This is a genomic window from Brevibacterium luteolum (assembly GCF_013004595.1).
Lineage (GTDB): Bacteria > Actinomycetota > Actinomycetes > Actinomycetales > Brevibacteriaceae > Brevibacterium > Brevibacterium luteolum.
Map to the genome: position 1 here is coordinate 170,466 of NZ_JABEMC010000005.1, position 54,941 is coordinate 225,406.

Consider the following 54,941-nt stretch of genomic DNA (forward strand, 5'->3'; position numbering starts at 1 on the left):
AGTCACCCTGCGCGGCCCCGCCCCGACCCCGGCCGAGGGCAGGGATACTGTGCCGGTCAGCCTCGGTGAGACGGTGACGCTGAGCTCGTGGGTGCCGGCGAACAGGTCGGCGCCGATGATCGGCCGCGTCGACTTCAGTGATGGCGCCCGGGCGATCGGCGAACTCGAAGAACCGCTCTGAGGAAGCGCCTCAGCTGCGCTGGACCACGACGGCGGTCGCGATCGCTGCGATCCCCTCGCCGCGGCCGGTGAGGCCGAGCCCATCAGTCGTCGTGCCGGAGACTGCGACCGGTGCACCGGCGGCAGCCGAGAGCACATGCTGGGCCTCGTCCCGGCGCGTGCCGATCTTGGGCCTGTTGCAGATCGCCTGCACGGCGATGCTGCCGATCTCGAACCCGGCTGCGCGCACGAGCCGGGCGGCCTCCGTCAGGAGCTCCGCTCCCGAGGCGCCGGCGAGTTCCGGCCGGTCGACGCCGAAGTGCGCGCCCAGATCCCCGATGCCGGCGGCTGTGAAAAGCGCATCACAGCAGGCATGGGCGACGGCATCGGAATCCGAATGTCCCTCAAGCCCGACTTCGCCTTCCCACAGGAGACCGGCGAGCCACATCGGCCGGCCGGGATCCTTCGAGAAGGCATGGACGTCGGTGCCGATGCCCACCCGCGGCAGGATCGGAGAGTTCTCGCTCATCGGTTCTGCCCTCCAGCAGTCGCGTCTTCCAGCAGCAGTTCGGCGATGCGCATATCGAGCGGGTGGGTGATCTTCAGCGCCCGCTCATCACCGGCAACCGCCCGCACGTCGTGGCCGAGGCGTTCGGCGAGCATCGCGTCATCCGTGGCAGTGATCGGGTCGCGGGCCTGCAGGGCGTGTGCCTCTTCGAGCACCTCGACGGCGAAGCCCTGCGGGGTCTGCACACGCCTGAGCTGCTCGCGGTCGATGTCGCCGATGACGCGTTCGTCTCCGGCGGCCGCGCATGGGCTGCGCAGCGTCTCGACGCGTTTGATCGTATCGGTCACCGGCAGCACCGGCACGACTGCCTGGGCACCGGCGCCCAGGGCATCGGTGACGCGGGTGAACACCTCGGGAGGTGTCAGGCAGCGGGCGGCGTCGTGGACGAGCACGGCTTCGATGCCAGGATCGGAGCGCTGGGCGGCTACCAGGGCTGCACGCACGCTGGCGACGCGATCAGCGCCACCGGCCACCACCTCGGCGGCGGTGCCGAGGGTGTCCCGTGCGGAGGCGAGGAACGCCTCGGGAACGGCGACCACGATATGATCGGCGACTCCCGAGGCGTGTGCACCGCGAACACAGTGCTCAAGCAGGGTCGTTCCGGCCAGTTCGGCAAATGCCTTCGGAATGCCGGCTCCCAGGCGGGTGCCAGAGCCGGCGGCCGGGATGACGATGCAGGTTCTTAGGATGCGAGGACCTCGTCGAGCAGGGCCTCGGCTTCTTCCTCTTCCTTCTTCTCAGCCAGGGCAAGCTCGGAGACGAGCACCTGGCGGGCCTTGGCGAGCATGCGCTTCTCGCCGGTGGAGAGCCCCCGGTCCTGCTCGCGACGCCACAGATCGCGGACGACTTCAGCCACTTTGATGACGTCGCCGGACTGGAACTTCTCGAGATTTGCCTTGTAGCGGCGGGACCAGTTGGAGGGCTCTTCTGAAATGTCAGCCCGCAGCACCTGGAAGACCTTCTCCAGCCCCTCTTCGCCGACCACATCGCGCACGCCGACGAGATCGCAGTTCTCGGCTGGCACTTCGATGGTCAGATCGCCGTGGGATACCTGAAGCTTCAGATAGAGCTTGTCTTCGCCCTTGATCGCCCGGGTCTTGATCTCCTGGACTGTGGCTGCCCCGTGGTGCGGATAAACAACTGTGTCGCCGACCTGAAAACTCATGTTCTTCATTTCCCCTTTCGCGGACTTCCAGTTTACCACGAACACGCCGCGTAAGACGGTGTGCCGGGGGCCGAATCGTGCTAAGGTGCACGCCTTGCATCGGCCGGATCCACGCGCTACGCGGGCGCGCGTTGGACTCCCGGGCACGCGACCACCTCGGGCACCGGGCTGGGGATGGGGGTGCGGTCAGCGGGTGAGTTCTACGTGCGGTCAAAAAGCAGGTAGGATATCCAGTGATTCTGTCATTTCACTCCGTCGTCACTCCAAGGAGCTTGAACGTGAAACGGTCCACTCGTGCGGCACTCGCTGCCGCTGCCGTCGCCCTCGTGATCCCTGCCAGCGGCTGTGCCAGCCTGCTGTCGGCGCAGCAGACCGCGGAGTATCAGTACAACGGCGGCGACGGAGCCTGGAACGTCGAGAACGAGCAGGTCAAGGTCCGCGGACTGCTGCTCATCGCCAATGACGACGATGTCGCGCAAGTGTTCTTCACTGTCGTCAACAACTCCGATGAGGACGCCGACGTCCAGATCTCCGTCGGCTCCGCCACCGCTTCGGAGACCGTACCGGCCGGCGGCCGCTGGGTGCAGAACCCGGAGAACGCCGCCGCTGAGTCCGAACCGCTGCTGACCGAGAACTACGGCGGCAAGCCCGGCGACAAGGTCGATGTCGAGGTGACGATCAACGGCGAGACCGAGATCGTGCGCACCCAGGTGCTCAACGGCGCCCACCCTGACTACCAGGATCTCGAGCCCACCGGCGCTCCCGGTGACGATTCCGCCACCGGCGTCGTCGAGACCCCCGGGCCAGAGGAGTCGCCGACCGCGACCCCCTGATCCGCTCAGACATAGAAGGGGAGGCAGAGCAGATGCTCTGCCTCCCCTTCTTCGTGCGCTCACCGCCGGGTATTACTCTCGATCGTTTCGCGGATATGAGCCCCAGTGATCACGATCTGGCTCCCACCCGATCGGCGGCTCAGGCGAGGGATTGTCAATGCCTCGGCGCAAGTTCCAGAGTTTCCATGCCTCAACCAGAAGCTCGACTGGAACCGACCATGTATCGATGAAGTCGAATTGATGGTCTATGCCGTACGGCGTGTTCCAAGTCCATGATCGGGCGTGTGCTACTCCCGAAGCACGGTTCCAAAGCTCGAAGACTCTGGTGACTGACTGATCGGGATCTCCAGGCAGCTGAGGAGCGACGACCCGAAACATATCCGACTCATTTACGGAGGTCCGTTCTTTAAGCCCCTCACGTACTAGTATTCGACCCGCGCTTTCCGCGAGCTCCGACGTATGTTTGTCCAGTGAGGCTAGTAGGCCCGGAACCATTGCTGTCCGGTCACTCCATGCATCGAGCATCCGGCGCGCGTCTTTTGCTTCGTTATTCGCAAGCTTCGCGGCCCGAGATATTCTCTCTCTCGCGGAATCGGGCTGCAGAACAAAAATCGCTCTTGCGGCGCCAAGCAGGGTTGCGCGCGCCAAGCTCGCCTGTGGGCGATCGAGAATTCCTCCACCCGTCACAAAGCGGAGGTGCTCCGCTATTCCAGCGTGCTCACCTGCGCTGGCAATAGACCTCCACGCAAGATACGCAGGGTTGAGGTGCTGTTCTAATTCGCCGAATTTCCGCATGTGAGTAGCGATTGCACTGTTCGCATCCCGCTCCACTGAGGCTGGATTCTCGACCAGGCGTCCGAGGTACGCCATGGTAATTCCATACCCCTCGTCGAGACTATTGATATCCTGCTGCAGCTCGCTCTCGGCCATTGGCTCCTCTATTCAGACCGCGTGCTCATCATTAAGAGCTTCGCGTCCAGATTTCTCGCTATCGGCGGGCTCAGCCTTCGAACTTGTAGCCGAGTCCGCGGACGGTGACGAGCAGCTGCGGGCGGGAGGGTTCGACTTCGACTTTGGCGCGCAGGCGCTTGATGTGCACGTCGAGGGTCTTGGTGTCGCCGACGTAATCCTGGCCCCAGATCCGGTCGATGAGCTGGCCGCGGGTCATGACGCGCCCGGCGTTGCGCACGAGCATCTCGAGGAGTTCGAACTCCTTAAGCGGCAGGGACAGCTCCTCACCGCGCACACTGGCGACGTGCCGGTCGACGTCGATGCGCACCCCGCCTGCTTCGATGACGGAGTCCATCAGGTCATCGGGTTCGGCGTTGCGGCGCAGCACGGCGCGAACGCGGGCGAGCAGCTCACGCGAGGAGTAGGGCTTGGTGACGTAGTCGTCAGCGCCGAGCTCAAGGCCGACGACCTTGTCGATCTCGGAGTCCTTGGCCGTGAGCATGATGATCGGCACGTTCGACTTCGCACGCAGCTGGCGGCACACCTCGGTCCCGGAGGCGCCGGGCAGCATGAGGTCGAGCAGCACGAGGTCGGCGCCCACCCGGTCGAATTCGGCGATGGCCTCCAGGCCGTCGGCGGCAACGGTGACATCAAACCCTTCCTTGCCGAGCAGGTACGACAGGGGGTCGGAGAATGATTCTTCGTCTTCGACGAGCAGAATGCGGGTCACGTCGTCTGTTTCCTTTGTTCTTCAGTTGTCTCACGGTCGACCGTGCCGTCCACGGCGCGTCCGTCCTCTTCCTTCTCCGGCGCTGGGGCCCGGCGGGCTTCAGGTTCGTCGGCGATGAGGATGCCGGATTCGGCAGCCTCGGCGATCACCGGATGCTCCTCAGTGTGAGCCAACGGTAGCACCACGGTGAAGGTCGATCCCTGCTTGGGCTTCGACCACACGCGCACCTCACCGCCGTGGGTGGCGACGATGTGCTTGACGATCGACAGTCCCAGACCGGTTCCGCCGGTCGCCCGGGAACGTGCCGGGTCGACGCGGTAGAAGCGCTCGAAGACCCGTTCGGTCTCCTCGCCGGTCATGCCGATGCCCTGATCGCTGACGGCGATGAAGACCCGCTCGTCGCTGACCCGCACCCCGATGCCGACCTGGGTGCCGGCATTGGAGTAGTTCACGGCATTGTCGACGAGGTTGCGGATCGCATTGGACAGCAGGTCCGGGTTGCCTTCAACGGCCCAGGCCGAGGGGCAGTCGACGGTGAGCGAGATGTTCTTGGCATCGGCTGCGGTCACGGCACGGTCGACGGCGTCGTCGATGATGTCGGCGACCGGGATGATCTCACCTGAGGGTGCCTCGTGGTCCTGGACGGCTGAGAGGTCGATGATCTCCTGGACGAGCTGGGAGAGCCGGTGGGATTCGCGCTGCATGCGACCGCCGAAGCGCTCGACGGCCTCGGGGTCGTCGGAGAAGTCGGTGACCGCCTCGGCTAAGAGCGCGATCGCCCCGATAGGGGTCTTGAGCTCATGCGAGACGTTGGCGACGAAGTCGCGGCGCACGGCCTCCAGCCGGTGGGCGTCGGTCTGGTCGTCGCACAGCACGAGGACGAATGCCGCGCCGAGCGGGGCGACGCGGGCGTGCAGGTAGCGCAGCGCCTGGCGGGAGCGGCCGCGCTGGGTTTCGAAGTTCGTCTCCTCGATGAGCCCGCGGGTGCGGACCCGGTCGATGACTGCGGCGAGTTCGGAGGCGACGATGCGGTGGCCGCGCACGAGCCCGAAGGTGTAGGCCGCCGGTGAGGCCTTGATGACGTCATTGCCGGCGTCGACGACGATCGCAGCGCTCGGCAGCACGGCCAGCACCTCGGCAATGCCGTCGGGAAGCTCGTTGTTCGAGTGCAGATCAGCGGAATCGCGCGTGCGATCGGAGAACCGGAACGCCAGGATGGCGACGATTCCGATCGCCAGGCCCACGAGGCCTGTCACTGCAGCTATGAACAACGGATCTTCCACACACACCAGCATACGGGCCAACGCATGAGACGCCTGTCCGATATAATGACGGCGGTTCTGACATTAGCGAACTGTTCACCCAGCCGTCAGCATGGATTCACTGCTGACTGGGAAGGTGAGAACGATTCACGGCCCCGTGGCCGCAGCCGTGCATGCGCTGCAGCCAGGGGTCTGACGCTTCAATCTGAAAGGAAGCATTCCGAATGCGCGAGGTCTTCAAGGCCGAGCTCGAGAACATCGCCGACGAGCTCGTCGAAATGGCAGCCAAGGTGAGCGAGGCGATGCGCTCAGCGACTGAAGCTCTTGAGAACAACGACCTGGAGCTGGCGGAGAAGGTCATCGACGCCGATACTGAGATCGACAATATGACCGCCGATCTCGACCAGCGCTCCGCTGAGCTGCTGGCGCTGCAGGCACCGGTTGCCGCTGACCTGCGTGTTGTCATCTCCGCACTCAAGATGAGCGTGGCCCTCGAGCGGATGGGCGACCTCGCCCGTCACATCGCCTCGCTGGTGCGCATCCGCCACCCACAGCCGGCGCTGCCGGAGGGCTTCCGCGACGTGTTCCTGCGCATGGGCGAGGCCGCGATCCGGATCGGTGAGGAGATGGAGCAGCTGCTCGACAACCCGGGTCTGCGCGGTGTCCCGCTCATCAACGCCATCGACGAGGAGCTCGACCAGCTGCACCTGCGGGTCTTCGCGCTCATCGCCGACTCCGACCACGGCGCGCTCTCGCCCGCCCAGATCGCTGACATCACGCTGCTTTCGCGCTACTTCGAGCGCTTCGGCGATCAGGCCGTCAACGTCTCCCAGCGGGTCGAGTACCTGCTCACCGGCAGCTGGGTCCCGGATCTGTCCGCCAAGGACTGAGGCCTTCTCGCTGAGATGAGGCTCAGCTGCCGGCCGGTTCGGCATCATCGTCAGGGTCGCACTCAATCTGGGTGCGGCCCTGACGTTTCTGTGTGCGCCGGCGGCCGATGATCCCGGTGGTGACGGCCACCCCGAGCAGCAGCAGGCAGCCGCCTGCCACCTCGGCGGCGGTCGGCACATCGCCCTTGACCACCCACGCGGAGGTGACCCCGATGACAGGGACGAGGAGGGTGAACGGGGCGACCTCGGCGGCGGCGTAGCGGCCGAGCAGTGTGTTCCAGGCGACGTAGCCGATGAGTGAGGCGCACAGTGCGGTGTAGGCTGTCGAGGCGACGACACCCCAGGTGGGGTTGGCCAGTGCGGTGCCGACGGCGGCCGGTCCGTCGATGATGAGGGAGAGGACGAACAGCGGGATCGGCACGACGGTTGCCGACCAGATCGTCAGGCTGACCCCGCCGACGCCCGCACCACGGGCGGCGACGTTGCCGATTCCCCAGGACAGCGCGGCGGCGAGCACGACGACAACCGCAATAGCCGGGACGCCTGCGGTGCGTCCGGCGATGATGACCGCCAGCCCGGCGACACCGATGATGATGCCGATGACGCTGCGGGAGCGCGGCCATTCGCGCAGCACGATGACGGCGACGATGGTGGTGAACACCGCCTGCATCTGCAGCAGAATCGAGGCCAGGCCTGGCGGCAGGCCCATGGACATGGCGACGTAGAGCAGACCGAACTGGCCGGCGGACATGAACAGGCCCACGAGCAGGACCCGGCCGAAGCGCCCGCGCGGGAATGGGACGAAGAACACGGCGGGGAAGACGACGACGATGAAGCGTGCGACGACGAGCAGCAGCGGCGGCCAGTCCTGGACGCCGAGGTCGATGAAGAGGAAGTTGATGCCCCACAGCACGACGACGCCGAGGGCGATGAACACATCGCGGACGCTCATGCCCTGAGGCTACACCCGCCGGCAGCGACGCGAAGACGCCATCTCACCTGCGCGTGTGCTCGCGAGGTGAGATGGCGTCTGCGATGCTGGTGCGGTTCAGCGTCCCTGGTTGGCGACCTGGCCGATCGCCGCTTCTGCGGCTGCGGCGTCGATGTAGGTGCCGCCGGGGTTGAGCGGTGCGAAGCTCTCGTCGAGTTCGTAGTGCAGCGGGATGCCGGTCGGGATGTTGAGGCTGGGGATGTCAGCGTCGGAGATCCCGTCGAGGTGCTTGACGAGTGCGCGCAGCGAGTTGCCGTGGGCGGTGACGAGCACGGTGCGGCCGAGCTGCAGGTCCGGCACGATCGAGTCGTACCAGTACGGCAGCAGGCGCACGATGACATCGGCGAGGCATTCGGTGCGCGGGATCGCATCCCCGAGGTTGGCGTAGCGTGGGTCGCCGGCCTGGGACCATTCGGAGGAGTCGTCGAGGACTGGCGGCGGGGTGTCGAAGGAGCGGCGCCAGGTCATGAACTGCTCTTCGCCGAACTCGTCGCGGATCTCCTTCTTGTTCTTGCCCTGCAGGGCGCCGTAGTGGCGCTCGTTGAGCCGCCAGGAGCGCTTGACGTCGATCCAGGCGCGGTCGGCGTGCTCGAGGGCGATGTCAGCGGTGATGATCGCGCGCTTGAGCCGGGAGGTGTGCAGCACCTCGGGCAGCAGGTTCTTCTCTGCCAGCAGCTGGCCTGCGCGAGCGGCCTCGGTGCGGCCCTGTTCGGTCAGCGGCACGTCGACCCAGCCGGTGAAGAGGTTCTTCTGGTTCCATTCGCTCTGCCCGTGGCGCAGCAGCACAAGGTTGTACGTCATATCTCCATTGTGGCACAGCGCCACCATGCAGAACGGGGGCAGGTCAGGCGGCCCAACGGCGGGCGGCATCAGCCGCCGGCTGCCTCACACCTTGAGGTATTCGTTGTCCTCGGCCAGCAGGTGTTCGAAGGCGGCGAGGTTGCGGGTGGACTCCCCGCGGCTGACCCGCCAGGCCCATTCCTTCTTCATCGAGGTGAGGAACCCGATGACGAGGAGTTCGTTGAAGCTCTCGTCGGCAGCTGAAAGGAACTTGCCGAGGATCTCGTCGATGAGGTCGTCGTCCCAGGCGCGCGGCGGGATCGAGGCGTTGAGGTAGACGTCGCCGAGCTTGTCGGTGGCGAACGCCAAGCCTTTGAGGCGGGAGTTCTTGTGCAGCAGCCAGGCGTGGAACTCGCCGTGGTTCTCATCGGCATGCCGGATGACGAAGGCCTGCAGGTCGATGCTGCGCGGGCTGCATTTGACCGACACAGTCGTCTTGAGCTTCTTCTCCCCCGGCAGGCTGACGACCGCGTGGGTGTCGGCGAGCCGGTCGACTTCGAGCCCGGATTCCTCAGCCCAGGTCACCAGCCGGTCGGCGGCGGCAAGCGGGTCGGTCGTGCGCATCTGTCGCTCCTGCCTCAAACGGTCGAAACTGCTGTTCTCAGCCTACGCTGTGGCACCGACACCGGACAGCCCATTGAGCACAGTGTCGACACAGTGCTCCCAGGTGAACCGGGCGGCCTGACGCACGGCTGCAGCAGCCATCTGCGCCCGGGTGTCGTCATCACCAAGCAGCCTGGCGATCGCCTGCGCCCACACCTCGGGGTCGTGCGATTCGAGGAGGACGCCGGTGGCGGGTGTGACGATGTGGCGCAGCCCGCCGACGGCGGCGGCGATGACCGGCGTGCCGCAGGCGGCGGCCTCGGCGGCGGCGAAGCCGAAGGACTCGCTGCGGCTGGGCACGAGCACCGCATCGGCGGCCCGGTACCAGTCGGCCAGCCGCTCGGCCGGTTCCGGGGGCAGCACAGTGATCGCCGGTTCGGCTGTGGCCGCCTCGGCCATCGCCCCGGCGGTCTGGGTGTCGGTGCCACTGGCGGCCCCGAGCATGTACAGCCGCGCGGACGGCAGCTGATCGCGCAGCTCTTGCATCGCTGCGATCGCGACATCGGTGCCCTTGATGTGCTGCATCCGCCCAACGGCCAGCAACACGGGGTCTGTTCCGAGCCCGAGGCGGTGGCGGGCGGCGTGACGGTCGCCGGGTGTGTAGACGGTGTGGTCGATGCCGGGCACCGCGGCGATGACGCGTGCCGGTGGCGTACCGAGCAGGTCGATGATGTCGCTGCGTTCGGCAGGAGTGTTGGCGATGGCGAGGTCGGCAGCAGCCGCGATGCGCGGTTCGGCTGCCAGTCGGTCGGCCGGTTCGCGCCGGGTGCCGGTGTCGCGGTCCTTGACCGCGCCGATCGTGTGGAAGGACACGACGAACTTCGCGCCCGTACCGTGGGTCTCGCGCATCCGCAGGACGGCGGCGGCCGAGATCCAGTAGTGCGCCCAGATGACCTGGCAGTCCGCGAGCTGCGGCAGCTCGGCCAGCGCGGAGGCGATTCCATCGAGGTGTGTCAGCAGGTCCTCTTTGGTCCGGGCGGGGGTATGCAGCCGGTGGACCCGCACGCCGGGCCCGAGGTGGGAGCTGGCTGCCCAGGTGATCGGCGCCTCGGGCGCGGGGTCAGGGCGCGCAGTTGCCTCATCGACACTCAGTGCGGGGTCGGCGGTGATGATCTCGACCTGGTGACCGCGGGCTGCCAGTTCGGTGGCTGTGGCGCGGACGTAGACATTGAGCCCGCCGGCATCGCCCTGCCCGGGCTGGGCGTCGGGGGCGGTGTGCAGGCTGATGAGCGCGATGTTCACGCTGGTGGGGTGTCCTCTTCGTTGAAGAAGCCGGTGAGGATGCGGCGGACTTCTGAGCGGCCCTTCCACAGGATGGATCCGGCTGGCAGCACGATGAGCTCGGCGGTCGGGAAGGCTTCGGCGTACCGCTGGGCCATCTCGACGGGGTGGGCGGGGTCGTCTTCGTGGGTGAGAACGAGAACCTCGCCGGAGAACTCGGCAGCGGCCTCCGGATTGTCGACGGCGATCTCACCGGCGAGGCCGACGCCGTCGGACATGTCGGTGTCGAAGAGAGCGTCGACCTTCTGACGCACCCAGTCCTGGACCGGTTTCGCGGCGGTGAGGTCCTCCGGTTCAGTGGCGAGCAGCGCCTCGTACAGGCCCTCGCGGTCACCGGTCTTGAGCAGGCCGCGCATGAGGTGCAGGTGTTCGGCGTTGCGGGCGGCGATGTGGTCGGGGAAGCCGTCGAAGGACGCCGGCAGCACAAAGGCAACCTTCTCCAACTTGGTCGCTGCCGGGTGGCGGCTGGTGATGAGGCGGGCGAGGCCGCCGGCACTCATGGAGACGCCGAGGGCGCGGGTGGCCCGCGTGCGCTCGAGGGCGTCGGCCAGCTGGTCGGCGATCGTCTGATACGTCCAGGGCCGTCCCGGTGAGGGGCGGCCGCCGTGCCCGCCGAGGTTGACGAGCGCTCGCGTGCCGTCGACACCGGTGGCGAACGGGCGGGTGTCGCGGATCGCGCCGGAGAACCCGTGGCCGAACAGGGTCACAGGAGCGCCGTCGCCGAAGGTCGAGACATAGCCGGTGTCAGGACCGGGATGGTTGCGATCAGGTGCTGTCGCGGTATCGGTCATCGGCCGCGGAACCGGGGGTCGACGGAGCGCAGAGCCTTGCGCACATCAGCGAAGTACACGGCTGCAGCGACGAAGCCGAGCAGGGAGAGGAAGAACGGAAAGCGCACGCCGGCACCCAGCGGCAGGGCGAGGAATCCGACGACGGCGGCAACACCGAGCAGCACCGTCCAGAACACCTTCGACTTCTTATCCGCAGCACGGTAGACCTCGTCCTTGTAGCGCAGCGAATCGAGGAATGCGGCGATCTCGACGACGAAGGCGACGACGACGATCGCCAGGTAGAGAAGGCTCTGGATGTTGGCGAGGACCTGCATGCCCTCAGCCTAGCAAGCCAGACACCCGCAGCCCGCCGGTCACAGCCATGGCGATGATCACGGCGATGAGCATCGGCACCCGGCAGATGAGTGCCGCAACACCGGCACCCACTCCGATGAGCCGGGCCGGGTCAGCCAGCTCCTGACCGTCGAAGACCGCTGTCGTCAGAGCCACGGCGGCGATGAGGACGACGGCAGACCTGTCGAGCCAGGTGCGGGCAGGGCTCGGGGCGGTCTCATCGGGACCTGCGGTGCGGGTCATGCCGCCCAGGCGCACGCCGGTCAGGCGCAGCAGATAAGTGCCGCCGGCTAAGCCGGCGAGGCTGATGAGGAAGACGAACGGGCTCACCGGCGACCACCGCCTCGGGAGCGGAGCGCTGCCCAGATGCCGAACGGCACCAAGGCGAGCAGCCCGGAGACCGGGCCGAGGCCCAGGGGCAGCAGCGGGGTGAGAGCGAAGGCGATGGCCATGCCGAGCAGAGCGGCCGGGCCGGTGATGCGGTGTTTGAGGTCGGAGGTGATGAGGGCCAGCAGGATGACGGGGAAGGCGGCGTCGACGCCGAGGGCGTCGGCATCGACGATGCGGCCGAGCAACTGGCCGGTGGCTGCGCCGATCGGCCAGCAGATGAAGATCGCCACACCCATGATGAGGAATCCGTGCCAGCGGGCGCGTTCGGTGGACTGAGCGCGGGAGAAGGCGACGGTTTCGTCGTTGACGAGATGGGCGGCCAGCAGCGAGCGGCCGTCCTGCGGGATCCACGCGCCCACGGTGAGGCCGAAGGGCAGGTTGCGGGTGTTGACGAGCAGGCCGGCGAGCACAGCGAGCATCGGTGCTCCGCCGGCGGCGACGACGCCGACGAAGGTGAGTTCGGCCGCCCCGCCGAGGGCGAAGACGGCGAGCATGACGGTCTGCCAGACCGGGAAGCCGGCGGCCCCGGAGATCGCGCCGTAGGAGACTGCGACGGCGAAGATCGTCAGGGTGATGACCGCGATGGTGCGGTAGGCGCTGGCGGGCAGTGCGCTGCCGGCGGGTGTCGGGACCATGAGCACATGGTGCACGAGTCCTCAGCGTTCGTCAAAACGAACAGATGTCCATTACGCTGTGTGCATGACCTCGTCCCCGCTGCCCCAGATCGCTGCCGCCCTGCGCCGTGAGCGCGCCCGCCTCGGGCTGAGCCTGTCGGAGGCAGCTAAGCGCGCAGAGGTGTCGAAGTCGACGCTCTCCGGCCTGGAGTCCGGCACCGGCAATCCGAGCATCGAGACGATGTGGGCTCTGGCGACGGCCTACCAGGTGCCGCTGGCCCAGCTGCTCGATCCACCCGCTCCCGATGTGGCGGTCATCCGGCGCGGGGAGCCTCCGCAGCTGGCCTCGGGGTCGGCGGACTATGCTGCGGTGCTGCTGAGCTCGTGCCCGCCGCATGCGCGCCGGGACCTGTATCTCATCACAGCCGAGCCGGGTTCGGTCAAGCATTCCGAGCCGCATGAGGCTGGCACGGTCGAGCACGTCATCATCGGCTCCGGATCGGCCCGGGCGACGGTGGCTGACGAGACGATCGAGCTGGGCGCCGGTGACTACCTGCGCTATCCCGGCGATGCCGCCCACAGCTTCGAGGCACTCGAGCCCGGCACGCTGGCCGTGTTCGCCGTGCAGACCGGATGAGCAGACAGGGCCGGGTGAGCCAGCGGTCCAGGTGAGCACCGCCTCGGGCGCGGGTCACTCGACCGGTGGGCCCTCCGAGCTGTCGCCTTCCAGGGTCGGCAGCTGTTCGCGGGCGTGCCCGCCGGTCATACCGGCAGCCTGCAGCAGGTCGGTGGCCAGCGGGCGGAGCAGCAGCACGAGTGTTTCGTCCTGCGAGTCGCGCACGGCCTCACCCTTGGGGTCGAGCCTGCTGGCCGCCTGGGACAGATACTCCTCCGCCGGAATCCGCGAGGTGCCGCGGCGCAGCGCGACCCGCAGCCGGTTGGCACCCTCGCCGAGGTCGGCGACGATGGCGGCCATCTCCGGGCGCGGCTGGCCGAGTTTGGCCACGGCGAGGATGCGGCGGGCGATGACACGCACCAGCCGCATCGCCCGGTCGGCGTACTCGCAGGCCTTCGCCAGGCGCGTGACCTCGGCGGCGTAGCGGCGGGAGCGGGCGTTGATGCGGGCGGCCTCCTGTGAGATCCGCAGCGAGGAGCGCCAGGAGTCGATCATCGCCTGGGTGTCACGGGCACGTGAGAGAGTGCGCTCCGCAGCCTGGGCGTCAGCGCGCTTGAGCGCATCGGCGGCTTCGATGAGCAGTTCGGAGATCTCCTGCAGCAGCGCCGAGGCGCGATCGCGCGGAGCCTTGCGCGCATCATGGGGCACGATGAGGGCCATGATGATCGACACGGTCGCACCGACGAGGGCATCGATGGTGCGGTCGAAGGGCTGGGCTGCCACCGCCGGGGGCACGGTGACGACATAGACGGACTGCACCCCGATCTGGGTGATGAAGATGCCCCCGGAGTTGATCATCGTGCCGATGAGCAGGCCGATGAACAGCACGATCATGAGCTGGATGATCCCCTGGCCGAACAGCTGGACCATCACCTCGCCGGTGAGCACCCCGAGCGTGGCACCGAGCCCGATCTCCATCGCCCGGCGCAACCGGCGATCGGCCATGACACCGGTGCCCACGGCTGCGGCGACGGCAGCGAGGAAGGGGTATTCGTGGCCGAGGACGAGGTAGCAGAACGCGTAGGCGGCTGTCGCGCCGATCGTGACCTGCAGCAGCTGGGAGATGTTCGTCCGGATCCGGCGCGCGCCGATCCGCGAGCGGTTCTCCGCGACGCTGCCGAGGTGGCGGGGCCAGTTCGACGGGCGGGCCCACGACTGCTGCTGCATCAACTCTCCTCCTGCCTTTCGACCCTGGCGAATGCGGCCATCAGCCAGCCGACCAGCGTCAGTCGCCTTGCTGCACATCCTGAGTCTACTCGGATGAGCAGGGCCGGGAGCACGGACTGAGTGTCCTGGCTAAGGGCGGCGGGCGGTGAAGAGGACTGCGATCCTGCGCATCAGCGGACTCGCCGGGCTGCGTTCGCAGCGACCGCACATCACCTGGTCAGAGCTCTAGGAGACCGGTTATCGAGGACCGCTGCGGCAGATCCGGTCGGTGGGACTGGGCGGAGTTCTGCGCGCAGGCGATGCAGTGCCCGTTCGAGGTGCCCCACGGCTGGCCGGCATCGCCTCCGCAGGCTTGGGCAGGCCACGTTGACAGACAGGCCGATGATCTCGGCGGCCTCACCAGCGGTCCCCGCATCCGATGCGACGGTTCCCCTCCGCTGTGCTGCGAATCCCAGTTCTCACCTGCCCGGCACGGTCGGTTATGTGACATGCTGGGACTCGGCGACAGGAGGACAGATGACCACGAATCTCACGCGCGCGCAGGCGCGCTCCCGTTCGGAGCTACTCAGTGTCGAGCTCTACACCGTCGACCTCGATCTCAGTGCGGCCACAGATCCTGATGCGGAGACGTTCGCCTCGACGACGATCGTCGATCTCGATGCTGTGCGCGACGGTGAGACCTTCATCGACCTCATCGCCGACTCGGTCTCATCGGTCACGATCAACAATGAGCCGCTCAATCCGCGTGCGGCCTTCGACGGCGCCCGCGTCCACTTCCCTGTCACCGCCGGGGCGAACCGGCTGGAGATCACCGCCGCCTGCCTGTACTCGCGTTCCGGTGAGGGCCTGCACCGGTATATCGACCCGGCCGATGACAAGGTCTATCTCTACACCCAGTACGAGCCCACTGACGCCCGGCGGGTGTTCGCGAACTTCGACCAGCCCGACCTCAAGGCCCGGTTCCAGTTCACCGTCACCGCGCCGAAGGACTTCTCCGTCCTCAGCAACTCCCCGGTTGCCAGCGTCTCGGCACCGGCGCAGGGTCTGCTGCGCCACGAGTTCGGTGTCACCGGCGTGCAGTCCTCCTACATCACCTGTGTGACCGCTGGCCACTACGCCTCGGCGACGGACACCTACACGCATCCGAAGACCGGGCAGACGATCGAACTCGGCATCCACACCCGTGCCTCACTGGCCGAGCACATGGATGCCGCGTCGATCTTCACCGTCACCAAGCAGGGCCTGGACTTCTTCCACGAGCACTTCGACTACCCCTACCCGTGGGGCAAGTACGACCAGATCTTCGTGCCTGAGTACAACCTCGGCGCGATGGAGAACCCTGGCCTGGTGACCTTCACCGACTCCCTCATCTTCCGCGACAAGGTCACCCGCGCCTCCTATGAGGCGCGCGCCAACGTCATCCTGCACGAGATGGCGCACATGTGGTTCGGCGACCTCGTCACGATGGCGTGGTGGGATGACCTGTGGCTCAAAGAGTCGTTTGCCGACTACATGGGCGGGCTCGCCCTAGCCGAGGCGACCGAGTTCGATGACGGCTGGGTGACCTTCGCCCTGCAGCGCAAGGGCTGGGCGTACCGGCAGGACCAGTACCCGACGACGCATCCGATCGTCGCCGACATCCCCGATGTCGAGGCCGCCAAGCTCAACTTCGACGGCATCACCTACGCCAAGGGCGCCTCGGTGCTCAAGCAGCTCGTCGCCTACGTCGGCCAGGACGCCTTCATGGCCGGCACCCGCCAGTACTTCCGCGCCCACGAGTTCGGCACCGCCACCCTCACCGACTTCCTCGCAGCCCTCGAAGCCGCCGCCCCGGACCGCGATCTGGCCGCCTGGGCCGACGCGTGGCTGAAGACGACCGGGGTCTCCGAGCTCAGCTTGGAGATCGACACGGATGACGAGGGCACGATCACCGCCGCCGAGGTGGTGCAGCGCAATTCCGGGACCGGCACCTCGGGTGCGGCAGACGCCGGCGCCGAGGTAGTGCGCCCGCACCGGCTGCAGCTCGCCGGGTTCACACGGAAGGGCAAGGTGCTGGAGCTGACGCAGACGTGGGAGATCGACTTCGGAGATGCCCGCACCGAGGTGCCCGGGCTCGTCGGCACGAAGCGCCCGGATCTGCTGCTGCTGAATTACGGTGACGACGATTTCGTCAAGGTCCGCCTCGATGAGGCCTCGAGGCAGACGGCGCTCAAGCATGTGTCCCGGTTCGCCGATCCGATGGACCGGGCGCTGGTGTGGTCGGCGCTGACGAATGCGATGCGCGACGGGCTACTGCCGGTCACCGACTTCCTCACCGCCTACAGCCGGTCGCTTAGCCGCGAGACCCATGCCGGGATCTCGGCTGCGCTCATGCGCACGATGCTCACCGCGCTCGATGAGTGGCTGCCCGAGCGCTTCGTCGACCCGGCCCTCGACGGGCTGCTCGGTGTCAGCTTCGATGCGCTGGCGGCTTCGAAGCCGGGTTCGGATGAGCAGCTGGCGCTGGCCCGCACGCTGCTCTCCCTCGTGCTGCGCAGTGCGAAGGTCCGCACGTCGACCCCGCCGGTGCGTGCGGGCCGGGAGCTGGCCCAGGCGATGCTCGCCATTGAGGCCGGTTCCGATATGCGCCCGGACTTCCCGGGCCTGACGATCGACCATGCGCTGCGCTGGCATGCGCTCACCGCGCTGGCGACCCTCGGCTGGGCCGATGTGCCGGATATCGACGCGGCGCTGGCGGCCGATCAGACCGGTTCGGGCCGGCTGCACGCCCTGACCGCCGAGGCCGCCCGGCCGCTGCCGATCGCCAAGCAGCGGGCGTTCACCGCAGCGACGAGTGATGAGTCGCTGAGCAATGACGTCATCTCTGCGCGCATCGCCGGGTTCACGGTGTCCTCCGGCCTGCCGATCACCGAGCCGTTCGTCGAGGAGTACTTCCGGCTGCTCGCAGGCTTCTGGGATCGGTCGATCGAGATCGCCCGCCGGCTCGTCAAAGAGCTCTACCCCAGCTGGTCGATCCGCCCGGATGAGGTGCTGCAGATGACCGATGACTGGCTGGAGTCGAACCCGGATGCCCCGGCCGCCCAGCGGCGCCTGCTCATCGAACGCCGCGATGACCTCGCCCGTTCGATCCGGCTCCGGGCCGCCGATGAGGACACCGCTGGCAAGCACTGAACGATCGCCAGCAGACCTCCCGCTGGGAGCCGGTGGTGACAGCCGTGTTCATTCGGCCAGATGACCCGCGGTGCCGGTTCGCTGGAGTGCGGCTCAGGCGCGACGACAGGAAGGCAGTCGAACCAGGCGACAGAACCACAGCGTAGAGAAACCCCACCGACCCCTGTCTGCGAATCGGGAGCGATGGGGTTGCTCGACGGCATCGGCTCATATTCTCGGGAAGCGGCGCTTCTCGTCGAACGGCTTGACTTCGAACATGTCGATCCCGCGATCTTTCAGCCCCTGAAGTACGCGTTCGCTGACGATCCACGCATAGCTGTGGGCTCGCTCGCGCCAGGCGTATGAGCTGATCTCGCTCGTACCCTCGGTGTTCTCAGCGAATCCGACGTAGCCCTCGACTCGCCCTTCGTTCACGCTGAAGAGGTCAACATCGAACGTTGAGCACCCTGTCACACCGAGGTCGGCCACTGCGTCGGCGAAGCGCTGGGACACAAGCGTCGGAGGACCACCCCAGAGAATATCGCCGCGGCGCTTGCCGCGACTGTCGGTACTGCGTTCGAACCACACAGGAAACGGGATCTCATCGAGTTTCCCGTCAGCCACGACATCGAACACCTCTCGTCCGTCCTCAAGCGTGGGAGAGCCCAGATCCGGACGGCCCTCCCAGGTCGTGTGAATCCAGAAGTCCCGCTGAGAACTCAGCGGCAAGATTTTGTACCACGCGGTCACCATGCACTCCTTCCGTCAACACTGATAGTACGTGTCGGAAGCGTTGTGCGTTTCTGCGCGCGGATCTGGAGACGCAGCCCGGCCACGGCTCCTGGAACAAACCGAACCGGGTCTGCGATCACGGATCGGCACCCGTGTGGCTGAGGTGCTGAGTGCGTTCCTCGCCTTCACAGGGGCGTGGCTTACTCCCGTGTGTGCGAGCTTCAAGCAGGCTCACGCAGCAGTCTGGCCGAGCCGCGTCCTGCTTCCGAAGCTCACGTTGAGAAGGCTGGCCGCCGAGTCTCCGTGTGTTGCCAGCGCCGAAACCGCAGAGCACCTGCGCACGGATGGAAGCGCCGGTGCGGTGTACGCATCTGCCTCAGTCGGCGAGCGCCTCGGCGACGAGCTCGAGGGTGCGCACACGCGCCGGTGCCGCATCGAGCGGATCGGACTCGTAGGAGCCGGCGACCGGCTGGAGCATGATCTCGTCGACGCCGAACCGCTCGGCATCGGCCCGCAGCTTGGCTGCTACCTGATCCGGAGTGCCGATCGCCCACGGGGCGGTCATCTGCTCCGCCAGCGCGCGGTGGCCATCGGTCATGAGCTCATCGACGCGCGCGCCGACGGTCGGCAGCGGGCGCATCGGGTCGCCGACGCGCAGATTCGCCATCGTGTACTGGTAGGGGCCGGCGAGCTTCCACGCCTCTTCTTCGGTCTCAGCGGCGATCGTGTTGACGGTGACGAAGGTCTTCGGCGTGCTGCCGTACTCGGTGGCGGTGAACTCGCTGCGGTAGAGCCCCAGCGCCGTCTCGGTGCCGCGGCCGGCGAAGTGGTGGGCGAAGACGTAGGGCAGTCCGAGGGCGGCAGCGAGCTGAGCGGAGTACCCGCTCGAACCCAGCAGCCACACCTGGGGTGCGGCATCGAGATGCGGAGTCGGTGAGAGCCGGTGCACCCTGTCGCCGAACATCGGGATCTCCGCACCACCGGGGCTGAAGAGGCTGAGGATGTCGACGATGTGCTGCGGGAACTGCTCGACCGGGTCGAGGGTGTTGCCGGCGCGGTCGACCATGCGGCCCTCGCCGAGGTGACCGCGCATCGCCGCTGAGGTGATCGGGTCGGTGCCCGGTGCACGGCCGATGCCCAGGTCGATGCGGTCGCCGTAGGCGGCGGTCAGCAGGGCGAACTGCTCGGCAACGGCCAGCGGTGCGTGGTTGGGCAGCATGACGCCGCCGGAGCCCAGCCGGATCTGTTCGGTGTCCTGGCCGAGGTACATCAGCTCGGTGGCCGGGGCTGTCGAGGCGACTGAGGGCATGTTGTGGTGCTCGGCCACCCAGTAGCGGGTGAAGCCGAGACGGTCGGCGGTGTCGACGAGCTGTTTGGAGGCGCGCAGGGCCTGACCGGTCGTCTGGCCATCGCGCACAGAGATGAGATCGAGAACGGAGAGCTTCATATCCGAACGAACAGTGTGCGCAGGCCGAACATTCCCGCTCACAGTGCGGACAGCAATGGCCTGATTGTGAGACACATGGCACCCTCGGGGACTATGACGAAACCGCCCGAATCCACCGCCGCAGACTCTGCGGCCGTGCAGCCGCCGATCGCCCGCGACCCGCGACAGGAGCGCAATGCCCGCATCGCGGTGACGGTCTTCCCGCTGCTCGTCCTCGGCGGCGGCATCATCGGCTTCCTCGCCCCCGGTGCCTTCACCCCGATGGCTGCGGCGGTGCCGTGGCTGCTCGGCGTCGTCATGTTCTTCATGGGCCTGACGCTGACGCTGCCGGACTTCACCCGCATCGCCAAACGGCCATGGGTCGTGGCGATCGGCCTGGGCGCCCAGTACGTCATCATGCCACTGGCCGGCTGGCTGGTGGCCACCGCGCTCGGCCTGCCGCCGGAACTGGCCGTCGGCGTCATCCTCGTCGGCTGTGCACCCGGCGGCACTGCCTCGAATGTCGTGACCTACCTCGGCCGCGGCGATGTCGCCCTGTCGGTGACGATCACCACCTGTTCGACGCTGCTCGCCCCGCTGCTGACACCGATCCTGACGCTGTGGCTGGCCGGGCAGTTCATGGAGGTCAGCGCTGCCGCGATGATGATGTCGATCGTCAAGACCGTCTTCGTCCCGGTCGTCGCCGGTGTCCTCATCCGCGCCTTGGCCGGACGTCTGGTCGATGCGATCATGCCGGCGCTACCGTGGCTGTCGACCCTGGCGATCACACTCATTGTCGCGATCGTCGTCGCCGGCTCCGCCGGCGCCCTCGTCTCAGCCGGCGTGCTCGTCATCGTCGCGGTCATCCTGCACAACTGCGTCGGCCTCAGCATGGGGTATGCCGTCGGCCGACTCACCGGCCTGAGCGCACCGGAGCGCCGCGCACTGACCTTCGAGGTCGGCCTGCAGAACTCCGGTCTGGCAGCGACCCTGGCCACAACCTACTTCTCACCGCTTGCCGCCCTGCCGGGCGCAGTGTTCTCGGTGTGGCACAACGTCTCCGGTGCCGTCATGGCGGCATTCTTCGCCCGCCGCGCCGACTGAAGGCCGAAACGCGATACCGTCTGAGCACCGGCCTCAATACCACCGGCCTCAAGCGCACTGACCTCCTCGAGCATGGGCACCCGGTGCGCGCCTGCGCACGGGCAGGACACCGTGCGAAGGCGGCCGCCGGGATTCCCCCAAGCGGCCGCCTTGTCAATGCCTCAGCTCAGCTGAGCTCAGCTCACTTGGCTGCCTCGTCGAAGGCGGCTTCGAGCACATCGAAGGCATCAGCGAGCAGCTCATCGGAGATCGACAGCGGCGGCAGGAAGCGCAGCACGTTGCCGAAAGTTCCGGTGACGAGGACGAGCACGCCGTTCTTCGCGGCGTAGTCGGCCACGGCCTTCGCGAGCTCCGGCTTCGGCTCGGAGGTCTCGGCGTCGACGAGCTCAACGGCCTGCATGGCACCGCGGCCGCGGATGTCACCGATCTCCGGGTGGGCCGACTGGATCTTCGTCATCCGGTCGACGATCGTCTCACCGATCGCAGACGCGCGCTCGACGAGGCCGTCGTTCTCGTAGGCCTCGATCGCACCGAGGGCTGCGGCCACGGCGGTCGGGTTGCCGCCGTAGGTGCCGCCGAGCCCACCGGCGCCCACAGCGTCCATGATCTCCGCACGGCCGGTGACAGCCGAGAGCGGCAGGCCGCCGGCGATGCCCTTGGCGGTGGTGACGAGGTCGGGCTCGATGCCCTCCCATTCGCTGGCGAACATCTTGCCGGTCCGGCCGAAGCCGGCCTGGACCTCATCCGAGATGAAGACGATGCCGTTCTTATTGGCGTATTCGACCAGTGCCGGCAGGAAGCCCTCGGCCGGGACGATGAAGCCGCCCTCGCCCTGGATCGGCTCGATGAGGATCGCGGCGACGTTCTCGGCGCCGATCTGCTTGTCGATCATCGTCATGACGCGCTTGGCCGCGTCCTCACCGGAGACCTTGGTGCCGTAGGTGAGGTTGTCGCGGTACGGGTACGACATCGGTGCGCGGTAGACCTCGCCGGCCAGCGGGCCGAAGCCTGCCTTGTACGGGTGGGCCTTGGCGGTCAGTGCCATCGTGAGGTTGGTGCGGCCGTGGTAGGCGTGGTCGAAGGCGACGACGGCGTTGCGCTTAGTGTGGGCGCGGGCGATCTTGATCGCGTTCTCCACCGCCTCGGCACCGGAGTTGAACAGCGCCGAGCGCTTCTCGAAGCTGCCTGGGGTCAGGCGGTTGAGCGCCTCGGCGACCTCGACGTAACCCTCATACGGGTTGACCATGAAGCAGGTGTGGGTGAAGGCGCCGAGCTGCTCGGTGGCGCGCTCGACGACACGCTCATTGGAGTTGCCGACGGTGGTCACGGCGATGCCGGAGCCGAGGTCGATGATCTGGTTGCCGTCGATGTCCTTGAGGATGCCACCACCGGCGGCGACGATGTAGGCCGGGAGGCTGACGCCGACGCCGCCTGCCACAGAGGCCTTGCGACGCGACTCGAGCTCCTGGGACTTCGGCCCGGGGATCTCAGTGACAAGTTTGCGTTCCTGCGGCAGTCCAGCGCCGCCCTTTTCCAAAGTGGTCATATCCGCATCGTAGACCCCGCACGCCCGTCGGGGCACGTCAGGTACCAGCACGCGAAACGCCGCCTCTCGTCTGGCTCCCGCACCCGAGGTGCCGGTCACGTTTCCGTGCCCGAGGTGTCAGCGGGCTCCGGGCAGCCGGCGCGGGTCGATGGCCGGGTTGCGTGGGATCCTGGGCGGGGCCTCGCGGGTGCGGGTGGGGGTGACGATGACCTCGGCGTTGGCGGCGATCCGCTCCTCGGCCTCCTTTCCTGACCCGTCTGCTTCGGTGACGCTGGTGGCGACCATCAGCTCGGCATCGACAGGCAGGCTGCGCTTGATGAGGGCCAGGGCGATCGGCCCGAGCTCCCAGTGCACCGCCGCCGAGGTGACAGCGCCGACGGCCCGCTGGGCGCCGCGGACTTCCGCGTAGATCGGCGAGCCGGGCTCAGGCAGGGTATGGGCGGACCCGTCGAGGTGGAGGAAGACCAGCCGGCGCGGGGGCTGGCCGAGGTTGTGGACGCGGGCGACGGCCTCCTGACCGCGGTAGCAGCCTTTGGCGAGGTGAACGGCCGAGCGCAGCACATCGAGTTCGCCGACGAGGGCCTTGTGGTCGGCATCGGCTGGGCCGGGCCGCCAGGCTTCGATGCGCAGCGCTTCGAAGGCATCCCGGCCGACGACCTCGACGCCGTCGGCTGCCGGATCCCAGTCGAGCAGCTCCCCCACCGGCACGACGGCGATGCGCATATCGACGAGGTGGCCCGGATGTCCGGGGCTCGGCGTCGCCTGCTGGGCGGAGACGTCAAGCTCGGCGTCGACCGCGGCGTAGGTAGCCGAGCCTGCGCCGATGTTCGGCCACGGGTCGTCGAAGACGAAGGCGGCCGGCAGGGAGGCCGGCGGCTCGCCGATGACACCGAGGCACTGGAAGTCGCTGCTGCGGTCGGTGAGTTCGATGCGCATCATGAACTTCATCGATTCGAGGAACGCGATCGCCTCAGCCGGGTCGGTCTCGCTTAAGAGCCACAGGGTCTCGCCGTCTTCGTAGAGCTTGAGCCAGTGCTCGATGTGCCCGGTCGGTGAGAGCACGAGCGTCTCGCTCGACTGCCCGGCAGTCAGGGTGTCGATCTTCTGGGTGGTGAGCGTGTTGAGCCAGTTGAGCCGGTCGGGGCCGGTGAGAGAGAGGACGCTGACAGACGACAGGTCGGCCACAGCCTTGCCGTCGGCCAGGCGGCGCTGTTCGCGCAGCGGGCTGCCGAGGTGGGCGACCTCGTTCTCCCGGTGCCCGGTTCCGAACACGGCGGCTGAACGGTTGAAGCGCAGGGCGTTCACGGCATTCTCCTCTTCACTGGCATCGGTCCTTCCGGCTCCACCGTACGCGACTGCGGTGGGCGCGGCACTCAGTCGTGAGGTGTTCGTCAGCCGCCGCGGCCGATGGGTGTGCGGACCTTCTTGAGCTGCTCTTCGAGCTCCCGGAACATGCTGTCGAGATCGATCTTGCCGATCGCATCGCCGATCCCCTCGATTGCCCCGGACAGCAGCCGGTAGAGGTCGCTGTCGGCCAGCTTGCGCATGACATTGAGCAACGGGCGCAGCTCGTCAGCAGCCTCGGTGAGCGTGGTGTCGAGTTCGTCGATGGCGTCACGGACCGGCGGCAGGAGGCCTGCGGTGTCGATGTCGTGGATCTTCTGCTGCGCCGCGTCGAAGGCCTCGATCGCGGCCGGGGCGTCGCGAATGACGTCGGTGGCCTTGTCGATGGCCTGGCCGGCATCGTCGATGGTGTCGAACCAGGTGCCGGAGTCCGGCAGCGGCCGCAGCTTCTGGGCCCGGAAGTCGACGACCTCAGCGGCGGTTGAGAGCACCGGGCCGGCATCGCTGAGCAGCGTGTGCATCTCGTCGGTGACGGTGCGCACCGCGGCGACGTTGTCGCCGAGCTTCGGGGTCTGCGACAGTCCTGTCAGCGTCCACGTGTCGAGCCCATGCTGGGCGGATTCGAGTTCGTCGATCGCACTCTGCAGGTGTCTCGGGGCTGCCTCGGGTTCGTCGTAGAGCGCGGCGACGTACTTGTCGGCGGCATCCGAGGCGTCCTGCAGGTCCTGGGCGACGGCGCTGATGCGCACATAGGCGAATGCTGCCAGCGCCGCGACGGCGAGCAGGATGACGATGAGGGTGAGGCTGATGCCCAGCGTGCGGCGACGCACGTCTGCTCAGCTCACCTTCTTCAGCCGGGCGGAGGCGTGGCTGGTGAGTTCGGTGCCGAGGGCGGCCATGTCCCACGCCCACATGAGCTCACCGTTGACGAGCCCGTACATGCGGGTCGAGGCGGTGTACTCCTTGGCGCTGCGGGTGCGGGCGACGACATCGGTGCTCAGGTCGATGCGCGGGCCGTTGACCCGGCCTGCGTAGAGCTCCATGATCCCGTTGGGGTGCACGATCGAGACGTCGAGGTCGAAGTCGCCGTTGTCGTTGCGCAGCCCTTCGACCGCCTCGGCGGTGGTGTAGGGCGACTCACCGGTGGGCACCATGAGGCCGGGGCCGGCGTCGAAGTCCTGCCGGTCGCGCACGAGCTGCCAGATCCCGGTCTCGATCGAGAGCGTGTCGGCAGGCGTACCGTCCTCATCGAGCGTCCACGCGTGTGCGGAGTACGCCAGATAGGGCACGTCGCCGGGCACGGTGAAGTCGACGCGCTGGCCGAACTGCTTCTCCGGGGTGCCGGGGTAGCCGACGACGCCCACGCCTTCCCAGGAGCCGATCAGCCAGGACAGCGGGACGAGCTCGCGGTTGAGGTTCGCGTCGATCTCAAGCGGCATGACTGCCGATCACCGGTTGGTCTTGAACAGGTTGGTGATGACCTTGACGGCCACGCCGAGCGTGCCGAGGGCGGCGAGGCCGACGAGTCCGGTGAAGACGATTTCCAAAGCAGCAATGTTGTCCATGCGCTCGATTGTACCCACCGGTCAGCAGCGCTGCACTCGCGGCTCAGCGGTAGAGCAGGATCCGCTCCAGCAGGTAGACGACGGTGCCGCCGAGGGCCACCGGGGTGGCGCCGACGGCCAGCTGCACGGCGAACCGGCGGGCCTTGTCGCGGCGGCGCTCGCGCTGGATCCGCACGGCCTGGAACTTCGCGACCGCCATAATCGACAGCATCCGGTCGACGGCTGCCACGAGTAAACCCATCGCCCCGCCGAGCACGAGTGAGACGAAGAGGGTGACCGATCCTGAGTGCATGAGGGCTGCGACAACTCCGGCGCCGAGCACCGCGACAGCGAGTGCCAGCGGGGAGGTGTAGCGGGCCGGGAACGGCAGCGCGGTCGCAGCCTGGGCGAGGATGATCGCCACCAGAGCGACGACCACACCCTCCCGGTCACCGGGCACACTGAGGGCTGCGATCCAGCTGGCGGCCGAGAGCACGATGACCAGGCCCGCGACCTGGGCGGAGACGTTGGCGACAGCGTGGGAAGCATCGACGCCGCGGGCGAGGTTCTGCACGAACGCCCACAAAAGTCCGATGCCGGTGATCGTCGGCAGCCATTCGACATAGGGGGCGGATTCCTGCGCCCAGACGGCGGCCATCCCGGCCAGGCCGAAGAGCAGCAGCATGACGCCGGTGGCCCGCGGCTGCGGCGAGTCCGTCAGCCTCGGCCAGCCGTAGGCGAGTGCGGCGACGAGCACGGCAGCGGCAGCAGCCAGCGGCCCATAGCCGAGGAAGCTGGTGACACCCAGCCCAACGGCCAGGCCCAGCGCCACAGCAACACGTATCCATCTCATCAGCTTCATTGTGCCGTACACCGCACTGATCCGACACTCAGGCACCGGCCTCACCGGCGCACCCACCTCGTTATACTGACGCCAGAGCGTCTCCCTCCACCGGGCCCGGCGGCGGCCGGCCCGCAGTGTCCGGGGAGGCAGGGAATGCGTCGCGTGGAGGAGATTGCCCATGGTTCCATCCGCTCCCGAGGCGGTTCTCACCGAAGCCGCGGAGCTCACCGATGAGGTGCGTGCGCTGCTGTCGCAAGCCGCTGCCGCTGACGGCATCGCCCCGATCTCCGATGGGCTCTTGGAGGCCGCCGGTGACGACCCGTGGATCATGCTCGAAGCCCGGGCCGGTGATGAGCTCATCGGCTTCGGCATCGCCGCAGCCCAAGGCGAGCGCGGTGCGCTCGAAGCCGTCATCGCGCCCGCCGCCCGCGGCAACGGCTACGGGCGCACCCTCATCGATGCGCTCATCGCACGCGCCGGCCACCCGGTGTGGATGTGGTCGCACGGCGACCATCCGGCCGCCGCGACGATCGCGACGACCCACGGCTTCTCCCGCGCTCGTGAGCTGCTGCAACTGCAGACCGGGCCAGTGGGAGAGCTCTCGCTGCCCGACCGCCCGGCCCCGGACGGGGTGACGCTGCGCTCCTTCGCCCCCGGTGATGAGCCCGGCTGGCTGGCGGTCAACAACGCCGCCTTCGACTGGCACCCCGAACAGGGCCACCAGGAGCTTGCCGACATCGAGGCGATCGTCACCGCCCCCGGCTTCGACCCGGATTCGGTCATCATCGCCACCACTGCTGGCGAGGATGGCCGCGAGCAGATCATCGGATTCCACCAGACGAAGCTCTCCGACGACCACCCGTCGGGTCAGCGGGTCGGGGAGGTCTACGTCATCGCCACCGACCCCGCCGTCCATGCCCGCGGCGTCGGCCAGGCGCTGACCGTGGCCGGGATGCGCTACCTCATCGACGCCGGTGCCGAGTTCATCGAGCTCTACGTCGAATCCGACAACGACCCGGCCCGCCGGCTCTACGCCCGGCTGGGCTTCGACCGGGAGATCATGCACGTCAGCTACGCCCCACCGCAGGAGTCCTGACATGTACGACGTCTCCGCCTTCGGCGCCACCCACGACCTGCCGGCACCGGCCGACCGGTTCCTCGACCGTGAGCTGTCGTGGCTGGCGTTCAACGAACGCGTGCTCGCCCTGGCTGCTGATGAGACTATCCCGCTTTTGGAGCGGGTGAACTTCCTGTCGATCTTCGCGTCGAACCTCGATGAGTTCTTCATGGTCCGCGTCGCCGGGCTCAAACGCCGCATCGCTACCGGTTTGGCCGTCCCCTCTGTCACCGGCGCGCAGCCGCGGGCGGTCATGCGCTCGCTGGGCAAGCACACCCACGCGCTCATGGAGCGCCACGCCGCCCTCTTCACCGAGGACATCGAACCAGCCCTCAGCCGCGAGGGCATCCGGCTCGTGCGCATGGACGAGCTCACCGGTGAGGAGCAGACGATCATCGACGAGATGTTCGACACCCAGGTGTTCCCGGTCCTCACCCCGCTGGCCGTCGACCCGGCGCATCCGTTCCCCTACATCTCCGGGCTCTCGCTCAACCTCGGGGTGCTGCTGCGCCACCCGCAGACCGGCAATGAGGTCTTCGCCCGCGTCAAGGTCCCGCAGTCGCTGCCGCGCTTCGTCGACGTCGCCGCCTCCAACCGCACCCAAGGGGTCTCGCCCGAGGCGCCGGCCCGGTTCGTGGCGATGGAGGACATCATCGCCGCCAACCTCGACCGGCTCTTCGAGGGCATGGACGTCATCGGCCATTCGCTGTTCCGCGTCACCCGCAACGAGGACCTCGAAGTCGAAGAGGACGACGCCGAGAACCTCCTCAAGGCCCTGGAGAAGGAACTGACCCGCCGCCGCTTCGGTCCCGCAGTGCGCTTGGAGGTCACCGAGGAGCTGCACCCGCGAGTGCGCCGCATCCTCGTCCAGGAACTCGAGATCGACGAATCGGAGATCTACGAACTGCCCCGGCCGCTCGACATGCGGGGCTTGAGCGAGCTGGCCTCGATCGCCCGCGAAGACCTGCACTTCCCGCAGGCGGTGCCGGCGATGAACCGCTATCTGTCCCAGGCGGAGACCTCCGACCAGGTCGACATCTTCGAGGCGGTCAAGGAACGCGACATCCTCCTGCACCACCCCTACGATTCGTTCTCCACGAGCGTGCAGGCCTTCATCGAGCAGGCGGCCAACGACCCGAATGTGCTGGCGATCAAGCAGACGCTCTACCGCACCTCTGGCGACTCTCCCATCGTCGATGCGCTCGTCGACGCCGCCCAGGCCGGCAAGCAGGTGCTGGCCGTCGTCGAGATCAAGGCACGCTTCGATGAGGAGGCCAACATCACATGGGCGCGCAAGCTCGAACGCGCCGGCGTCCACGTCGTCTACGGCATCGTCGGGCTGAAAACACACGCCAAGCTGTGCCTTGTCGTCCGGCAGGAGGCCACCGGGCTCGCCCGCTACTGCCATGTCGGCACCGGCAACTACCATCCGAAGACCGCCCGCCTGTATGAGGACTTCGGACTGCTCACCTGCGACCCGGAGGTCGGCCAGGACCTGACGAAGCTGTTCAACCAGCTCTCCGGCTACGCCCCGCAGTCCGAGTACGCCCGGCTGCTCGTCGCCCCGACCCGGGTGCGCGAAGGACTGCTCGAGCTCATCCGCGCCGAGACCGCCCATGCCGAAGCCGGCCGGGAGGCGTCGATCCGGCTGAAGGTCAACTCGATCGTCGACGAGCGGATCATCGATGCCCTCTACCTCGCCAGCCGAGCCGGGGTGCGCATCCAGCTGTTCGTGCGCGGCATCTGCGCGATCCGCCCGGGCATCCCGGGGTTGAGTGAGAACATCGAGGTCCGCTCGATCCTCGGCCGCTACCTGGAGCACTCCCGGGTGTTCGTCTTCGCCAACGGCGGGCACACGATCGCCTACATCGGCTCCGCCGACCTCATGCACCGCAACCTCGACCGCCGCGTCGAGGCACTCGTGAAACTGCGCGACCCCGAGCACATCGCCGAGGTCAGCGGGCTGTTCGACCTCGCCTTCGACGATCGCACCGGTTCCTTCCATCTCGGCTCCGGCGGCATCTGGACGCGTGAGGCCAACGGCGAGGATCCGATCGACTATCAGGCCGAGCTCATCCGCCGGCACCACCGCAAGCGCGCGACCGCGCAGGCGTGAGCGCACCGTCATGAGAGGAGTGCTGTGAGCCCGACACCTGTCTCGACCGCCGGCGAATCCGCCCGGCTGAAGGCCGATGTGCTGGCCGGGGGCGCGGTGTGTTGGCGGGAGACGAGCGCTGGGCTGGAAGTGCTGCTCGTCCATCGGCCGAAGTACAACGACTGGTCGTGGCCCAAGGGCAAGGTCGAGAAGGGTGAGACGCTGCCCGAATGCGCTGTGCGCGAAGTCGAGGAGGAGACCGGACTCAAGATCCACCTCGGGCTACCGCTGCCTGCTGCCCGCTACACGGTCGGCAAGAACCTGCAGAAGCACGTCGCCTACTGGGCCGCCGAGGTGACCGGAGAGGCGAAGCTCACGGCGAGTGATCCGAAGGAGATCGACGACATCGGCTGGTTCTCCGTCGAACGAGCCCGGCAGATGCTGACGCTCTTCGCCGACCGGGAGCAGCTCGACAAAGTCGAGCACGCCCGCCGCACCGGGTCGCTGCGCGCCTGGCCGCTCGTTATCGTCCGCCACGGCAAGGCCTTCCCACGCGCCAAGTGGCATGAGACCGAGCATGTGCGCCCGCTGCTGGCTGTCGGAACCCGGCAGGCGATGGCGTTGACGAACCTGCTGGGAGCCTGGAACCTCCAGAAGCTCGTCTCCAGTCCGTGGAAGCGGTGTGTTGCCACCCTCAAACCGGTCGCAGCAGCGACGGGCTTTCGAATCAAGCAGGTTTCCGCACTGTCGGAGAAAGGCAATGCGGACTCGCCGAAGAAGACCGTCAAAGCGCTGACGAAGCTGCTGTACAAGGGCAGGCCGGTGGCAGTGTGCACGCACCGGCCGGTGCTGCCGACGGTGCTCGACTTCATCGCCGATCACGCCCCGAAGGGCCTGGCTGCGCACCTGCCGGATAAGGATCCGTACATGAATCCCGGTGAGATTCTCGTCGCCTATGTGCGCCCAGGTGAGGTGCCGCGCATCGTCGAGGTCGAACGCTACCGCCCGATCGACACGTGAAAAGCCCACCAGCCGTCGGCAGCGGCGTGTGTGTCAGCCGGTCGAGTCAGGAGTACCCGCCTTCATCCTCCCAATCGTTGAGCCGCATGAGCTTCTCTCGCGTGTAGCGCCGCCGCACACCGTAGCCAGCGAGATCGTCTTCCGGGATGAACAGCGCACCGTAGAATTCGAGTGAGGCGCGCACCCGGCTCTTCTCGTCGTCGGAGAGGTTGCCTCGTCCCCTTTCGAACTCCTTCACCTGCCCTCGGGTCACCCCCGCCTTCTTGGCGATCGTCGCCGCCGACACCTTTGTGAACGCACGCGCAGCACGGGCAAGATCGCTGGTGAGAAATACCTTTTCAGTCATATCCCTCTCCTTTCGCTAGGGTTGGCTCTCCAACTCTAGGCCACCTGCCTGCAAGCCGCGCGGGAGTCACAAGCCAGCCACCTGCCCCGCCGGACGCAGACGCGGCACAGGGTGGGAGCAGACGCGGCACAGCACAACCTCCGGCGCCGCCATGTGAAGCGCGTCACTTCCTTTATCAAACTGTGAGCAAATAAGCACTGACTTTCGGGCGCGTTAACCGTTTGTTCACCTTCGGACTGCTTTGCCGTCACAGACCACTCGTAGCTTTGGAGCGTACGCGGGCGAGATGATGTCGAACGCCCTCCAATTCCAACGAAAGGCAACCCTGTGAAACTCAACCGCTTTGCCCCTGCGGCCATCCTCGCAGCCGGTGCGCTCACCCTCTCGGCCTGTGGCGGCTCGTCGGCAACCGGCGAAGAAGGCAACGGCGGCGGTGGCGGCGAGGGCAGCAACCTCTCGGGCACCCTCACCGGAATCGGCGCTTCCTCCCAGAAGGCCGCCATGGACGCCTGGATCGCTGACTTCACCAGCGAGAACTCCGACGCTCAGGTGCAGTACTCGCCGGATGGCTCTGGTGCTGGCCGCGAGCAGTTCCTCGGCGGCAATGCCCAGTTCGCGGGCTCGGACTCCTACCTCGATGAGGATGAGATCGAGACGGCCAAGGATGTCTGCGGGCCCGACGGCGCCTACGAGTTCCCCGTCTACATCTCCCCGATCGCTGTCGCCTACAACCTCGAAGGTGTCGACGAGGTGAAGCTCTCGGCTGAGACCATCGCCAAGATCTTCAAGGGCGAGATCACCAAGTGGAACGATGAGGCGATCGCCTCGGAGAACGAGGGTGTCGAGCTGCCGGACGAGCAGATCACCCCGGTGCACCGCTCCGATGACTCGGGCACCACCGAGAACTTCACCGAGTACCTTGCCGACGCCGCCGGCGACACCTGGGACGAAGAGCCTGCTGACGCCTTCCCGTCGGCCTTCGGCGGCGAAGCCGCACAGGGCACTGACGGCGTCGTCCAGACCGTCAACGACACCCCGGGCGCCATCGGCTACGCCGACGCCTCGGCTGTCGGCGACCTCGGCACCGTCCACGTCAAGGTCGGCGAAGAGTACGTCGAGTACACCCCGGAAGCCGCTGCCAAGGTCGTTGACGCCTCGGAGCCGGTTGAGGGACGCGGCGACGGCGACCTCGCCATCGACCTCAAGCGCGACACCACCGAGTCCGGCGCCTACCCGATCGTCCTCGTGTCGTACCACCTCGTGTGCTCGACCTACCAGGACCAGGAGACCGTCGACCTCGTCAAGGCCTGGGAGAACTTCGTCGTCTCCGAGGAGGGCCAGCAGTCGGCTGCCGAGTCGGCCGGTTCGGCCCCGATCTCTGACGATCTGCGCTCGCAGATCACCGAGATCCTCGACACCATCGAGGTCAAGTCCTGACCCGGTCGGGAAGCTGCGCCTGCGCAGCTGACGTATCCTGAGGCGGTGTGCTGCTGACGCTTTCGGCAGCACACCGCTTCGGCGGGTTATTGAGACCCACACTATCGCCCACCTCACAGTTTCTGACCGAGGAGACCTTCTTGGCCACCACCGCCCCGGAGAAGACACCCCCGGCGTCACAGCCGAAGGCCGTTGTCCGCGTCGGCGATGCCGTGTTCTCAACGGCAACCCTGGCCGCCGGCATCCTGATCCTGCTGATCCTCGCCGGCGTCGCACTGTTCCTTCTGTTCCAGTCCTGGCCGGTCCTCAAAGCGCAGGCAACCGACCCGGAGTCGATCACCGGCGGCGGATTCTTCGCCTACGTCTGGCCGCTCATCATCGGCACCCTGGTCTCCGCGTTCATCGCACTCCTCGTGGCAACGCCGTTCTCACTGGGCATCGCACTGTTCACCACGCACATGGCTCCGCGCAAGCTCGCCCCGGTCCTCGGCTACACCATCGACCTGCTCGCAGCGATCCCCTCGGTCGTCTACGGCCTGTGGGGCCTCATGCTCGCCAGCCACCTCGTCCCGATCTACGCGTGGCTGGCCAAGTACTTCGGCTGGATCCCGATCTTCGCCCCGACTGAGGACGGCGGCATCTCACAGACCGGGCGCACCATGCTCACCGCGTCACTGGTCCTGGCCATCATGATCCTGCCGATCATCACCTCCCTCATCCGCGAAGTGTTCCTGCAGACCCCGCGCCTGCAGGAGGAGGCCGCCCTGGCTCTGGGCGCGACCCGCTGGGAGATGATCCGGATGGCCGTGCTGCCCTTCGGCACCTCCGGCATCGCCTCGGCCATCATGCTCGGCCTCGGCCGCGCGCTCGGCGAGACCATGGCTGTGGCCATGATCCTGTCCTCTGGCCTGCTGACCGCCTCGCTCGTGCAGGCTGGCAACCAGACGATCGCCTCGGAGATCGCGCAGAACTTCCCGGAGGCTGCAGGGCTGCGCCTGTCCGAACTGATCTCGATCGGCCTCGTGCTGTTCATCATCACGCTCATCGTCAACATGGCCGCCCGCGCCATCGTGGCCAAGACCTCGGTGAAGGGAAGCTGACATGCAGAAGTCGAACACCTCGCTGCAGCCTCAGACGCAGCAACCGGCAGACACCGGCACACCAGCACCCCGGCAGAAGAAGAAGCGGACCGCCATCGAGCTGAAGTCCAAGCAGCTGCCCAAGTGGGCGCCGTGGGGCGTTGCCGCGGCCGCGATCATCGCCGCCATCGCGCTGTCGTTCATCTTCACCGGAGGCTTCAACATCGCCCTGGCCGCTCTGCTCGCCGGCCTCATCAACCTCGCCGTGATCTTCGCCTGGTCGTTTGCCGTTGAAGGTCAACGCAAGGCCACCGACCGGGTGGCGACAACGCTGGTGACCTCCGCCTTCGCGATCGCCTGCATTCCGCTCATCTCGCTGCTGTGGACGGCGCTTGAGCGCGGCGGCCCGGTGCTGCTCGAGCACCCCTCAGTGCTCAACCGCACGATGCAGGGCATGAAGGGTGTGCTCGACCAGGAGTACGTCGCCGGCGAGACGAGCCTGGCCGGCGGCTTCTACCACGCGATCGCCGGCACCGTCCTCATCACGCTGGCCTCGTGTGTCATCTCGATCCCGATCGGCGTGCTCACCGCGATCTACCTCGTCGAGTACGGCCGCCGGAATCCCCTGGCCCGCGGCATCACTTTCCTTGTCGACGTCATGACCGGCATCCCTTCGATCGTCGCCGGCCTGTTCGCGTTCTCGCTCTTCGGCACGATCGCCGCGATCGTCAATCCCGGTGCGATCGGCTCTGCCAAGACCGGTATCGCCGCAGCGGTCGCACTCTCGGTGCTCATGATCCCGGTGGTGGTGCGCAACACCGAGGAGATCCTCCGACTCGTGCCGATGGATCTGCGTGAGGCGACCTACGCGCTCGGTGTGCCGAAGTGGAAGACGATCGTGCGAATCGTCCTGCCGACGGCGATCTCGGGCATCCTGTCCGGCATCACCATCGCCATCGCGCGTGTCATCGGTGAGACCGCGCCGATCATGGTGACCGCAGGCTTCGCCAAGAACCTCAACTGGGACCTGTTCTCCGGCTGGATGTCGACGCTGCCCACCTATATCTACGACTCGCAGATGCGCCCGGTCTCACCCGGCGTGGCAGCAGCGGCCTCCAGCGAGCGCGCTTGGGCGGCGGCCCTCGTGCTCATCATCATCGTCATGCTGCTCAACCTCATCGCACGGCTCATCGCCAAGGCCCTCGCCCCCAAGGCCGGACGCTGACGGCTGCCTGGCAGCTGAAGAAAGGGAAAACTCACTCATGTCCAAGCAGATCGACATCGAAGATCTCAACATCTACTACGGCGACTTCCTCGCCGTCGAGGGCATCAGCATGCACATCGAGCCGCGCTCGGTGACGGCCTTCATCGGACCGTCCGGATGCGGCAAATCGACGGTGCTGCGCACCCTCAACCGCATGCACGAGGTGATCCCCGGCGCACACACGCAGGGCAAGGTGCTCATGGACGGCCAGGACATCTACGCCCCCGGCGTCGACCCGGTCAACGTCCGCCGCGAGGTCGGCATGGTCTTCCAGCGCGCCAATCCGTTCCCGACGATGAGCATCAAGGAGAACGTGCTGGCCGGCGTGCGGCTGAACAACCGGCGCCTGTCGAAGTCCGATGCCGACGATCTCGCCGAGCGCGCCCTGCGCGGAGCGAACCTGTGGAACGAGGTCAAAGACCGTCTCAACCTGCCTGGCTCGGGCCTGTCCGGTGGTCAGCAGCAGCGTCTGTGCATCGCCCGTGCGATCGCCGTCCAGCCCGAGGTGCTGCTGATGGACGAGCCGTGCTCGGCACTCGACCCGATCTCGACGCTGGCCATCGAGGACCTCATCAACGAGCTCAAGGATGAGTACACCGTCGTCATCGTCACCCACAACATGCAGCAGGCCGCCCGCGTGTCCAACCGCACGGCGTTCTTCAACATCGCCGGCACCGGCAAGCCCGGCAAGCTCATCGAGTTCAACGACACCAACCAGATCTTCTCCAACCCGGACAAGGAAGAGACGCAGAACTACGTCTCCGGCCGCTTCGGCTGAGCCACCCGTCTGCTCCCCCGCACACAGACGACCGTTCCCGAGGTGGTGGACACCACCTCGGGAACGGTCGTCTCTGCATGCGGTCTGCAGGTGGTCGGTGCCTGCAGATCAGTGCAGCACGTACAGCGGCAGGGCGACTGCCGCGCCGAGCAGGCCGGCGATGAACAAGGCGGTGGCGGCGACGGCGACGACCGGGATGAGGAAGCGGCCGCGCACATGCGGACGGGGTGTGCCCAGCTCGGTGCCGATGTTGGAGGCGATGACGAGGTAGCTCATCGAGACCGGCAGCCGCAGCAGGGCCGCGGCGACGAAGAGGAAGCCGGCGGAGACGGCGTCGGCGACCGTGGCCTTGACCGGCTCACTCATGGTGACCATGCGGACACTGACGGTGCGCACCATCCGCCAGCCGCTGAGGAAGGTGCCCAGCCCGAGGGCGACGGCGATGAGGATGCGAACCGGCCAGGCGATGCCGAGCACATCGTGGCTGATGCCGACCGGGTCGGTGTGGGCGAGGATCGCGATCATCATGACGACGCCGACCTTCTGCGCGTCCTGCATGCCGTGGGCCAGGCCGAGAAAGGCCGAGAGCACGTTGTTGGCGAACCGGCTGTGGCGAAACAGCGGCTTGGGCGCGTGGCTGGCCAGTACGCGGGTGGTGGCGCGGCTGGCGGCGTAGGCGATGACGAGGGCGACGACCGGGAGCAGGAAGGCCGGGGCGATGAGCGTCCAGAACACCAGACCGGCATCGGTGGCGATGCCGAATACGAGGGCTGCGCCGATGATCCCGCCGAACAGACAGTGAGTCGAGGACACCGGCACTGCGACCAGGTAGGTGGTGATGTTCCAGACCAGGGCGGCGAAGATCCCGGCCCCAAGCACTAGCAGGACGGTGTTCTCCACCGGCGGGAACTCGACGAGGGCCACGGCAACGCTTTCAGCCACGCCCTGGCCGAGCAGAGCCCCGATGAAATTGAACACCGCTGCGATGATAAGTGCCAGGCGCGGGTGGACGGACCTGGAGGCCACGGCATTGCCGACGGACAGGCCGGCGTCGTGGAAGCCGTTGACGAAGGCGTAGCTGATGGTGAGGACGATGACGACAGTGAACAGCACGTCGGAGGAGACGACATCCACGTCCGGCCTAGGATTCCTTGAGGGCGATGGCGGCAGCGATGCGGCCGACGTCCTTGAAGGATGCCGAGGCCTGGGTGAAGGCGGACGCCAGCTGCATCGAGGCTGCGGTGTAGGTCAGGCCCCGGCGCGACAGCGGCACGGCGTCGGCGATCGATTGGCTCAAGGAGATGGCGCGCAGGTGCAGACGATCCATCGTCTCGACGTAATCCCACTGGTCATAGTGGCCCTGCAGCCGGCGGGTCATGCGCAGCGTCTGGTCTGATTGGTGCGACAGCACTGCGAGCATCTCCGGCACGCCGGCCGGCAGCTCGTCGAAGACCTGGGAGGTCATGGCGAAGCTGACGGACTCCAGTTGGTAGCAGACCTCGCGCAGGCGATCGGCGAGGGCGAAGATGTCTCCGCGGTCGAGCGGGGTGATGTAGTTCTCGCGCAGCTGCCGGGTGATCACCCCACGTGCGGCGTCGGCCTGGTCGGTCAGCTCCTGCATGCGGGCACTGGCCTGCTGGCGGGCGTCTGCTGGGATGCCGGAGAGTTCGGCGAGGACGAGGTTGCAGCCCTGGATGAGCTCGGCGAGCTCGGTGCAGCGGGCGAAGAGCTGGGTATCCTGCGGTGTCCGTCTCAGGCGCACGCCGTCCTCCGGTGTCTGTCTCAGCGGGATCGTAGGGTGAGGGCCGGCAGCAGGACGCGGGAGGACCGGTTGGTGCCGAAGTGTGGCGGTGCCGGACCGAGAGCGCCTCTCGGCGTGTGGCCGCTCGAAGCGGCTGATGTTGGAGCCCGGGGCTTCAGCGATCCGGCACCGTGCGCCCAGGATACAAGCTCGTCTTGAATTGCCCAACCGGGCAGATCCCGGCACGGACCCCGGTGCGACACGAGACCGGCTGGAGGCTGGCCGTCTGTTGTGCAGAAGGCCGCCGGCAGAGCCCCTGGTGAGAGGATCGCAGGCGTTCTCTGCAATACTCAGCGCTCTCGATGTGGCGCTCAACGTCGATCAGTCGAGGCGGCCTTGGGTGTAGGCCCGCGCGGCGGCGGCGAGGTCGTCTGCGAGGCGTTCGAAATCCCCCGCGCCCGAGGTGTCGGCTGGGCTCTCGGCCCGACGTCCACGGGCGGTGACGGTGATGAAGGCTGCGGCCCGGGCCAGTGCGATGGCGTAGTCGCCGCGGAAAGCGCCGGCGAGAATCTCATCGGCGGCCCGGGCAACCTCGTCTGGACCCGGCGGGGAGGCGATGCCGGCGATCACCTCGGGTGCGGTGCGGCCGTCCCGGCCGGACGAGAACCAGTCCGCGGCCTGGCGCGGCGAACGGCGGATCCACTCGCGGATGGCGTACAGGCGCCACAGGGAACCGGGCAGGCTCACCGCCGGGGCGCTGGCCCACACCTCGGCGATGGCTTCCAGACCGAACTCCTCGGCCAGGTGGACGAAACGGGCGGTGGCGGCGTCGTCGCGGTCAGGATCAGTGCTGGAGTCGCGGTGCGGGGAGATGAGCAGGGCAGCCGTCGAGTGCGCGAGCTCGGTGCGCGCGGCAGGATCGGGGGCGGTGTCGAGCGGATCCATGTCCGGCATCGGCAGGGGCTTGTGAAAACGAGGCTGTGACACGCCGCCCAGTCTACGCGGGCTGGCAAGGCGCCCTGTCGGGAATCCTACATCTGCCTCCCAGCCAGCGGCGCTACCGTATGGCTATGACCAACAGTGCGAAGGTCCAGACGGGTCTCAAGACTGCTACGAAGTTCGCGTTCACGAAGGACGGCGAGCTCAAGCCGCATGCGGAGGGAACAGTGCGCAGGCTGCTGGCCGTGCAGCGCCCTGCGGTGCTGGCGTACCTGCGAATGCTGCGGCGGAAGAACCCCGAGGCCTCGCCTGCGGAGATCGCCGACATCGTCCGCAAGCACTACCTATGGGCAGCCACCGGTGGAGGTGCTGCAGTCGGCGCAACTGCCGTGGTGCCCGGGCTCGGGACGCTGGCTGCCGCTGGTGTCGCGGCTGTGGAGACGGCCGGATTCTTAGAAGCTTCAGCACTGTACGCGCAGGCGATCACCGAACTGCACGGGCTGCCGGTGCGCGATCCGCAGCGGGCGAACGCGCTGGTGATGGGTCTGATGCTCGGCAACGCAGGCAAGGACCTGGTGAAGAAGTTCTCCGCCCAGGCTGCCGGTGAGGGTCCGGCACTGACCTCGCATTGGGGCCCGATGGTCGCCAAGCAGATCCCGGCACAGATGATGGACACGCTGACCAAGCGGATGCGCAAGACGATGATGCGCAAGTACGCTGCGCGCACCGGCGGGTCGATGGTCGGCCGCCTCATGCCTTTCGGCATCGGAGCGGTGATCGGCGGTGTCGTCAACCATCAGATGGCGCGCACCGTCGTCCGGCATTCGCGCAGCGCTTTCGACCCGTACCCCGGCGCATTCCCCCACGACCTCGACCCGAAGATCAGCACGCCGAAGGCCGACGCCGACCTCATGGGCGGGCTCAAGCACCTCATCCGGCTGCTGCAGCTGCGCAAATCCAAGGGTCAGGTGATCCCCGGCGAGGTCATCGACCCGGTGACCGCTGACAGCCAGATCCTCGTCCACGAGAGTGCGGGGGACTTCGACCCCGAGGCGCCGCGTACCTATCAGACCGGCAACAGTGAGGCTGGCGGCAGAGGCAGCCGGTGGTGGGGACGCAAGACGGGCCAGCCTGCAGACGCTTCCGGGCGCAGGAAGCGCGGGATCAGCCCGTGGAGCGTTGATTGGCGGCTGTGAAGCCGCAGCTCAGTCTGTCGAGTTGGGCACCGTGGGACCAGCGGTCTACAATCAGTCTGCGGGCCTCTAGCTCAGTTGGTAGAGCAACGGACTTTTAATCCGTGGGTCGTGGGTTCGATCCCCACGGGGCCCACCAGGAGGTCGTTGTTCACACCGGTGGCATTACCGGTTTGAGACCTCGTTACAGCGGCCCGCCCCTCGTGGCGGGCCGCTTTCGCGTGAGATTCGGGGTCGGAGAACGCGTTGAACGGTTCTCCCTGATGACCGTCTGCGGTGCGCCGCGCTGTGCTTTGCCCACAGCGTCGAGACCACGGGAGTATCACTGTGCCTATACGACATGACGTCCTCGTATTTCGCAACCGAACACGAAGACGAGCTGCGACGAGGCGGCTGGGCCCAGGAGCATCGTGGATCGCCGCGAGTTCGGTGAAGGGTTCGCAGCGATACGTCGGCCATCATTGCCCCATCATGAGGCGGAGCAGGCCGGAGGCGCGCCTCCGCTTGGCGCGGCAGGTCTGCCGGTAAGCTGAGAGCTCTGTTCTGCCAGTCTCACGCGCAAGGATGGTGTCGATGCCTTCCCCTCGGCCTCTGAAGACCCGCCGGGCTGCCGGGGACCGGAGGCGGCACCGGCTGTGGTGGACCGCGGCTGCGATCATCGTCTTCGCCGTCATCGGGGCGTTCGTCGACTCCGATGACGGCGAGCAGTCAGGCAGCGCGGTGCCGGAGGCCGGACCGTCATCGAACGCCGGGGTTCCGACGAGCGAGCCGACAGCCGCGGCTGGCACCGATGCGAGTCCCACCTCGCCGCCTACCAGCACCGAAACGGCCTCGCCGGGCAGCGCTCTGGCGATGCTCGCCGAGCTGGAGGTCAAAGGCCGCGCACCGAAGACCGGGTACGACCGCGAGTTCTTCGGGTGGCGCGACGACACCGACCGCAACGGCTGCGACACGCGTAATGACGTGCTGCGCCGAGACCTGCGCGACATCACCCTGCAGCACAGCGGTTGCGTCGTCCTCGGTGGAGAGCTCACCTCGAAGTTCTCAGGCGAGACGTTCGACTTCATCCGCGGCGACGGCAATAACATCGACATCGACCACCTCGTGGCCCTGTCGAACGCCTGGCAGACCGGAGCGCAGTCCTTCGATGCGGCAACGGCAGTGGAGTTCGGCAACGATCCGCTGAATCTGCTGGCCGTCGAGTCACGGCTCAACGCCCAGAAGGGCGATGGTGACGCCGCCACGTGGCTGCCGCCGCGGAAATCCTATCGCTGCGAATACGTCTCGCGGCAGATCGCAGTCAAACGCAAGTACGAGCTGTGGGTGGTTCCTGCGGAGAAAGAGGCGATGATTCGGGTGCTGTCCGCCTGCGATGACGAACCGGCCTTCACCTCCGATGCCAGCTGGCCGAGCACCTCAGGCGGGGACATCGCCTCCTATGCCGATGCACCGACGAAGAACGGGTCGAGCGGTTCAGGTTCGGGCCGATCGAGCTCAGGCGGTTCCGGACCGGGCGGTTCGGGTTCCGGCGCCTCCTCGAACGGGTCCGGTGCGAAGTCAGATTCCAGGGGCTCGGGTGGCTTTGGACCAGGGTCGGGCACCGGCGGTGCCTATCAGAACTGTGCCGAAGCGCGTGACCGGGGCGGAGCGCCGGTGCACGTCGGGGAGCCGGGCTACGGCTCGCATCTCGACCGCGACGGTGACGGCATCGGCTGCGAATGAACCGGTCGCACCGGGGCACTGCCGCTCCGCCTGCGTGCGCACTGAGCCCCGGGCCGATATCGAATCAGACGTTCCACAGCCCACGGGCGCTCGGTCTCCTGCGGGCGTCGGCGCGGCTCATCATGATCGTCCGGGCCGCCGCCTGGGCAGCCCTGGTGGAGAGCCCGATGAGCACGAGCAGCGAGGCCCCCGGCGCCCAACTCCGACCTACGGTCGCAGCCGAACCCGGCGGCCAGCAGCAGTCCGAGCCAGCGGCAGCCCGCTGGCCCGAGTGCCATCGCAACCAGCGAAGGCCACCCCGGCGGACGCCCCGAGCCGGCCGGTAGCCTCGGCCGGGGCGGGTTCGGTCTATGGCGGCTCAGTGCCGTCACCGGCGGGAGCCGATGATGCTCAGCAGCCCGCCGATGATGGCGGCGTTCTTGGAGAACTGCAGCTGCTGGCCGGCACGCTTGTCCGGTTCGGTCTCGTTCCAGAAGTCATGCCCGGCGATCGTAGTCGGCACAAGGGAGGCCAGCAGCACAGCTGCTGAGGCCTTCGGCAGCACACCGAGGCCGAGTGCGGTTCCGGCAGCTGCCTGAACGATGCCGTTGAGGCGGACGACGAGTTCGTCGTTCTCGGGGATCGCTGGAACGTATTCGCGGAGAGTGCCGATAGTGGCGGCGGCCTTGTCGGGTCGGCCGGCAGGGTTCTTGGCGGCGTTGATGCCACCGGTAATGAAGATCGGGGCCAGGGCCAGACGGCCGCCTATGCGGACGAGAGTGGAGAGCATTCTTCCTCGATTCGCTCAGCTGTCGTTTCGTGGATGCAGACTGCGCTCTTCACTCTACGCCTTCGCACTGTCACCGAGATGCGCGTGTGCCGTCGTGGCCGAACATCGACAGGGTCTCCGCCAGGCCGCCGGCGAGGCGGAGGGCATGGCGCTGACCTCCGTCCGCGACGGTGTGGGCGAACGTGCCGTCGGTGAAAACAGCAGCAGCATAGTCGTCGACCGCATACCCGAAGGTGCACTCGCCGCCGGAGATCCATGCGCACAGCAGGCCCCGACAGTCGGGCTCACGGGTCCGGACCGAACAGGGAGAGCACCGAGGGGCGGGCCCGGGCGCTGAAGGCGGCTTCGAACCGCTCGGCGGACAAGGCGGCATCACCGCTGGCGGTCGGATGCAACACCCCCGCAGCTGCAGTGAGCCGGTGAGCGCCAGCAGGCAGTCGCCGATGACTGGTGCTCCGTCTTCGGTCAACGAGAAGCCGCCTCCGTCGAGAGTGACGCCTGTGCCTTTCATAGGCTCTCCCGTCCGATGACCACCGGTCGGCTCGATCGGACTCTGGAAGTTCGCGTGATCTGAGATACTCTGCTGTCATGACCGGCCGCGGAAGTCCCTGGGAGCAGTTCGCGCATGACCCGCGCCGCAATCCCGATCTGCGGGCTTCGACTGCCGACCGCTCGACGGTCTGCGACTTCCTCGCCGAGGCCTACGCGGATGGCCGCCTCGACCGCGAGGAGTTCGAGGAGCGCACCGATGCCGCCAACGCGGCCAAGACCCTCGGGCAGCTGCCGCCGCTGCTGTCCGATCTCGCCCCAGATGTCGACCCGCAGAAGTCGGGGCTGGCCGAGCTCGATGAGGGCATTCCACTCACCCGCGAGGAGATCGACGCGGCAGCACTCGAGCACTACCGGTCGCAGCGGCGCAAGGCGCTCCTGGGGATCGTCGCAGGCCCGGTCGGCATCTGCGTGGCGATCTGGGCTTTCACCTCGATCGTCTCCGGAACGGTCATCTGGTTCTGGCCGCTGTTCGTCATCCTCGGCACCGGTCTGGGCTCATTCGGCGTCCTCGCCCGTCGTGACGAGATCATCGACGCCAAACGCGTCAAGCTCACCGAGCAGGCCCGCCGGCAACTCGAAGGCGCCGGCCGGGCACCGCAGCCCGAGCTCCGGGAATCCGATCCTGAGGAGGACGCGGACCCCGATCACCGCACCGGCTCAGACCGCTGAGCCAGCGCGGCGGGAACTGCGGATCAGTCCTCGGAGTCGGTAAGCCCGAGCCGGGTGAGGAACTGCTCGAAGGTGCCCGCACCCAGACCGGGGACTGCGGTATAGGCAGCCTCGAGCTCCTCACGGGAGTGGGCGGCCGCATCAGCTGCGGTCGATACGCGCGGGTCGAGGTTGGCGAACGTCATCGCGACGTCCATGAGCGCTTCGCTCTTGAGCCGGCCGGCCATCTGGTCCTCGCCCATCACCTCGCGCACGGGCGCCTCACCGAGGTTGATGAGCGCCTGCAGGTCATCGCCGACGTTCGGGTAGGTCTCGTGGAACGTCTCCAGCCGGTGCACGACATCTGTATCGGCATCCGATGCGCGGTCGGCAGGTGTCGTGGCGAAGACCGCTTCGAGCAGGGCGAAACCGATCCCCTCCCCTGAACTGCGGTCTGTGGTGCTGTGCTGCGATTCCGTGGCCATGGGACCCCCTGGGTCAGATGACGTCGCTGTCAGCACCATCGTAACCCGGCTCCTCCGCGCGGCACGGGGTTTCGCAGAATCGCTGCGTCTGCAGGTTCTTCAGCTCCGCGTGCGCGGCGATGACGATACGCGGCCGGCCTGCTGTCGTGGGGTGTAGTCGACGACAGCGGCATAACGGTGCTCAGCGTCCTTCGAGAGCGCCTCGGCCTTTGGCCGTGCGGTCGGAGTTGAGGGCTGACACCCGCCTCTTGGAGTGCCGGGAGCTGCAGCGGGTGCGCCACCGGTCGTTGCGACCGATCCGGGGGCGAGCGTCGTGCCGTCTGGCTTGCTGGCGGGGCCGAAAGCGCGTGGGACCCGGTATCCGCTCATCGGGGCCTTACCGTTGCCGGCGATGCCGTGCAGCAGGCCAGCGGAGGCCACACCGGTGATAACGGTCCCAGGTGCGGGCGAAGTTCACCCCCGCAAGGCTGCGATGAGGTCGTCTTTGTTCATCTTCGAGCGGCCGGCGATATCGAGTTCGGCGGCGCGCTTGCGCAGCTGCTCGACGGTCCAGTCCTCGTAGGAGTCGGCATGACCGCCGCGTTCGCCCACGTCAGAGCGGGAATCCTGCGCGGCGGCGTTGGCGATGCGCGCGGACTTCTCCTTGCTGTTGCCCTCACGGCGCAGCGCTTCATACATCTCGTCGTCTTTGACCGATGGTCCTGGAGTCTTGCGATCCGGTGCAGCCATGCCCTCAGTCTACGTCATGGGGCGACAGACAGCCGGGTCAGCGTCGATCAGGCGCAGGCGCGGGCCGGCTGGCCGGCGGCGGCAAACCGGCGAGCTTCGACCACATCGGTGGGAACGATGCGCTCGCCGATGCTGACATACGGCGGGATGGTGGCAGCGGGGTCGGCGGCCGCAAGCTTGCGGCGCACGGAGAAGCGCAGGCACACGGCATCGAGCGTCAAGCCCTCGACGACCTTGTGGGCGATGTCGATGCCGGTGATATTGTCATCGGCCAGCCACTGCTGTCCGGTGGTCTCGATCCAGGTGCGAAGAGTCGAAATCGTTGCATCCATACTCCCGAGAGTGACAGATCGACATGGCCTGTCGGTGACGCTGACGTAAACAGGGACACATGAGCCCAGGCGGTCGCAGCCCTCACATTCAGCTGCGAACCGGCTGCGGAGGGTGTGCGTTCGCCTCCGCCCGGGACCGCACACCGGAATACCGCACTTCACACCAGAGCACCGCACCTCATCGCACCCCGCACCAGACATTGCAGCACAGCAGCTGAGACATCAGTCAGTGTGGCAGCGCATCAGTGCGGCTTCAGCGGCTGCACCGTCGCCGTCTGCAAGCGCGGCCAGCAGCTCCCGGTGAGTGGCCAGCGTCGCCTGCCGCTGGGCGCGGTCGGCTCCGGCCCGGGCGCCGATGCGCTGCTGGACCGGATGGTCCCACACGCTGGTGAGCACTGAGCGCAGATAGGAGTTCGCGCACGCGTCGACGAGCTCGATGTGGAAGCGGCGGGAGAGTTCGAAGAACTCCGCCGGGTCGTCAAGGGCGAGTTCGGCCTGGTCGAGCCGGTGGGACAGCTCCAGCCGCGCCCGAGGTGTGAGCTGGCCGGTCAGCGAGCGCAGGGCGAGCGCCTCGAGGCTGAAGCGCACCTGCTGGACATCGGCGACGGTGGTGTCGTCCAGTGGGCAGACTTCGAAGCCGCGGCCGCTGCGCTGGCTCACCACCCCGGCGGCAGCCAGCTGCACGAGCGCCTCGCGGGCAGGGGTGCGCGAGACGCCGAAGCGCTCAGCGATGTGCTCCTGGCGCAGCACCGTGCCCGGGGCCAGCTCACCGCTGGCCACCGCGGCAGTGATTTTGCCTTTGACCTCAGCGGTCAGGTTGGCCATCGGCGCCTCCTCTCCTGCGGTGTCTGCGCTGTCGTCGTTCCCATGCCCTTGCGTTCAGCTGTCCCGGCGCTCAGATGTCGAGGACGAGTCGGTCGCCGGTGCAGCGGGAGACGCAGATCATCATGGTATCTCCGGCCTGCCGCTCAGCCTCGGACAGCAGGGAGTCGCGGTGATCGATTGCTCCTGCGAGCACATCGGTCTCACATGATCCGCAGATGCCCTCCCGGCAGGAGTTGAACGGCCGGTAGCCGGCCCCTTCGAGAGCTTCGAGCACACTGCAGCCCACCGGGACTCTCACCTCGGCTCCGGTGTTCGTCTCGACGAGGAACTCCCGGTCATCGGCCATGACGGTGACACCCTCGCCGGTCTCGTTGACGAACCGCTCGGTGTGCAGCCGGTCAGCGAAGCCCTCCTGTTCGGCGATGATGGCCAGCCCGTCGAGCAGCGCATCGGGCCCGCAGGCGTAGACGCGCGCGCCGGCGGGCAGTCCGGCAAGATCAGCGGCGATGTCTCGCCGGCCGGCGATCGCGGATTCGTGGACGGTGACGTCGTCGCAGAGCTCTTCGACGATGTCGACGAACGGCAGCCGGCCCCGGCTGCGGCCCAGGTAGTACACGCGTGCCGGCTTCTTGCGCCACCACGCCTGCCGCAGCATCGGCAGCAGCGGGGTGATGCCGATGCCGCCGGCGATGAAGACGTAGGCGTCAGCGTCGTCGAAGGCGAACCGGTTGATCGGCACAGTCGCCCGCAGCACCGCGCCGGGGGCGAGCTGATCGTGTACGAAGTCCGAGCCGCCTCGGGAGCGGGGCTCGCGGCGCACCGCGATCTGCCAGGTGCGCGGGACGCGCGGGTCCGAGCACAGCGAGTACTGGCGCACCAGCCCTGCAGCCAGTTCGATGTCGATGTGGGAGCCGGGACTCCAGGTGGGCAGCGGGCCGCCGTCGGCGCGTTCGAGTTGGACGGCCATGACGTCCTCGCACACCGCCTGGGTGCCGATGACCTTCATGTCGATGAGTTCGGGCATGATTCCTCCTTCTGCACTGGCCGTTCAGGGCACCCAGCGCAGCGGGCCGCCGTCGGCCGCGGCGATCTCGATCGCCTCGACGCGGGTGCGGGCATCAGCGGCGGAGATGCGCAGGGTCTCGGTCTCCTCCCCTTCGGCGATGTAGACGTCGCCGGGGGTGATGTCGCGGGCCCATGGGCCGCCGGCGATGCTGATCTGGCAGGCGCCGGCGACTGGGACGATGACGAACTGGCGGCCTGCGGCGCGGTCCAGGTCCTTCTCACCAGGGCCTTCGACGGTGGTGCGGGTGATGGTCACCTGGGCAGGGTCGTGGTCGATGTCCACGCCGGCGTGGGGTTCGGCCCCGGTCAGCCGGATCGTCCACTTCCAGCGGTCTCCGCGCTCCGGGGAGTCCGGGCACGAGGCGAGCACCCGCCCGTTGCCGGCCCGGGCGGTGTAGTCGGCGCCGATGGTGGCGGCCTCACCGGAGGCGTCGAGGGCGCTGCCGCGCGAAAGCATCCACATCGCTCACACCTCCTGACCAGCCGGCTGGGCGGCGCTGTTTACGGGGTCGGTGTTCGCGGTGCTGGCGGTCCCGCCCGAGGCGGCGACGGCGTTCTTCTCAGACGCCTCGCGCTTCGCATCCGCCTCACGCTGCTCAGCGCGGATGAGGGCGTTCATGATGCGGCGCGCCTTGGCGACCCCGCCGTCCTGGGCGATGAGCACGTCGAACTCATCAGCCGGGCGGGTCTTGAGCCCGCGCTCCTGGTTCTCAAGCGCCCACGCGTCCTCCTTGAGGACGGTGGCCAGGCCGACTTCGAGGTCCTTGGTCGCCTGCTCGTCATCGACGGCGAAGTTGCGGGCGAAGCAGTAGTAGTACCAGCAGTGGTCGGCGTCGATCGGGGTGATCGCGTTGGTGACCTTGATGAGGTAGCCGTCTTCGCGCGGCTGACCCTCGGCGGTGATGCCCGAGTGCAGGGTGTGGTGGTTGGGCACATGGAATTCGGTGCAGTGGAACCGGTCGTAGGGCCCGGAGATGCCCATCGTGTCCTTGTACAGCGGCGGGGCCTCGACGCTGGGCATGAATCGGTCGACGCTGACGGTGTTGCCCTCGACTTCGACGGTGACGCCGTATTCGTAGATGTAGTCGTCGCCGACGGTCGTCTGGTGGATCCACGATTCGTGGGTGAGGTCAAGCAGGTTGTCGTGGACGAGTTCCGCCCGGCAGTTGATGCCCAGGGAGTGGAACACCGGTGCCCATTCAGGGTCGTTGTGCCAGTGGGTGTCGGGAATGTCGCTGATGTCAGCACGTTCCGGATCGCCGGTGTAGACCCAGATCCAACCGTCCTTCTCGTAGACCGGATAGGTGCCGACGCGAGCCCGGTCGGGCAGCGCGGTCTGACCAGGCACACGCGTGCAGCGGCCGTCGCGGCCATAGGTGAAGCCGTGATAGGCGCACTCGACCGAGTCGTTGACGACCCGGCCCTCCGAGAGCGGGAAGCCGCGGTGAGCGCAGCGGTCGACGAGCGCGTGTGCTTCGCCGTCCTGGGTGCGGAAGAGCACGAGCGGCAGCTCGCAGATGGTGCGAGCGGTGGGCTTGTCGGTGACTTCGGAGCTCCAGGCGGCGACGTACCAGGTGTTATAGACGTACACGACTACTCCTTTGAGCGTGAGTGAGACGGCGGGCCGCGCTGCCCTGCCTATGTTTTGTATACAGTGTATTCACTGTAGGTGACGAGAGTGATCCGGCGCAAGAGCCAGCCGGGGCGATCTGACTGACCGGACAGGGGGTTTCCAGCGGGACCGCAGGCGAAACGGTCGCGGGAAGTTGCAGCCGCAGGGACCGTCGACACGGACACGCAGGAGTTCGTCACCTATGACGCGACGGCCAGGGAGCTGCGGACGACGACGTCGCGGATGCGGCGGCGGATTCGCAGGTGAAGCCGGAGCTCGACCAACAGGCAACACGTGCCACGGCTCCCGACCGCAGTGGCCTGCGGTGATGCACATCAAACGCCGCTTTAGGCATATTCCATGCCAGTAGAGCATGATTGATTCCATGCCGGTAAAGCATGATTGATTCCATGCCGGTAAAGCATGATTGCTGATGAGCGCATTGGGCGTCGGGTCGAGTCGAGAGCTCACTCCGCCCGGCGTCTTGCGGGGACCCGCAGGCGGTGATGAGATAAGAGCTGTCAGCCGCACGGCAGCGCACCGCCGCGCCGACGACCCCTGACACGCGGGCTCCGGCCGGTCAACCCCATGCCCGGCCGACCGCTGACACAGCCGACCCGCGGCAGTGACAACGCAGCTTCAACTGAGACACGCAGCGCCAGCTGATGAGAGAAAGCAGAGAACCGATGACGAACGGCGCCGACAGACTCCTGGCCACCCTTGAACACAACGACATCGAGGTGTGCTTCGCCAATCCCGGCACCTCGGAGATGCACTTCGTTGCCTCCTTGGACAAGGCGACGAAGATCCGCGGCGTACTCGGGCTGTTCGAGGGCACGGTCACCGGTGCGGCTGACGGTTACTCTCGTATGACCGATCGCCCTGCCGCGACTCTCCTCCACCTCGGGCCAGGTCTGGCCAACGGCCTGTCGAACATGCACAACGCTCTGCGCGCCCGGGCTGGGATCGTCAATGTCATCGGCGATCACGCCACCTACCACCGCGACCTCGACGCGCCGCTGACCTCCGACATCGAAGGCACCGCGCGCCCGTTCAGCCACTGGGTGCGCAGCTCTCCATCACCGGACACCATCGCAGCCGACACCGCCGATGCCATCAGCCAGGCCGAGGCCGGTCGTGTCGCCTCGCTCATCCTGCCGGCTGACACGGCCTGGAACCCGGTCACCGGCGACCCGGCCGTGCCGACTGCCGCCGCATTGCCGCGTCCGGTCCTCGATGAGCGCGTCATCGCTGCCGCTGCCAAGCGCCTGCGCGCCTCCGGTGAGCACACCGCGATCCTCATGGGCGGCCGCTCGCTGCGGGCCGATCAGCTCGCTGTGGCCGGGCGGATCGCTGCTGCCACCGGCGCCCATCTGCTGTCTGACACCTTCGCCCCTCGCACCGAACGCGGCGCCGGGCGGGTGACGACACTCAAGGTGCCGTACCCAGTGGGGCCGTCCCAGGAGCTGCTCGCCGATTTCGATGCGCTCATCCTCGTCGACTCGAAGGAGCCGGTGGCGTTCTTCGCCTACCCGGACAAGTCGAGCGTGCTCACTGCTGCCGGCACGACCTTCTTCGAGATCTGCCCGCGCGAAGGCGATGCGCTCGCCGCATTGGAGGCTCTCGCCGAGGCGGTCGGTGCCACCGGTGCTGATGTCCCCGGCGATGGGATCGCCTCCGGTGCTGGCACCGCCGAGGGCCGCGGCCATATTGCCGAGCTGTCTCTGCCGGGCATGCCGAGCGGCACGATCACCCCGGAGAAGATCAGCGCGTTCCTCGGCAATGCGATCCCTGAGGGCGCGATCGTCGTCGATGAGTCCCTCACGACCGGCGGGAGCTTCTGGGCACAGACCGCCACGGCGCGCCCGCACGACTGGTTCTCCGGCACCGGCGGGTCGATCGGCTATGCGATGCCGGTGGCCGCAGGTGCCGCGATCGCCTGCCCGGATCGGCCGGTCATCACGCTCGAAAGCGATGGTTCGGGCCTGTACCAGCCGCAGGCGCTGTGGACTCAGGCCCGCGAAGGCCTCAACGTCGTCACGCTCATCTTCAACAATGCCAAGTACCAGATCCTGCGCAATGAGATGGCCAATGTCGGGGTGCCGGACTTCGGCCCGAAGGCCAGCGCACTGCTCGACCTCAGCGACCCGGTGCCGAACTGGTCCGCCATCTCCGAGGGGATGGGCGTGCCGGCCCGTCGTGTCGAGACCGTCGAGCAGCTCGACGCCGCGTTCTCCGAGGCACTGGCTGAGCCGGGACCGCGGTTGATCGAAGTGATGGTCTGAGCCCCGCTGAGTCCCCCTGAGCCCTCTGCGCTGAGGTTTCCGACCCCGGTTTGCGCGCGATCGTGCGAACCGGGGTCTTTCTCTTCTCGAGTGCCCCCGGGCGGTGCGTGGCACGCGTTTCGGGTTCAGGGCGTGTGGTCGAGCACGGCTCCGCACAGCCAGCGCAGTCGTCTGCGGGCGACATCCAGCGTCAGCTCCAGGTCGGTGGCGCCGAACTGCGACATGAGCCCATCGCAGGCCGCGCTCAGCAGCGAGGCGCGGTCGGGGATGTCCACTTCGGCAAGATGCCCTTCGGCGGCGAGGACGTGCAGCCATGACTCGACCCTGGCCAGCCCGATCTCGTAGAGCCGTGAGAGCATCCGCGTACTGGAGTCATCAGCCTCCGGGCCGAAGGCATTGGACATCTGGGTGACCCAGATGCCGAGCAGCGAGCGCGTCGATGCGTCATCATGCGGCAGGAACTGCAGCATGCACTCCGTCAGCCGCTCGGCTGGATCCCGCGAGGAGTTCGCGATGTCGAGATCGGGCACCTCACGCGAATAGGCCCGCTCAGCCACTGCGCGCAAGAGCGCACTTTGGGTCGGGAAATAGTACCGAAGCGTGCTCGCGCCGATGCCGGCGCGCTCGGCAACAGCGCGCACGCTCGCAGCACCTGGCCCGCCGGACTCGACGAGCTCAAGGGCGGCCTCGACGATCTGCTCCCGCCTGTCAGCCATCGGACTCCTCCCGTCACGCGCCTCTTCCAGCGCTTCGTTCACGACTCTCAATCGCCACTTGACAATCTAGCACACCGTACTAGTACATTGAACTAGCACGCTGTACTAGACGAGTGCAGCCCTGCGTGAAGCCACCCCTCGTGAAGGAGAGACCATGTTCGAAGCACTCCAGGAATTCACCACCTCGCTGCCGGTGTGGGCCCGCTGGGCCGGCATCATCCTCATCTCCGCACTGCCGTTCGTCGAGTCCTACTTCGGCTCAGTCATCGGCATCGTCGCCGGCGTCCACCCCGTCGTCGCGATCCCGGCTGCGATCCTCGGCAACGTCCTGTCGATGCTCGCCCTCGTCTACGGCGCCCACAAGATCCGCGCCCGGGCGACTGCCAAGAAGCCGGCTGACTCACCGAAGAAGGCACGGCTCAGGAAAGCCTTCGACCGGTGGGGCGTACCAGGCGTCAGCCTGCTCGGCCAGACCGTGCTGCCCAGCCAGATCACCTCGATGGCGATGGTCTCCTTCGGCGCCTCCCGCAACGCTGTGGCGCGCTGGCAGATCGTGTCGATCATCGCCTGGGGCGTGCTCTTCGGCGGGCTTGCGATGGCCGGTGTGCAGCTGTTCGGCTGAGGCACGCGGTCGGCTCTGGCGTCCGCCAGGTAGTGCTCCCAGCCGGTTCGGATGCCGATAGGGCACACTTAGAAGAGCACCAGCACGCGCACCTGTTCGCGAAAGGAGCTCGCATGTCGCCCTACGCCACCGAACCGGCCAAGGATCCCGGCCTCGCCCTCGTCCTCACCCTCCTCGGCTTCGTCCTCATCGCGGGCCTGCAGTACTTCTACATCGGCAAGATCGTCATGGGTCTGCTGTTCCTCTTCACCGGCGGATTCTTCTTCGTCGGCACCGTCATCTCCTGCTTCACCATCCGCGGAGAGACCCGCCGGGTGAATGAGCGCCGGGCACGCCGCGCCGCCCGCTACTGAGACCCGCCACCACCCATCAGCTGAGTCACCGCCCTCGGCGCCGACCGTTTTCCCCAGCCCCTCCCGACGCCAAACCGGCTCCCATCCCGTAGAATTGTTCAACAACGATCAGGGGACTGCGGCCCGCCGAGGCGAACTGGAGGAGAAGCTATGAGCAGCATCGACGTCAACTCCGACCTGGGCGAATCGGTCGCCGGCATTCCCGTCGGCGATGACGAGGCGATCCTCGACGTCGTCTCCTCGGCCAATGTCGCCTGCGGCTTCCATGCCGGCAGCCCGCACGGCATCTCGGCCACCGTCAGCCAGGCCGCTGCCCGCGGTGTGACGATCGGGGCGCACCCGGCCTACAACGACCCGTCGGGCTTCGGCCGCCGGTTCATCGACTACGACCCCAAGCAGCTGGCTGACGAGGTGCTCTACCAGATCGGCGCCCTCGATGCGATCGCCCGCGCGCACGGCTCCGAGGTCCGCTACGTCAAGCCCCATGGCGCGCTGTACAACGCGCTCGTGCGCAATGCCGAGCACGCTCAGGCCGTCATCGACGGGCTGCGGTCCTTCTCCCGCAGCGTCCCGCTGCTTCTGCTGCCCGGCTCGATCGCCGCGGAGATGGCCGTCAAGGCCGGTCTGCAGGTCATCACCGAAGCCTTCGCCGACCGCAATTACAATCCCGACGGCACGCTTGTCTCCCGGTCGGAGGACGATGCGGTCGTCACCGACATCGACACCGTGCGCTCCCGGGTCATCGAGATGGCCACCTCGGGCACGGTCACCGCACGCGATGGCTCGACCCTGCGCGTCGACGCCCAGTCGATCTGCGTGCACGGCGACTCGCCGGGCGCTGTCGAGATGGCCAAGGCCATCCGCGAGGCCCTCGACGAAGCCGGCGTGACGGTCACGAGCTTCGCATGAGCCCGGCCGACCGACCCGGCGCAGTGACGAGCACCCCGGAGTTCCGACTCATGGGCACCCGCTCGGTGCTCATTGAACTGCCCGACACCGCCACCGTCATGGCCTGGCACGCCCACCTGAGCGCCCACCCGCTCGACGCGCAGATCGAGGTCATCGCCGCCGCCCGCACGCTGCTGTTCAAAGCCGCCACTCGCCGCGGCCTCGACACGGCCCTGACCGCCCTGCGCGAACTGACCCCCGATGACGCGGCCGCAGGTGCGCACAAGCGCATCGACATCGACGTAGTCTACAACGGCGAGGACCTCGAGGCAGTCGCCGAGCACTACGGCGTCTCGACCGAGGCGCTCATCGCCCGGCACACGAGCGAAGACTGGTTGGCCGCCTTCGGCGGGTTCTCCCCCGGCTTCGCCTACTGCACCGCCGCCGGCAGCGGCTGGAACACCCCACGCCGGGCCTCCCCGCGCACCAAGGTGCCGCGCGGTTCCGTCGCCCTGGCCGGGCCGTTCTCCGCCGTCTACCCGATCGACTCACCCGGCGGCTGGCAGCTGCTCGGCTCCTCCCCCACCCCGGTGTGGGACGTGGGCGAAGACCCGCCCAACCGCATCAGTCCGGGTGATGAGATCCGCTACCGGGCGGTGGCCGAGGAGGTCACGCTCTCCCCGGCCACCGCCTCGGCGCCGGCGAGCCAGCCGGCCCGCCCGGCGGCGACCGTCACCGCCGTGGGTCTGCAGGCGCTGTTCCAGGACCGCGGGCGCACCGGCCACGGCGACACCGGCGTGCCGACCTCCGGGGTGCTCGACCGCGCCTCAGCCCGGCAGGCCAACCGGATCGTCGGCAACCGCGGCGACGCCACTGTCATCGAATGCCTCTTCGGCGGGCTCGCGCTGCAAGCTGAGACCGACCTGACGCTGGCCGTTACCGGAGCCGAGGCGCCTGTCAAAGTGGGTGGCAAGCCCGCCCCGCTGCGCACCCCGCTCGTCGCCCCGGCTGGTGAGAGTGTGGAGATCGGTGCGCCGACGCATGGGATCCGCTCCTATGTCGCGGTGCGCGGCGGGTTCGTCACCAGCGAGGTGCTCGGCTCGACGGCCACCGATACGCTCTCCCGGCTCGGGCCTGAGCCGATCAGCGTCGGCCAGCAGCTCAAGGTGCCCGTCACACCCGACGTGGTTGCCGTCGGCGGGCCGGAGCCTACGAACCTACCGGAAGGTAATCTCACGACCGCAGAGCTGCGGGTGGTGCCCGGGCCGAGAGATGACTGGTGCGCCCCCGGTGAGCTGGAGACGCTCACCAGCCAAGTGTGGACGGTCAGCCAGGAGTCCAATCGCATCGCCCTTCGCCTGCAGGCAGGCGAGGACGGCCGGCCGCTGCGCCGGGCCGAGGACACCGGGGAGCTCGCCAGTGAGGGCATGGTCTCCGGTGCGATCCAGGTGCCGCCGGAAGGCCAGCCGGTGCTGTTCCTGGCCGACCATCCGGTGACCGGCGGGTATCCGGTCGTCGCCACCGTCATCGCCGAAGACCTCGACCTCGCCGCCCAGCTGCCGCCGGGTGCCGAGGTGCGCTTCACCATCCACGCCGCCGACCTGCCAGGAGAACCGTCATGACGCTTGCTTCCGTGCTCATCGCCAACCGCGGGGAGATCGCCGTGCGCATCGCCCGCGCGGCAGCCGACCACGGGCTGCGCTCAGTGGCCGTGTACTCCGATGCCGACGCCGAGGCCCTGCACACCCGCATCGCCGACGAGGCCTACCGGCTGCCGGGCACCGCCCCGGCCGAGACGTACATGAACATCCCGGCCCTCATCGAAACCGCGCTGCGCGCCGGTGTCGAGGCCGTCCACCCCGGCTACGGGTTCCTCGCCGAGAACGCTGAGTTCGCTGCCGCCGTCGCCGAGGCGGGACTGACGTGGATCGGCCCGTCGCCTGAGGTGATCGAGAAGCTGGGCAACAAGGTCACCGCCCGCGAGATCGCACTCTCCGTCGACGCCCCGCTCGCGCCCGGTTCCGATGGCCCGGTCGAGGACTGGGAGGAGGCGCACGCCTTCGCTGAGGAGCACGGGCTGCCGATTGCGATCAAGGCTGCCTACGGTGGCGGCGGACGCGGCCTCAAAGTCGTCCATGAGCTCGCTGACGTCGAGGATGCCTTCGCGGCCGCCGGGCGCGAGGCGGTGGCCGCGTTCGGCCGCGGTGAGTGCTTTGTCGAGAAATTCCTCGTCCGCCCCCGGCACGTCGAGGCGCAGATCCTGGCGGACACGCACGGGAACACGGTCGTGATCGGGCTGCGGGACTGCTCGCTGCAGCGGCGCAACCAGAAGCTCGTCGAGGAGGCACCGGCGCCGTTCCTCACCTCCGAACAGGAGGCGACGATCCGTGAGGGC

The 54,941-nt window shown here is 67.5% G+C and carries 57 protein-coding genes and 1 tRNA gene (2 of these 58 cut by a window edge); 23 read left to right on the plus strand and 35 right to left on the minus strand.

The genetic code is table 11. The features are described from left to right. Positions 1-181, plus strand: partial view of a hypothetical protein gene (locus tag HLA91_RS09495; RefSeq protein ID WP_170274475.1) — the final stretch only. Its footprint begins 350 nt before the window's first position; 181 of the gene's 531 nt are visible here — the last part of the coding sequence; its start codon lies off the left edge, out of view; its stop codon occupies positions 179-181. Positions 182-190: 9 nt separating this feature from the next. Here HLA91_RS09495 and ispF read toward each other — a convergent pair whose 3' ends face one another. From ispF to HLA91_RS09510, 3 genes are read right to left on the minus strand one after another with little or no spacing between them, the layout of a single operon-like run. Then, positions 191-688, minus strand: a complete 498-nt coding sequence (gene ispF / locus HLA91_RS09500; RefSeq protein WP_170274476.1) for a 2-C-methyl-D-erythritol 2,4-cyclodiphosphate synthase — start codon at positions 686-688, stop codon at positions 191-193. Beyond that, a complete protein-coding gene (gene ispD / locus HLA91_RS09505; RefSeq protein ID WP_170274541.1) occupies positions 685-1,416 on the minus strand; it encodes a 2-C-methyl-D-erythritol 4-phosphate cytidylyltransferase in 732 nt (243 codons plus the stop codon). The genes ispF and ispD overlap by 4 nt, the downstream gene beginning before the upstream one ends. Further along, positions 1,410-1,892 (minus strand): CarD family transcriptional regulator, encoded by a 483-nt coding sequence (locus HLA91_RS09510; protein WP_102162005.1) that lies wholly within the window; start codon positions 1,890-1,892, stop codon positions 1,410-1,412. The genes ispD and HLA91_RS09510 overlap by 7 nt, the downstream gene beginning before the upstream one ends. A gap of 278 nt (positions 1,893-2,170) precedes the next feature. On the opposite strand from HLA91_RS09510, the gene HLA91_RS09515 reads away from it, so the two are divergent. Beyond that, entirely contained in the window at positions 2,171-2,725 is a 555-nt protein-coding gene (locus tag HLA91_RS09515) for a hypothetical protein (RefSeq protein WP_170274477.1), read from the plus strand. A 72-nt stretch (positions 2,726-2,797) separates the two neighbouring features. On the opposite strand, the gene HLA91_RS09520 is transcribed toward HLA91_RS09515, so the two are convergent. The 3 genes from HLA91_RS09520 to HLA91_RS09530 form a co-directional block, all read right to left on the minus strand. Next, positions 2,798-3,655: a hypothetical protein gene (locus HLA91_RS09520; RefSeq protein ID WP_170274478.1), complete on the minus strand. Its 858-nt coding sequence runs from the start codon at positions 3,653-3,655 to the stop codon at positions 2,798-2,800. Positions 3,656-3,725: 70 nt separating this feature from the next. Beyond that, positions 3,726-4,406, minus strand: a complete 681-nt coding sequence (locus HLA91_RS09525; protein ID WP_165883652.1) for a response regulator transcription factor — start codon at positions 4,404-4,406, stop codon at positions 3,726-3,728. Continuing rightward, positions 4,403-5,662 carry an ATP-binding protein gene (locus tag HLA91_RS09530; RefSeq protein WP_259844620.1) on the minus strand — a complete coding sequence of 420 codons (1,260 nt, stop codon included), beginning with the start codon at positions 5,660-5,662 and terminating at the stop codon, positions 4,403-4,405. The genes HLA91_RS09525 and HLA91_RS09530 overlap by 4 nt, the downstream gene beginning before the upstream one ends. Positions 5,663-5,892: 230 nt before the next feature. On the opposite strand from HLA91_RS09530, the gene phoU reads away from it, so the two are divergent. Further along, positions 5,893-6,558 carry a phosphate signaling complex protein PhoU gene (phoU, locus tag HLA91_RS09535; RefSeq protein WP_170274479.1) on the plus strand — a complete coding sequence of 222 codons (666 nt, stop codon included), beginning with the start codon at positions 5,893-5,895 and terminating at the stop codon, positions 6,556-6,558. A gap of 22 nt (positions 6,559-6,580) precedes the next feature. On the opposite strand, the gene HLA91_RS09540 is transcribed toward phoU, so the two are convergent. From HLA91_RS09540 to HLA91_RS09575, 8 genes are all read right to left on the minus strand, one after another. Then, positions 6,581-7,510 carry an EamA family transporter gene (locus tag HLA91_RS09540; protein WP_170274480.1) on the minus strand — a complete coding sequence of 310 codons (930 nt, stop codon included), beginning with the start codon at positions 7,508-7,510 and terminating at the stop codon, positions 6,581-6,583. 96 nt (positions 7,511-7,606) lie between these two features. Continuing rightward, positions 7,607-8,350: a phosphoglyceromutase gene (locus tag HLA91_RS09545; protein WP_170274481.1), complete on the minus strand. Its 744-nt coding sequence runs from the start codon at positions 8,348-8,350 to the stop codon at positions 7,607-7,609. 84 nt (positions 8,351-8,434) lie between these two features. Then, a complete protein-coding gene (locus HLA91_RS09550) occupies positions 8,435-8,953 on the minus strand; it encodes a YbjN domain-containing protein (RefSeq protein WP_102162012.1) in 519 nt (172 codons plus the stop codon). Positions 8,954-8,995: 42 nt separating this feature from the next. Next, positions 8,996-10,234: a glycosyltransferase gene (locus HLA91_RS09555; protein WP_170274482.1), complete on the minus strand. Its 1,239-nt coding sequence runs from the start codon at positions 10,232-10,234 to the stop codon at positions 8,996-8,998. Continuing rightward, positions 10,231-11,064 carry an alpha/beta fold hydrolase gene (locus tag HLA91_RS09560; protein ID WP_170274483.1) on the minus strand — a complete coding sequence of 278 codons (834 nt, stop codon included), beginning with the start codon at positions 11,062-11,064 and terminating at the stop codon, positions 10,231-10,233. Before HLA91_RS09560 ends, HLA91_RS09555 begins: the two co-directional genes overlap by 4 nt. After that, a complete protein-coding gene (locus tag HLA91_RS09565) occupies positions 11,061-11,378 on the minus strand; it encodes a DUF2516 family protein (RefSeq protein WP_102162015.1) in 318 nt (105 codons plus the stop codon). The genes HLA91_RS09560 and HLA91_RS09565 overlap by 4 nt, the downstream gene beginning before the upstream one ends. Before the next feature lie 4 nt (positions 11,379-11,382). Then, a complete protein-coding gene (locus HLA91_RS09570; protein WP_170274484.1) occupies positions 11,383-11,727 on the minus strand; it encodes an AzlD domain-containing protein in 345 nt (114 codons plus the stop codon). Beyond that, entirely contained in the window at positions 11,724-12,422 is a 699-nt protein-coding gene (locus HLA91_RS09575; RefSeq protein ID WP_170274485.1) for an AzlC family ABC transporter permease, read from the minus strand. The genes HLA91_RS09570 and HLA91_RS09575 overlap by 4 nt, the downstream gene beginning before the upstream one ends. 64 nt (positions 12,423-12,486) lie before the next feature. Between HLA91_RS09575 and HLA91_RS09580 the strand changes: the two genes are divergently transcribed. Further along, positions 12,487-13,038, plus strand: a complete 552-nt coding sequence (locus HLA91_RS09580; protein ID WP_170274486.1) for a helix-turn-helix domain-containing protein — start codon at positions 12,487-12,489, stop codon at positions 13,036-13,038. 54 nt (positions 13,039-13,092) lie between these two features. On the opposite strand, the gene HLA91_RS09585 is transcribed toward HLA91_RS09580, so the two are convergent. Continuing rightward, positions 13,093-14,244, minus strand: a complete 1,152-nt coding sequence (locus HLA91_RS09585) for an FUSC family protein (protein ID WP_102162019.1) — start codon at positions 14,242-14,244, stop codon at positions 13,093-13,095. 516 nt (positions 14,245-14,760) lie between these two features. Between HLA91_RS09585 and pepN the strand changes: the two genes are divergently transcribed. Next, the gene (pepN, locus tag HLA91_RS09590) at positions 14,761-17,415 is read left to right on the plus strand and encodes an aminopeptidase N (RefSeq protein WP_170274487.1); all 2,655 of its coding nucleotides are present in this window, start codon (positions 14,761-14,763) and stop codon (positions 17,413-17,415) included. Between the two features lie 207 nt (positions 17,416-17,622). On the opposite strand, the gene HLA91_RS09595 is transcribed toward pepN, so the two are convergent. Both HLA91_RS09595 and HLA91_RS09600 read right to left on the minus strand, forming a co-directional pair. After that, positions 17,623-18,144, minus strand: a complete 522-nt coding sequence (locus HLA91_RS09595; protein ID WP_170274488.1) for a hypothetical protein — start codon at positions 18,142-18,144, stop codon at positions 17,623-17,625. 358 nt (positions 18,145-18,502) lie between these two features. After that, positions 18,503-19,573, minus strand: a complete 1,071-nt coding sequence (locus HLA91_RS09600; protein ID WP_170274489.1) for an LLM class flavin-dependent oxidoreductase — start codon at positions 19,571-19,573, stop codon at positions 18,503-18,505. 93 nt (positions 19,574-19,666) lie between these two features. On the opposite strand from HLA91_RS09600, the gene HLA91_RS09605 reads away from it, so the two are divergent. Continuing rightward, positions 19,667-20,656, plus strand: coding sequence for a bile acid:sodium symporter family protein (locus tag HLA91_RS09605; protein ID WP_170274490.1), 990 nt, complete (start codon positions 19,667-19,669; stop codon positions 20,654-20,656). Between the two features lie 181 nt (positions 20,657-20,837). Here the strand turns inward: HLA91_RS09605 and gabT are convergent, their stop codons facing one another. From gabT to HLA91_RS09630, 5 genes are all read right to left on the minus strand, one after another. Then, positions 20,838-22,202, minus strand: coding sequence for a 4-aminobutyrate--2-oxoglutarate transaminase (gene gabT, locus HLA91_RS09610; RefSeq protein ID WP_102162026.1), 1,365 nt, complete (start codon positions 22,200-22,202; stop codon positions 20,838-20,840). A 117-nt stretch (positions 22,203-22,319) separates the two neighbouring features. Further along, positions 22,320-23,507 carry a CAF17-like 4Fe-4S cluster assembly/insertion protein YgfZ gene (gene ygfZ / locus HLA91_RS09615; RefSeq protein ID WP_170274491.1) on the minus strand — a complete coding sequence of 396 codons (1,188 nt, stop codon included), beginning with the start codon at positions 23,505-23,507 and terminating at the stop codon, positions 22,320-22,322. An 86-nt stretch (positions 23,508-23,593) separates the two neighbouring features. Next, positions 23,594-24,376, minus strand: coding sequence for a hypothetical protein (locus tag HLA91_RS09620; RefSeq protein ID WP_170274492.1), 783 nt, complete (start codon positions 24,374-24,376; stop codon positions 23,594-23,596). Between the two features lie 6 nt (positions 24,377-24,382). Further along, positions 24,383-24,985: a nitrobindin family protein gene (locus HLA91_RS09625; protein WP_102162029.1), complete on the minus strand. Its 603-nt coding sequence runs from the start codon at positions 24,983-24,985 to the stop codon at positions 24,383-24,385. 169 nt (positions 24,986-25,154) lie between these two features. Further along, positions 25,155-25,943, minus strand: coding sequence for an ammonia permease (locus HLA91_RS09630; RefSeq protein ID WP_239557083.1), 789 nt, complete (start codon positions 25,941-25,943; stop codon positions 25,155-25,157). A 169-nt stretch (positions 25,944-26,112) separates the two neighbouring features. On the opposite strand from HLA91_RS09630, the gene mshD reads away from it, so the two are divergent. The 3 genes from mshD to HLA91_RS09645 are packed head-to-tail and all read left to right on the plus strand — an operon-like array spanning position 26,113 to position 30,166. After that, positions 26,113-27,030 (plus strand): mycothiol synthase, encoded by a 918-nt coding sequence (gene mshD, locus HLA91_RS09635; RefSeq protein WP_102162030.1) that lies wholly within the window; start codon positions 26,113-26,115, stop codon positions 27,028-27,030. Position 27,031: 1 nt separating this feature from the next. Continuing rightward, positions 27,032-29,167, plus strand: coding sequence for an RNA degradosome polyphosphate kinase (locus HLA91_RS09640; protein WP_170274494.1), 2,136 nt, complete (start codon positions 27,032-27,034; stop codon positions 29,165-29,167). A gap of 24 nt (positions 29,168-29,191) precedes the next feature. Then, positions 29,192-30,166, plus strand: a complete 975-nt coding sequence (locus HLA91_RS09645; protein ID WP_170274495.1) for an NUDIX domain-containing protein — start codon at positions 29,192-29,194, stop codon at positions 30,164-30,166. A gap of 46 nt (positions 30,167-30,212) precedes the next feature. Here the strand turns inward: HLA91_RS09645 and HLA91_RS09650 are convergent, their stop codons facing one another. Continuing rightward, positions 30,213-30,512, minus strand: coding sequence for a helix-turn-helix domain-containing protein (locus tag HLA91_RS09650; protein WP_170274496.1), 300 nt, complete (start codon positions 30,510-30,512; stop codon positions 30,213-30,215). A gap of 327 nt (positions 30,513-30,839) precedes the next feature. On the opposite strand from HLA91_RS09650, the gene pstS reads away from it, so the two are divergent. From pstS to pstB, 4 genes are all read left to right on the plus strand, one after another. Beyond that, positions 30,840-31,949, plus strand: a complete 1,110-nt coding sequence (gene pstS / locus HLA91_RS09655; protein WP_102162034.1) for a phosphate ABC transporter substrate-binding protein PstS — start codon at positions 30,840-30,842, stop codon at positions 31,947-31,949. A 140-nt stretch (positions 31,950-32,089) separates the two neighbouring features. Beyond that, a complete protein-coding gene (gene pstC, locus HLA91_RS09660) occupies positions 32,090-33,049 on the plus strand; it encodes a phosphate ABC transporter permease subunit PstC (protein WP_204514218.1) in 960 nt (319 codons plus the stop codon). A 1-nt stretch (position 33,050) separates the two neighbouring features. Then, positions 33,051-34,253 carry a phosphate ABC transporter permease PstA gene (pstA, locus tag HLA91_RS09665; protein WP_170274497.1) on the plus strand — a complete coding sequence of 401 codons (1,203 nt, stop codon included), beginning with the start codon at positions 33,051-33,053 and terminating at the stop codon, positions 34,251-34,253. Between the two features lie 37 nt (positions 34,254-34,290). After that, complete coding sequence (gene pstB / locus HLA91_RS09670) at positions 34,291-35,070, plus strand: phosphate ABC transporter ATP-binding protein PstB (RefSeq protein ID WP_102162036.1); 780 nt, start codon at positions 34,291-34,293, stop codon at positions 35,068-35,070. A gap of 108 nt (positions 35,071-35,178) precedes the next feature. On the opposite strand, the gene HLA91_RS09675 is transcribed toward pstB, so the two are convergent. The 3 genes from HLA91_RS09675 to HLA91_RS09685 form a co-directional block, all read right to left on the minus strand. Then, entirely contained in the window at positions 35,179-36,204 is a 1,026-nt protein-coding gene (locus HLA91_RS09675) for an inorganic phosphate transporter (protein ID WP_170274498.1), read from the minus strand. 7 nt (positions 36,205-36,211) lie between these two features. Continuing rightward, a complete protein-coding gene (locus tag HLA91_RS09680; RefSeq protein ID WP_170274499.1) occupies positions 36,212-36,832 on the minus strand; it encodes a DUF47 family protein in 621 nt (206 codons plus the stop codon). A gap of 360 nt (positions 36,833-37,192) precedes the next feature. Continuing rightward, on the minus strand, positions 37,193-37,798 hold the full coding sequence (locus HLA91_RS09685; protein ID WP_243743382.1) for a hypothetical protein: 606 nt from the start codon (positions 37,796-37,798) through the stop codon (positions 37,193-37,195). 83 nt (positions 37,799-37,881) lie between these two features. Here HLA91_RS09685 and HLA91_RS09690 point away from each other — a divergent pair, with 83 nt between their 5' ends. The 3 genes from HLA91_RS09690 (at position 37,882) to HLA91_RS09700 (ending at position 40,665) form a co-directional block, all read left to right on the plus strand. Continuing rightward, positions 37,882-38,946, plus strand: coding sequence for a hypothetical protein (locus tag HLA91_RS09690; protein WP_170274500.1), 1,065 nt, complete (start codon positions 37,882-37,884; stop codon positions 38,944-38,946). A gap of 60 nt (positions 38,947-39,006) precedes the next feature. Beyond that, positions 39,007-39,082, plus strand: a tRNA-Lys gene (locus HLA91_RS09695). Positions 39,083-39,516: 434 nt separating this feature from the next. Next, positions 39,517-40,665, plus strand: a complete 1,149-nt coding sequence (locus tag HLA91_RS09700; RefSeq protein ID WP_239557084.1) for a GmrSD restriction endonuclease domain-containing protein — start codon at positions 39,517-39,519, stop codon at positions 40,663-40,665. A gap of 367 nt (positions 40,666-41,032) precedes the next feature. Here HLA91_RS09700 and HLA91_RS09705 read toward each other — a convergent pair whose 3' ends face one another. Then, the gene (locus HLA91_RS09705) at positions 41,033-41,434 is read right to left on the minus strand and encodes a DoxX family protein (RefSeq protein ID WP_170274501.1); all 402 of its coding nucleotides are present in this window, start codon (positions 41,432-41,434) and stop codon (positions 41,033-41,035) included. A gap of 588 nt (positions 41,435-42,022) precedes the next feature. Here HLA91_RS09705 and HLA91_RS09710 point away from each other — a divergent pair. After that, entirely contained in the window at positions 42,023-42,655 is a 633-nt protein-coding gene (locus tag HLA91_RS09710) for a DUF1707 SHOCT-like domain-containing protein (RefSeq protein ID WP_170274502.1), read from the plus strand. A gap of 23 nt (positions 42,656-42,678) precedes the next feature. Here HLA91_RS09710 and HLA91_RS09715 read toward each other — a convergent pair whose 3' ends face one another. The 7 genes from HLA91_RS09715 to HLA91_RS14215 form a co-directional block, all read right to left on the minus strand. Continuing rightward, on the minus strand, positions 42,679-43,119 hold the full coding sequence (locus tag HLA91_RS09715; protein WP_170274503.1) for a hypothetical protein: 441 nt from the start codon (positions 43,117-43,119) through the stop codon (positions 42,679-42,681). A gap of 453 nt (positions 43,120-43,572) precedes the next feature. Next, positions 43,573-43,848: a DUF7218 family protein gene (locus HLA91_RS09720; protein WP_170274504.1), complete on the minus strand. Its 276-nt coding sequence runs from the start codon at positions 43,846-43,848 to the stop codon at positions 43,573-43,575. 47 nt (positions 43,849-43,895) lie between these two features. Beyond that, positions 43,896-44,180, minus strand: coding sequence for a hypothetical protein (locus tag HLA91_RS09725; protein WP_170274505.1), 285 nt, complete (start codon positions 44,178-44,180; stop codon positions 43,896-43,898). A gap of 222 nt (positions 44,181-44,402) precedes the next feature. After that, a complete protein-coding gene (locus HLA91_RS09730) occupies positions 44,403-45,005 on the minus strand; it encodes a GntR family transcriptional regulator (RefSeq protein WP_170274506.1) in 603 nt (200 codons plus the stop codon). A gap of 70 nt (positions 45,006-45,075) precedes the next feature. After that, positions 45,076-46,029: a PDR/VanB family oxidoreductase gene (locus HLA91_RS09735; protein WP_170274507.1), complete on the minus strand. Its 954-nt coding sequence runs from the start codon at positions 46,027-46,029 to the stop codon at positions 45,076-45,078. Positions 46,030-46,053: 24 nt separating this feature from the next. Further along, positions 46,054-46,533: a hypothetical protein gene (locus tag HLA91_RS09740; protein ID WP_102162062.1), complete on the minus strand. Its 480-nt coding sequence runs from the start codon at positions 46,531-46,533 to the stop codon at positions 46,054-46,056. A gap of 3 nt (positions 46,534-46,536) precedes the next feature. Further along, positions 46,537-47,661: an aromatic ring-hydroxylating dioxygenase subunit alpha gene (locus HLA91_RS14215; protein WP_170274508.1), complete on the minus strand. Its 1,125-nt coding sequence runs from the start codon at positions 47,659-47,661 to the stop codon at positions 46,537-46,539. Between the two features lie 707 nt (positions 47,662-48,368). Between HLA91_RS14215 and HLA91_RS09750 the strand changes: the two genes are divergently transcribed. Further along, positions 48,369-49,967 (plus strand): acetolactate synthase large subunit, encoded by a 1,599-nt coding sequence (locus HLA91_RS09750; RefSeq protein ID WP_170274509.1) that lies wholly within the window; start codon positions 48,369-48,371, stop codon positions 49,965-49,967. A gap of 125 nt (positions 49,968-50,092) precedes the next feature. Here HLA91_RS09750 and HLA91_RS09755 read toward each other — a convergent pair whose 3' ends face one another. Continuing rightward, complete coding sequence (locus tag HLA91_RS09755; RefSeq protein ID WP_170274510.1) at positions 50,093-50,683, minus strand: TetR/AcrR family transcriptional regulator; 591 nt, start codon at positions 50,681-50,683, stop codon at positions 50,093-50,095. A gap of 154 nt (positions 50,684-50,837) precedes the next feature. On the opposite strand from HLA91_RS09755, the gene HLA91_RS09760 reads away from it, so the two are divergent. The 5 genes from HLA91_RS09760 to HLA91_RS09780 all read left to right on the plus strand — a co-directional run. Continuing rightward, on the plus strand, positions 50,838-51,305 hold the full coding sequence (locus HLA91_RS09760; protein ID WP_102162066.1) for a hypothetical protein: 468 nt from the start codon (positions 50,838-50,840) through the stop codon (positions 51,303-51,305). Between the two features lie 113 nt (positions 51,306-51,418). Further along, positions 51,419-51,658 carry a TM2 domain-containing protein gene (locus HLA91_RS09765; protein ID WP_165883714.1) on the plus strand — a complete coding sequence of 80 codons (240 nt, stop codon included), beginning with the start codon at positions 51,419-51,421 and terminating at the stop codon, positions 51,656-51,658. A gap of 150 nt (positions 51,659-51,808) precedes the next feature. After that, the gene (locus tag HLA91_RS09770) at positions 51,809-52,567 is read left to right on the plus strand and encodes a LamB/YcsF family protein (protein ID WP_170274511.1); all 759 of its coding nucleotides are present in this window, start codon (positions 51,809-51,811) and stop codon (positions 52,565-52,567) included. Beyond that, the gene (locus tag HLA91_RS09775; RefSeq protein WP_204514220.1) at positions 52,564-54,168 is read left to right on the plus strand and encodes a 5-oxoprolinase subunit B/C family protein; all 1,605 of its coding nucleotides are present in this window, start codon (positions 52,564-52,566) and stop codon (positions 54,166-54,168) included. Before HLA91_RS09770 ends, HLA91_RS09775 begins: the two co-directional genes overlap by 4 nt. Then, on the plus strand, positions 54,165-54,941 hold the 5' end (the start) of the coding sequence (locus HLA91_RS09780) for an acetyl/propionyl/methylcrotonyl-CoA carboxylase subunit alpha (protein WP_170274512.1). The gene runs 1,059 nt beyond the window's last position; the window shows 777 of its 1,836 coding nt (coding positions 1-777); its start codon is at positions 54,165-54,167; its stop codon lies beyond the right edge, outside the window. Before HLA91_RS09775 ends, HLA91_RS09780 begins: the two co-directional genes overlap by 4 nt.

Coding starts and splice junctions, on each gene's coding strand:
- HLA91_RS09560 (WP_170274483.1), bottom strand. CDS start 11,064: ATGACCGATACCGCGACAGCACCTGATCGCAACCATCCCGGTCCTGAC.
- HLA91_RS09545 (WP_170274481.1), bottom strand. CDS start 8,350: ATGACGTACAACCTTGTGCTGCTGCGCCACGGGCAGAGCGAATGGAAC.
- ispF (WP_170274476.1), bottom strand. CDS start 688: ATGAGCGAGAACTCTCCGATCCTGCCGCGGGTGGGCATCGGCACCGAC.
- HLA91_RS09640 (WP_170274494.1), top strand. CDS start 27,032: ATGTACGACGTCTCCGCCTTCGGCGCCACCCACGACCTGCCGGCACCG.
- pstB (WP_102162036.1), top strand. CDS start 34,291: ATGTCCAAGCAGATCGACATCGAAGATCTCAACATCTACTACGGCGAC.
- HLA91_RS09755 (WP_170274510.1), bottom strand. CDS start 50,683: ATGGCTGACAGGCGGGAGCAGATCGTCGAGGCCGCCCTTGAGCTCGTC.
- HLA91_RS09715 (WP_170274503.1), bottom strand. CDS start 43,119: ATGGCCACGGAATCGCAGCACAGCACCACAGACCGCAGTTCAGGGGAG.
- HLA91_RS09770 (WP_170274511.1), top strand. CDS start 51,809: ATGAGCAGCATCGACGTCAACTCCGACCTGGGCGAATCGGTCGCCGGC.
- HLA91_RS09580 (WP_170274486.1), top strand. CDS start 12,487: ATGACCTCGTCCCCGCTGCCCCAGATCGCTGCCGCCCTGCGCCGTGAG.
- HLA91_RS09625 (WP_102162029.1), bottom strand. CDS start 24,985: ATGCCGCTTGAGATCGACGCGAACCTCAACCGCGAGCTCGTCCCGCTG.
- gabT (WP_102162026.1), bottom strand. CDS start 22,202: ATGACCACTTTGGAAAAGGGCGGCGCTGGACTGCCGCAGGAACGCAAA.
- mshD (WP_102162030.1), top strand. CDS start 26,113: ATGGTTCCATCCGCTCCCGAGGCGGTTCTCACCGAAGCCGCGGAGCTC.
- HLA91_RS09720 (WP_170274504.1), bottom strand. CDS start 43,848: ATGGCTGCACCGGATCGCAAGACTCCAGGACCATCGGTCAAAGACGAC.
- HLA91_RS09700 (WP_239557084.1), top strand. CDS start 39,517: ATGCCTTCCCCTCGGCCTCTGAAGACCCGCCGGGCTGCCGGGGACCGG.
- HLA91_RS09565 (WP_102162015.1), bottom strand. CDS start 11,378: ATGCAGGTCCTCGCCAACATCCAGAGCCTTCTCTACCTGGCGATCGTC.
- HLA91_RS09605 (WP_170274490.1), top strand. CDS start 19,667: ATGACGAAACCGCCCGAATCCACCGCCGCAGACTCTGCGGCCGTGCAG.
- phoU (WP_170274479.1), top strand. CDS start 5,893: ATGCGCGAGGTCTTCAAGGCCGAGCTCGAGAACATCGCCGACGAGCTC.
- HLA91_RS09725 (WP_170274505.1), bottom strand. CDS start 44,180: ATGGATGCAACGATTTCGACTCTTCGCACCTGGATCGAGACCACCGGA.
- HLA91_RS09585 (WP_102162019.1), bottom strand. CDS start 14,244: ATGCAGCAGCAGTCGTGGGCCCGCCCGTCGAACTGGCCCCGCCACCTC.
- HLA91_RS09510 (WP_102162005.1), bottom strand. CDS start 1,892: ATGAGTTTTCAGGTCGGCGACACAGTTGTTTATCCGCACCACGGGGCA.
- pstA (WP_170274497.1), top strand. CDS start 33,051: ATGCAGAAGTCGAACACCTCGCTGCAGCCTCAGACGCAGCAACCGGCA.
- pepN (WP_170274487.1), top strand. CDS start 14,761: ATGACCACGAATCTCACGCGCGCGCAGGCGCGCTCCCGTTCGGAGCTA.
- HLA91_RS09550 (WP_102162012.1), bottom strand. CDS start 8,953: ATGCGCACGACCGACCCGCTTGCCGCCGCCGACCGGCTGGTGACCTGG.
- HLA91_RS09710 (WP_170274502.1), top strand. CDS start 42,023: ATGACCGGCCGCGGAAGTCCCTGGGAGCAGTTCGCGCATGACCCGCGC.
- HLA91_RS09650 (WP_170274496.1), bottom strand. CDS start 30,512: ATGACTGAAAAGGTATTTCTCACCAGCGATCTTGCCCGTGCTGCGCGT.
- HLA91_RS09520 (WP_170274478.1), bottom strand. CDS start 3,655: ATGGCCGAGAGCGAGCTGCAGCAGGATATCAATAGTCTCGACGAGGGG.
- HLA91_RS09540 (WP_170274480.1), bottom strand. CDS start 7,510: ATGAGCGTCCGCGATGTGTTCATCGCCCTCGGCGTCGTCGTGCTGTGG.
- HLA91_RS09690 (WP_170274500.1), top strand. CDS start 37,882: ATGACCAACAGTGCGAAGGTCCAGACGGGTCTCAAGACTGCTACGAAG.
- HLA91_RS09600 (WP_170274489.1), bottom strand. CDS start 19,573: ATGAAGCTCTCCGTTCTCGATCTCATCTCTGTGCGCGATGGCCAGACG.
- HLA91_RS09730 (WP_170274506.1), bottom strand. CDS start 45,005: ATGGCCAACCTGACCGCTGAGGTCAAAGGCAAAATCACTGCCGCGGTG.
- HLA91_RS09765 (WP_165883714.1), top strand. CDS start 51,419: ATGTCGCCCTACGCCACCGAACCGGCCAAGGATCCCGGCCTCGCCCTC.
- HLA91_RS09740 (WP_102162062.1), bottom strand. CDS start 46,533: ATGTGGATGCTTTCGCGCGGCAGCGCCCTCGACGCCTCCGGTGAGGCC.
- HLA91_RS09750 (WP_170274509.1), top strand. CDS start 48,369: ATGACGAACGGCGCCGACAGACTCCTGGCCACCCTTGAACACAACGAC.
- HLA91_RS09775 (WP_204514220.1), top strand. CDS start 52,564: ATGAGCCCGGCCGACCGACCCGGCGCAGTGACGAGCACCCCGGAGTTC.
- HLA91_RS09575 (WP_170274485.1), bottom strand. CDS start 12,422: ATGGTCCCGACACCCGCCGGCAGCGCACTGCCCGCCAGCGCCTACCGC.
- HLA91_RS09760 (WP_102162066.1), top strand. CDS start 50,838: ATGTTCGAAGCACTCCAGGAATTCACCACCTCGCTGCCGGTGTGGGCC.
- HLA91_RS09630 (WP_239557083.1), bottom strand. CDS start 25,943: ATGAGATGGATACGTGTTGCTGTGGCGCTGGGCCTGGCCGTTGGGCTG.
- HLA91_RS09735 (WP_170274507.1), bottom strand. CDS start 46,029: ATGCCCGAACTCATCGACATGAAGGTCATCGGCACCCAGGCGGTGTGC.
- HLA91_RS09705 (WP_170274501.1), bottom strand. CDS start 41,434: ATGCTCTCCACTCTCGTCCGCATAGGCGGCCGTCTGGCCCTGGCCCCG.